The sequence below is a fragment of the uncultured Limosilactobacillus sp. genome (genome assembly GCF_934202235.1).
In the GTDB taxonomy this organism is placed as follows: Bacteria; Bacillota; Bacilli; order Lactobacillales; family Lactobacillaceae; genus Limosilactobacillus.
This window is the reverse complement of the sequence record NZ_CAKPXS010000003.1, coordinates 1-57,671: the sequence shown is the minus strand read 5'-3', so window position 1 is coordinate 57,671 and position 57,671 is coordinate 1. Positions and strand designations below refer to the sequence as shown.

The 57,671-nt window shown below is 48.6% G+C and carries 50 protein-coding genes (1 of these 50 running past the window's edge); 20 read left to right on the top strand and 30 right to left on the bottom strand.

What is annotated here, in order from left to right; genetic code table 11:
- On the bottom strand, positions 1 to 148 hold the start of the coding sequence (locus Q0E49_RS01275) for an LVIS_2131 family protein (RefSeq protein ID WP_295745779.1). 473 nt of this gene lie to the left of the window's left edge; 148 of the gene's 621 nt are visible here — the first part of the coding sequence; its start codon is at positions 146 to 148; the stop codon falls past the left edge of the window.
- A gap of 162 nt (positions 149 to 310) precedes the next feature.
- On the opposite strand from Q0E49_RS01275, the gene Q0E49_RS01270 reads away from it, so the two are divergent.
- The 4 genes from Q0E49_RS01270 (at position 311) to Q0E49_RS01255 (ending at position 3,888) form a co-directional block, all read left to right on the top strand.
- Positions 311 to 838 carry a DUF308 domain-containing protein gene (locus Q0E49_RS01270; RefSeq protein WP_295745776.1) on the top strand — a complete coding sequence of 176 codons (528 nt, stop codon included), beginning with the start codon at positions 311 to 313 and terminating at the stop codon, positions 836 to 838.
- Between the two features lie 77 nt (positions 839 to 915).
- A complete protein-coding gene (locus Q0E49_RS01265) occupies positions 916 to 1,113 on the top strand; it encodes an LBP_cg2779 family protein (protein WP_295745784.1) in 198 nt (65 codons plus the stop codon).
- A gap of 329 nt (positions 1,114 to 1,442) precedes the next feature.
- A complete protein-coding gene (locus Q0E49_RS01260; protein ID WP_295745774.1) occupies positions 1,443 to 3,425 on the top strand; it encodes a LysM peptidoglycan-binding domain-containing protein in 1,983 nt (660 codons plus the stop codon).
- Between the two features lie 157 nt (positions 3,426 to 3,582).
- Complete coding sequence (locus Q0E49_RS01255) at positions 3,583 to 3,888, top strand: metalloregulator ArsR/SmtB family transcription factor (RefSeq protein ID WP_295745772.1); 306 nt, start codon at positions 3,583 to 3,585, stop codon at positions 3,886 to 3,888.
- 66 nt (positions 3,889 to 3,954) lie between these two features.
- Here Q0E49_RS01255 and Q0E49_RS01250 read toward each other — a convergent pair whose 3' ends face one another.
- The 3 genes from Q0E49_RS01250 to Q0E49_RS01240 all read right to left on the bottom strand — a co-directional run bounded on the left by Q0E49_RS01250 (position 3,955) and on the right by Q0E49_RS01240 (position 7,893).
- Positions 3,955 to 4,416 (bottom strand): arginine repressor, encoded by a 462-nt coding sequence (locus Q0E49_RS01250; protein ID WP_295745769.1) that lies wholly within the window; start codon positions 4,414 to 4,416, stop codon positions 3,955 to 3,957.
- 115 nt (positions 4,417 to 4,531) lie between these two features.
- Entirely contained in the window at positions 4,532 to 6,517 is a 1,986-nt protein-coding gene (locus Q0E49_RS01245) for an ABC transporter ATP-binding protein/permease (protein ID WP_295745766.1), read from the bottom strand.
- Positions 6,518 to 6,603: 86 nt separating this feature from the next.
- Positions 6,604 to 7,893 carry a Y-family DNA polymerase gene (locus Q0E49_RS01240; RefSeq protein WP_295745764.1) on the bottom strand — a complete coding sequence of 430 codons (1,290 nt, stop codon included), beginning with the start codon at positions 7,891 to 7,893 and terminating at the stop codon, positions 6,604 to 6,606.
- A gap of 267 nt (positions 7,894 to 8,160) precedes the next feature.
- Here Q0E49_RS01240 and Q0E49_RS01235 point away from each other — a divergent pair, with 267 nt between their 5' ends.
- The 3 genes from Q0E49_RS01235 to thrS all read left to right on the top strand — a co-directional run bounded on the left by Q0E49_RS01235 (position 8,161) and on the right by thrS (position 12,725).
- Entirely contained in the window at positions 8,161 to 9,729 is a 1,569-nt protein-coding gene (locus Q0E49_RS01235) for an Nramp family divalent metal transporter (RefSeq protein WP_295745761.1), read from the top strand.
- A 272-nt stretch (positions 9,730 to 10,001) separates the two neighbouring features.
- Positions 10,002 to 10,577, top strand: a complete 576-nt coding sequence (locus Q0E49_RS01230) for a hypothetical protein (RefSeq protein WP_295745758.1) — start codon at positions 10,002 to 10,004, stop codon at positions 10,575 to 10,577.
- Positions 10,578 to 10,919: 342 nt separating this feature from the next.
- On the top strand, positions 10,920 to 12,725 hold the full coding sequence (gene thrS, locus Q0E49_RS01225) for a threonine--tRNA ligase (RefSeq protein ID WP_295745755.1): 1,806 nt from the start codon (positions 10,920 to 10,922) through the stop codon (positions 12,723 to 12,725).
- Between the two features lie 146 nt (positions 12,726 to 12,871).
- Here the strand turns inward: thrS and Q0E49_RS01220 are convergent, their stop codons facing one another.
- Genes Q0E49_RS01220 through Q0E49_RS01200 form a run of 5 tightly spaced genes read right to left on the bottom strand, consistent with a single transcriptional unit; the run spans position 12,872 to position 17,268 of the window.
- Complete coding sequence (locus tag Q0E49_RS01220) at positions 12,872 to 12,994, bottom strand: hypothetical protein (protein WP_295745753.1); 123 nt, start codon at positions 12,992 to 12,994, stop codon at positions 12,872 to 12,874.
- A gap of 50 nt (positions 12,995 to 13,044) precedes the next feature.
- Complete coding sequence (locus tag Q0E49_RS01215) at positions 13,045 to 13,746, bottom strand: LysR family transcriptional regulator (RefSeq protein WP_295745750.1); 702 nt, start codon at positions 13,744 to 13,746, stop codon at positions 13,045 to 13,047.
- A gap of 55 nt (positions 13,747 to 13,801) precedes the next feature.
- On the bottom strand, positions 13,802 to 15,190 hold the full coding sequence (locus Q0E49_RS01210; RefSeq protein ID WP_366509525.1) for an SLC13 family permease: 1,389 nt from the start codon (positions 15,188 to 15,190) through the stop codon (positions 13,802 to 13,804).
- An 18-nt stretch (positions 15,191 to 15,208) separates the two neighbouring features.
- A complete protein-coding gene (locus Q0E49_RS01205; RefSeq protein ID WP_295745746.1) occupies positions 15,209 to 15,772 on the bottom strand; it encodes a UbiX family flavin prenyltransferase in 564 nt (187 codons plus the stop codon).
- 20 nt (positions 15,773 to 15,792) lie between these two features.
- On the bottom strand, positions 15,793 to 17,268 hold the full coding sequence (locus tag Q0E49_RS01200) for a UbiD family decarboxylase (RefSeq protein WP_295745744.1): 1,476 nt from the start codon (positions 17,266 to 17,268) through the stop codon (positions 15,793 to 15,795).
- Positions 17,269 to 17,491: 223 nt separating this feature from the next.
- On the opposite strand from Q0E49_RS01200, the gene Q0E49_RS01195 reads away from it, so the two are divergent.
- The 3 genes from Q0E49_RS01195 (at position 17,492) to Q0E49_RS01185 (ending at position 19,982) form a co-directional block, all read left to right on the top strand.
- Positions 17,492 to 17,959 (top strand): hypothetical protein, encoded by a 468-nt coding sequence (locus Q0E49_RS01195; protein ID WP_295745742.1) that lies wholly within the window; start codon positions 17,492 to 17,494, stop codon positions 17,957 to 17,959.
- A gap of 196 nt (positions 17,960 to 18,155) precedes the next feature.
- Complete coding sequence (locus Q0E49_RS01190) at positions 18,156 to 18,581, top strand: MarR family transcriptional regulator (protein ID WP_295745740.1); 426 nt, start codon at positions 18,156 to 18,158, stop codon at positions 18,579 to 18,581.
- Positions 18,582 to 19,982 (top strand): MFS transporter, encoded by a 1,401-nt coding sequence (locus Q0E49_RS01185; protein ID WP_295745739.1) that lies wholly within the window; start codon positions 18,582 to 18,584, stop codon positions 19,980 to 19,982.
- A 101-nt stretch (positions 19,983 to 20,083) separates the two neighbouring features.
- On the opposite strand, the gene Q0E49_RS01180 is transcribed toward Q0E49_RS01185, so the two are convergent.
- Genes Q0E49_RS01180 through Q0E49_RS01170 form a run of 3 tightly spaced genes read right to left on the bottom strand, consistent with a single transcriptional unit; the run spans position 20,084 to position 22,937 of the window.
- Positions 20,084 to 20,392, bottom strand: a complete 309-nt coding sequence (locus Q0E49_RS01180; RefSeq protein ID WP_295745737.1) for an MGMT family protein — start codon at positions 20,390 to 20,392, stop codon at positions 20,084 to 20,086.
- Positions 20,379 to 21,638, bottom strand: a complete 1,260-nt coding sequence (locus Q0E49_RS01175; protein ID WP_295745736.1) for an MFS transporter — start codon at positions 21,636 to 21,638, stop codon at positions 20,379 to 20,381. The genes Q0E49_RS01180 and Q0E49_RS01175 overlap by 14 nt, the downstream gene beginning before the upstream one ends.
- A gap of 12 nt (positions 21,639 to 21,650) precedes the next feature.
- Positions 21,651 to 22,937: an ectonucleotide pyrophosphatase/phosphodiesterase gene (locus Q0E49_RS01170; RefSeq protein ID WP_295745734.1), complete on the bottom strand. Its 1,287-nt coding sequence runs from the start codon at positions 22,935 to 22,937 to the stop codon at positions 21,651 to 21,653.
- A gap of 196 nt (positions 22,938 to 23,133) precedes the next feature.
- Here Q0E49_RS01170 and Q0E49_RS01165 point away from each other — a divergent pair, with 196 nt between their 5' ends.
- Positions 23,134 to 24,564: a C69 family dipeptidase gene (locus tag Q0E49_RS01165; RefSeq protein ID WP_295745731.1), complete on the top strand. Its 1,431-nt coding sequence runs from the start codon at positions 23,134 to 23,136 to the stop codon at positions 24,562 to 24,564.
- 79 nt (positions 24,565 to 24,643) lie between these two features.
- Here the strand turns inward: Q0E49_RS01165 and Q0E49_RS01160 are convergent, their stop codons facing one another.
- The 14 genes from Q0E49_RS01160 to rpmH form a co-directional block, all read right to left on the bottom strand.
- Positions 24,644 to 27,805 carry an MMPL family transporter gene (locus Q0E49_RS01160; RefSeq protein WP_295745782.1) on the bottom strand — a complete coding sequence of 1,054 codons (3,162 nt, stop codon included), beginning with the start codon at positions 27,803 to 27,805 and terminating at the stop codon, positions 24,644 to 24,646.
- Positions 27,805 to 28,395, bottom strand: coding sequence for a TetR/AcrR family transcriptional regulator (locus Q0E49_RS01155; protein ID WP_295745728.1), 591 nt, complete (start codon positions 28,393 to 28,395; stop codon positions 27,805 to 27,807). The genes Q0E49_RS01160 and Q0E49_RS01155 overlap by 1 nt, the downstream gene beginning before the upstream one ends.
- Positions 28,396 to 28,545: 150 nt before the next feature.
- Positions 28,546 to 30,054, bottom strand: coding sequence for a UDP-N-acetylmuramyl-tripeptide synthetase (gene murE / locus Q0E49_RS01150; protein ID WP_295745724.1), 1,509 nt, complete (start codon positions 30,052 to 30,054; stop codon positions 28,546 to 28,548).
- 76 nt (positions 30,055 to 30,130) lie between these two features.
- Positions 30,131 to 32,062, bottom strand: coding sequence for an asparagine synthase (glutamine-hydrolyzing) (gene asnB / locus Q0E49_RS01145; protein ID WP_295745721.1), 1,932 nt, complete (start codon positions 32,060 to 32,062; stop codon positions 30,131 to 30,133).
- A gap of 19 nt (positions 32,063 to 32,081) precedes the next feature.
- Positions 32,082 to 33,305, bottom strand: a complete 1,224-nt coding sequence (locus Q0E49_RS01140) for a carboxylate--amine ligase (protein ID WP_295745718.1) — start codon at positions 33,303 to 33,305, stop codon at positions 32,082 to 32,084.
- 115 nt (positions 33,306 to 33,420) lie between these two features.
- The gene (locus Q0E49_RS01135; protein WP_295745715.1) at positions 33,421 to 34,746 is read right to left on the bottom strand and encodes a C1 family peptidase; all 1,326 of its coding nucleotides are present in this window, start codon (positions 34,744 to 34,746) and stop codon (positions 33,421 to 33,423) included.
- A 71-nt stretch (positions 34,747 to 34,817) separates the two neighbouring features.
- A complete protein-coding gene (gene lepB / locus Q0E49_RS01130) occupies positions 34,818 to 35,420 on the bottom strand; it encodes a signal peptidase I (RefSeq protein ID WP_295745714.1) in 603 nt (200 codons plus the stop codon).
- Between the two features lie 80 nt (positions 35,421 to 35,500).
- Positions 35,501 to 36,484, bottom strand: coding sequence for a tRNA dihydrouridine synthase DusB (dusB, locus tag Q0E49_RS01125; protein ID WP_295745712.1), 984 nt, complete (start codon positions 36,482 to 36,484; stop codon positions 35,501 to 35,503).
- Between the two features lie 14 nt (positions 36,485 to 36,498).
- On the bottom strand, positions 36,499 to 38,424 hold the full coding sequence (gene mnmG / locus Q0E49_RS01120) for a tRNA uridine-5-carboxymethylaminomethyl(34) synthesis enzyme MnmG (RefSeq protein ID WP_295745709.1): 1,926 nt from the start codon (positions 38,422 to 38,424) through the stop codon (positions 36,499 to 36,501).
- A 15-nt stretch (positions 38,425 to 38,439) separates the two neighbouring features.
- A complete protein-coding gene (gene mnmE, locus Q0E49_RS01115; protein WP_295745706.1) occupies positions 38,440 to 39,828 on the bottom strand; it encodes a tRNA uridine-5-carboxymethylaminomethyl(34) synthesis GTPase MnmE in 1,389 nt (462 codons plus the stop codon).
- Between the two features lie 164 nt (positions 39,829 to 39,992).
- Entirely contained in the window at positions 39,993 to 40,784 is a 792-nt protein-coding gene (gene jag, locus Q0E49_RS01110; RefSeq protein ID WP_295745703.1) for an RNA-binding cell elongation regulator Jag/EloR, read from the bottom strand.
- Between the two features lie 57 nt (positions 40,785 to 40,841).
- Positions 40,842 to 41,705: a membrane protein insertase YidC gene (yidC, locus tag Q0E49_RS01105; RefSeq protein ID WP_295745700.1), complete on the bottom strand. Its 864-nt coding sequence runs from the start codon at positions 41,703 to 41,705 to the stop codon at positions 40,842 to 40,844.
- Entirely contained in the window at positions 41,698 to 42,042 is a 345-nt protein-coding gene (rnpA, locus tag Q0E49_RS01100; protein ID WP_295745696.1) for a ribonuclease P protein component, read from the bottom strand. Before rnpA ends, yidC begins: the two co-directional genes overlap by 8 nt.
- A 132-nt stretch (positions 42,043 to 42,174) precedes the next feature.
- Positions 42,175 to 42,315 (bottom strand): 50S ribosomal protein L34, encoded by a 141-nt coding sequence (gene rpmH, locus Q0E49_RS01095; RefSeq protein ID WP_102280070.1) that lies wholly within the window; start codon positions 42,313 to 42,315, stop codon positions 42,175 to 42,177.
- Between the two features lie 507 nt (positions 42,316 to 42,822).
- Here rpmH and dnaA point away from each other — a divergent pair.
- The 9 genes from dnaA to rpsR all read left to right on the top strand — a co-directional run bounded on the left by dnaA (position 42,823) and on the right by rpsR (position 53,068).
- Positions 42,823 to 44,136, top strand: a complete 1,314-nt coding sequence (gene dnaA / locus Q0E49_RS01090) for a chromosomal replication initiator protein DnaA (RefSeq protein WP_295745692.1) — start codon at positions 42,823 to 42,825, stop codon at positions 44,134 to 44,136.
- 178 nt (positions 44,137 to 44,314) lie between these two features.
- On the top strand, positions 44,315 to 45,451 hold the full coding sequence (gene dnaN, locus Q0E49_RS01085; protein WP_295745689.1) for a DNA polymerase III subunit beta: 1,137 nt from the start codon (positions 44,315 to 44,317) through the stop codon (positions 45,449 to 45,451).
- A 231-nt stretch (positions 45,452 to 45,682) separates the two neighbouring features.
- Entirely contained in the window at positions 45,683 to 45,901 is a 219-nt protein-coding gene (yaaA, locus tag Q0E49_RS01080; RefSeq protein ID WP_295745687.1) for a S4 domain-containing protein YaaA, read from the top strand.
- 16 nt (positions 45,902 to 45,917) lie between these two features.
- Entirely contained in the window at positions 45,918 to 47,042 is a 1,125-nt protein-coding gene (gene recF / locus Q0E49_RS01075) for a DNA replication/repair protein RecF (RefSeq protein ID WP_295745684.1), read from the top strand.
- Positions 47,039 to 48,991, top strand: coding sequence for a DNA topoisomerase (ATP-hydrolyzing) subunit B (gyrB, locus tag Q0E49_RS01070; protein WP_295745681.1), 1,953 nt, complete (start codon positions 47,039 to 47,041; stop codon positions 48,989 to 48,991). Before recF ends, gyrB begins: the two co-directional genes overlap by 4 nt.
- A 28-nt stretch (positions 48,992 to 49,019) precedes the next feature.
- On the top strand, positions 49,020 to 51,527 hold the full coding sequence (gene gyrA / locus Q0E49_RS01065; protein ID WP_295745679.1) for a DNA gyrase subunit A: 2,508 nt from the start codon (positions 49,020 to 49,022) through the stop codon (positions 51,525 to 51,527).
- A 221-nt stretch (positions 51,528 to 51,748) separates the two neighbouring features.
- A complete protein-coding gene (rpsF, locus tag Q0E49_RS01060) occupies positions 51,749 to 52,045 on the top strand; it encodes a 30S ribosomal protein S6 (RefSeq protein WP_295745676.1) in 297 nt (98 codons plus the stop codon).
- A gap of 35 nt (positions 52,046 to 52,080) precedes the next feature.
- Positions 52,081 to 52,800 (top strand): single-stranded DNA-binding protein, encoded by a 720-nt coding sequence (gene ssb, locus Q0E49_RS01055; protein ID WP_295745673.1) that lies wholly within the window; start codon positions 52,081 to 52,083, stop codon positions 52,798 to 52,800.
- Positions 52,801 to 52,831: 31 nt separating this feature from the next.
- Positions 52,832 to 53,068 (top strand): 30S ribosomal protein S18, encoded by a 237-nt coding sequence (gene rpsR / locus Q0E49_RS01050; RefSeq protein ID WP_102280091.1) that lies wholly within the window; start codon positions 52,832 to 52,834, stop codon positions 53,066 to 53,068.
- 101 nt (positions 53,069 to 53,169) lie between these two features.
- Here rpsR and Q0E49_RS01045 read toward each other — a convergent pair whose 3' ends face one another.
- The 4 genes from Q0E49_RS01045 to Q0E49_RS01030 form a co-directional block, all read right to left on the bottom strand.
- Positions 53,170 to 55,107, bottom strand: a complete 1,938-nt coding sequence (locus Q0E49_RS01045; protein ID WP_295745670.1) for an FtsX-like permease family protein — start codon at positions 55,105 to 55,107, stop codon at positions 53,170 to 53,172.
- 2 nt (positions 55,108 to 55,109) lie between these two features.
- Positions 55,110 to 55,865 carry an ABC transporter ATP-binding protein gene (locus Q0E49_RS01040; protein WP_295745667.1) on the bottom strand — a complete coding sequence of 252 codons (756 nt, stop codon included), beginning with the start codon at positions 55,863 to 55,865 and terminating at the stop codon, positions 55,110 to 55,112.
- Positions 55,866 to 55,989: 124 nt separating this feature from the next.
- A complete protein-coding gene (locus Q0E49_RS01035) occupies positions 55,990 to 56,955 on the bottom strand; it encodes an ATP-binding protein (RefSeq protein WP_295745664.1) in 966 nt (321 codons plus the stop codon).
- Positions 56,945 to 57,592 carry a response regulator transcription factor gene (locus Q0E49_RS01030; protein ID WP_366509524.1) on the bottom strand — a complete coding sequence of 216 codons (648 nt, stop codon included), beginning with the start codon at positions 57,590 to 57,592 and terminating at the stop codon, positions 56,945 to 56,947. Before Q0E49_RS01030 ends, Q0E49_RS01035 begins: the two co-directional genes overlap by 11 nt.
- Positions 57,593 to 57,671 lie beyond the last annotated feature (79 nt).

Here is a 57,671-nt window from a genome sequence, read left to right as displayed (position 1 = left end):
CGACGTACCGCCAGAAAAGTTTGCTGCTGAACCGCTGGTGAGTCTTGGCAATCAGCATCAGTTGATGGTTGCGAATGTATTTCACCGTAAAAATGCACATCGCGATTGCTCCGATCCAGAACAACCAGCCTAACCAGTTCCAATTCATTTTCTGCACTCCTATCTCCTCTTGCTTGGTCTTCATTATGACATAACCAGCCAGAAAATGCCCCTCTTCTTCCTAATTAAAGGAGAAGACTTTCGTTCTTCCTTGAAAAACAGCTTAATGATAGCATATATTTAAGGAAAATAACCAAAGGAAGTGCTGATAATGTTTCAAAGTTCAAGTCGGCGGGGATTCGACTGGTGGAGCCTGATTCTAGGTATTTTACTGCTCATTTTATCATTCATGGTTCTGAGAAATCCTGGTCAGGCACTCAACCTCGTCACCCTGCTCGTTGCTTTTGGTACTATCATCCGGGGTATTTATGAGCTATGGTTCAGGCAGGGTGTCCGAACACTGCTCGGCATCAAGTCTGGCTGGCTAATTGTCATGGGGATCATCAACATCCTGGTCGGCTTCATCTTCATCTTTAACCGTAACCTGGGAGTTACTGTCATCGCCATCATGTTTGCCATTTGGTTCTTGTTTGACTCGATCGGTGACATCCGTGTCGCCGGCGTCTTCAAACAGTTTCACCGCGGTTACTACTGGTTTTTGATTGTCATTTATGTTTTGCAGATCATCCTGGCAATCTTCATGTTACTGGTTCCAGCAATTTCAGCGCTCTCCATTGTCTGGCTGATTGCCTTTTACCTGATGCTGACTGGAATTGCTAAGATTGTGCAAGCCTTTTAATAGACATTCAGCCGCCACCTGACTACAATACAGGTAAATTTAAGCGGGCGATTTTAATGAAAGGGGACGTCTTGATAATGGATCACCAACAAGATTTAGCTGCGCAACTCTTAGAATTCGAACGGCAAAAAGAGCTGACGGATAACGCAGTTGCGTTGGGTAGTCAGCTATCCGTTGAGCGTGTTCACGACATCAAATCACGTTCCAGCCAGGCTACTGCAGAAGAAGCGGCAATGCTCGAGCAGTTCATGCAATCGCAAGGTAGCAATAATTAGTAACCTTCATTTCGGTTAACCACCGGTCAGCAGTCCACGGATGCTGACCGGTTTTCTTTTGCTTTTTTGTAATCAAGATATAAAGCCTTTTCTCGCGTTGATAAAATTACTTGTCTTCATCATTACCTTTTCTTAAACTATTAGCGTTAATGTTTTTGTTGCTGGAGATCAGAGGATGCTTTCTGTTGATAAAATTCTTTGACCTCCGAAATAAATAATGCTAGGTTTTAGCTAGTTAAGTTTTTAAGATTTCTTAAGAAATGTTACTGATTTTTTATAACTTGGCTTAACCAATGATTACGGCAATCATCACTCAAGGGGGACTGACCATGAAGGAACCAGAATACGATTCAAAGCTTCACTACAAGATGTACAAGAGTGGCCGCAAGTGGGTCGTTGCTGGTGTAACTGCGCTGGCATTGTTAACTGCCGGCGGGCACGTTGCACACGCTGATAGCAATAACCAAAATGATAGCAACCACGATGCTGACGCCAGCAAGACCGCTAATGGTACTAACCAGGACGAAACTACACTCAAGTCCAGCACCACGAAGGACGACCAGCAAGTAGCTGCTAACCAGCCACAAGAAGAAAAGCAGGCTGCAACTGACCAGCAGAACAAGGAACAAGCTACAACTAACCAACAACAGCAGGAAGCAACTCCGACTGATAAGCAGGACGACCAACAGCAACCAGCTGCTGATCAACAGGCTAACAAGGTCACCACTGTTTCATTCCGTCAAGTGGCTAACCAGCAACCAGTTAATACTGCACAACTTGCTGAAAATAAGACCACTGCTCAACCACGTCAGGCAGAACGGGCTTACGTTCAGGTTGCCGCTGCTCCAGAACAAGTTAACTTGAACTCGTTACACTTCAGTAACAACCAACGTTGCCAGAACTTCATCCAAAGTGTTGCCCCTGGTGCTATCCAGGGTTGGAACAAGTATGGCGTTTTGCCGTCAATCACTGTTGCCCAAGCTATCCTAGAAAGCGGCTGGGGATCATCTACACTGTCCACTCGTGCCCACAACCTCTTTGGGATTAAGGGTAGTTACAATGGCCACTACGTTAATATGCCAACCCGCGAAGTTTACAACGGCCAGTCCGTTTATATTAATGACAACTTCCGGGCCTACGCTAACAACTCAGAATCCGTTGAAGACCACGGGAACTTCCTCTACGTTAACAGCCGTTACCGCAACTTGCTCGGGGACACCAACTACATCAGTGTTGCCAACAAGCTCCACCAAGACGGTTACGCTACGGATCCGTCCTACGCACGGTTACTGATTCAGTTAGTTCAGGAAAATGGTCTGACTCAACTGGATTCGGTCGCCTTCTCCGGACACCAGGTCATTATTAATAAGAACAACAACGGGACGAGTGACAACACTTATAACCAGAGTGGTTCTCAGTACTACACCGTTCAATCAGGCGACACCCTTTCTGGGATCGCTAGTTCATACAACACCACGGTTAACACCCTGGCCAACCTCAACGGCCTGAGCAACCCGAACATGATTTACGTTGGTCAACGCCTACTGTTACACGCCGGTTCAACTAATACCAGCAGCAATAACCAGTCGTCTGCTTCACACAGCACCGCAACGGCTGGTGAAACATACACCGTTCAGTCTGGTGACACCCTTTCCGGCATTGCCGCGCAGTTCGGGACCAACTACCAATACCTGGCGAGTCTTAATCACTTAAGCAACCCCAACCAGATCTACGTGGGTCAAACTCTCCAGATCCGCGGTGGTTCGCAACCATCAGCTCCCGTTAACCACAGCAACAGCGGTAACGGAACTTACACCATCCAAGCTGGTGACACCCTTTCTGGGATCGCTGCGAAGTTTGGGACGAGCTACCAAGCAATTGCTAGCCTCAATCACATTAGTAACCCGAACATGATTGTTGTCGGTCAAACTTTGCGGATCAGCGGTAACGCTAGCGCAAATGTTTCTCAGTCATCAACCAATTACAGCAGCAATGGTACTTACACCGTTCAAGCTGGCGACACCCTTTCCGGGATCGCTGCTAAGTACGGAACGAGCTACCAAGCAATCGCTAGCCAAAACGGCATCAGCAACCCGAACGCCATTTACGTTGGCCAAACACTGCGAATTGGCGGAACAAGCATTTCTTACGCTGGCAGTTCTTCCAGCAACCGCGGTGGTTACACGGTGAAGTCAGGCGATACCCTCTCAGGGATCGCTGCCCAGTACGGTTTAAACTGGCAAGCAATCGCTAATAAGAACGGGCTAACCGCACCCTACGTTATCTATGTCGGTCAACGCTTAAGCCTTTAATTAACACCAAAGTCAATTCCCCAATTGAAAAAGGACGGGCGTTTCTCCCGTCCTTTTTGAGTACTTAGCACTATTTGGAAGATGCTTCAAGACTTGTTTTTCAATAACAAAAAGCATAAGCTAAGAGCAATCAAAATTAAAGAAAGTAGGGGTCGTCGTGAGAAATTTTCAGTCAGTCGATACAGAAGAGCTCAAGGCGATTAGCCAGGTTTTCAAAATGCTTGGCCACCCGAAACGGCTCCGTTTATTATTCATGCTCTTGCAACATTCAATGAGCGTCTCCGAGATCAGTAAGGAGCTCAACTGGGAACAGTCAGCTGTCTCCCACCAACTCCAACAGCTGCGGCGTTATAATTTAGTCGGCCACACCCGCAAGGGAAAGGTCGTCATGTATCATTTAAAAAATCCTCAGGCGATGACGTTGATTGCAGATATCATTAGTCATGCCGAACAACTGGTATAGGAAAAGGGCGACTGGACACGCGATCCAGCCGCCCTTTTGATCTGTTTAGAAGACTTTCTTATCAGTTTAAAAGTCACGACGGTGGTCATTAACCAGCCGTTCAATGGCTTCAGCTGCTGCTGGGGAGTGGCAGATAATAATTAACGTATCGTTACCCGCAACCGTCCCCGCAACCTGCGGAAGTTTAGCATCGTCAAAAAGCCCCGCTAAGACAGTCGCATAGCTAGAATCAGGTGTTGTTTTCAAAACATTGATAAATTGAACGGTCGAAACTTCTTCCACGTTATCATGAATGGCAGCGAATAATTCCTCATTCTGGCCCTGCCCTTCATTGCGCAACTGGGTATAACGGGTTTGACCATTATTAGTCGCCTTCACAATGTTGAGCGCGTGGATATCCCGCGAAATGGTCGCCTGGGTGGCACTGACCCCTTGTTCGCTTAAGAGGGTAAGCAACTGGTCCTGGGTAGAAACCGGTTGTTCTTGGATAAGATGAAGAATTAACTTGCGGCGTGCTTTGCGGTCCATGGCGCATACTCCTTATAATCAGTGGATATTAATACATTAATACTATACCCCATTCATCAGCTTTTTGCCAGTTTAGCTCTGCAAGGGCGACTATCCCTAATGGTCGCCCTTTTTCCTATTCTCCCGCTAGTGCTTCAATTGGGTTCAGGCGGGCAGCCCGTCTTGCCGGTAGCAGGGCAGCCACAAAGGAAATAATGATGGCAATCGCAAAGCCCATCACAACAGTTTCCCAACTCAATTGAACCATATTGTATTTCACGATCCGGTAAAGTGCCCGGTTCAAGAAGAGTGCCGCAATAAAGGCAATCACCTCAGCCAGGATTGCTGAACAAAGGCCAATAATAATTGACTCTGAGGTAAATAAGCGCCGAATATCTTTTCGCCGTTCACCAAGTGCCCGTAAAATACCAATTTCCTTGGTCCGTTCGGCTACTGACATATACATCGTCACAATAATCATCAGTGCGGAGACCAGAAGTGAAATTCCCGCGATTGCCGACAAAACTGTTGAGGCAACCTTGACGTAGTTATTAACGGTCTTAAGAATTGAGCCAACCGTGATTCCGCCAAGGATGTACTTCCCGTCGGCACCCTTCAAGTTATTGATCTTATCAGCAACACCATTAACTTGGTCCAGCTTAGCCACACTAACCGCTACTGTATTCGGACTAGTTTCGGCCCCGGCGGCCCGGAAAGCATCCCGGTAAGTGCGGTAGGAGCTGGCAGAAATCCCCATCCCGCTACTTCCGTTGGTGAAGCCAACAACCTTCAAGTTCAGTGTGATCTGGACGGGAGTGCCGTCTGGTTTCAGCCAGTTGAATTCCATCCGCACTTTCTTGCCAAGCAACGTCCGGTATTTGGTGACGCTTGTTAAGCTTTCCGCCGTCTTCCGGTCCAAGACAAGTTCACCCTTACCTGGCTTATGGCCCTGCTTGATAACATGGTCACTCTCGGACTTACCCCAAGTATCGACGTGGGTCGCACTTACCGACTTGTCGCCCTTCTTAAAGCGCGCCATGGTAATAATATAGCCCGGTTCAACATCCGTCACGTTTTTCAGTTTGCGCAAACGGTTGACCTCTTGCTGGTTAATCAGCATCGTCTGTGGGTCACTGACGTAGTTTTGCGTCGTATCCTGCATTTGCTGCATCGTCATCTTTTTGCCAGTCGTGTTTCGTTGCACGGTAATTACCCGCGGATTCACAAGGCTATTGATCTGGTCATTAATAAAGCCATTCACGCCCCGCCCGAGCGCTGTAAACAACAACACTGCGAAGATCCCAATGGCCGTCCCCAGAATAATCAACGAATTACGCCAAAAATTATAGCGGAAGTGTTTGAAAGCCGTCCGGTAACTGGCGGCTGCCGGTAGTACCCGTGATTGAAGATGAACATTGTCAGTCGGCAACGGGTATGGCGGCCGAAGTTGGTTATCACCGGCGACTTGTCCATTGTCCAAGTGGACAATGCGGGTCCCGTACTTAGCCACTGCCTGCGAGTGGGTAACGGCAATCACCAGCTTACCATCCTTGGCAATTTCGTCTAATAACTCAAGGACTTCCTGGGTATTTTCGGCATCTAGTGCCCCGGTCGGCTCATCGGCAATAATAATCTTCGGGTCCGCCGCCAGTGCGCGAGCGATGGCCACCCGCTGTTTCTGGCCGCCGGACAACTGCCGAGGGTATTTGGTGACCTGGTCACCTAAGCCAACCTTTTCTAGCAGTCTTAGTGCCCGTGCCTTTCGTTCACCGGCACTCAACGTCGTCATGTCCAATGACATCTGGACGTTATCTAAAACCGTCAGGTGGGGAATCAAGTTATAGGCCTGGTAAATATAGCCAACTGTTTCCCGCCGGTATTGGTCCATCATCCGCTCCTGACGATGGTCTAAGGCCTTGCCATCAACAACAACTTGACCGTCAAATTGTCGGTCAAGGCCTCCAATAATGTTCATTAACGTGGTCTTGCCCCCACCAGATTCACCAAGAATGGAGACAAATTCTCCCGGATTAAAAGAAAGGTTAATTCCTTTTAAAACCGGAAATTCATTATTTCCCAGGAAATACGATTTCCTAATGTTTGTTAACGTTAAGTAAGCCAACGTAGCACCTCATTTCCAACCAGCACACAGTAATCCCTAGTGATCATACCATTGATCGGCAGAATTTGACTACTTTTTACCTTCACTTATTCAAAACTATTACCACCGTTGTGGCCGCCAACGAGTCCAGATCGCTCAAGCATCGTCCCGCCCCGCTTTAAACTGTTACCATAAAAAACGGCAGTCGGTCCAAACCTATCACGTAGCTGGTCAACTAACTGGTCGAATTGATACTGCTTAACCTGTTTTTGCGGCGGCGAGAACAGTGAAAGCTGCTGGCCACTTGCCCGGCTTAACCTGCCCAGGCTCACTGCGATATTGCGGACCGTCTCCCCTTGCCACCCCTGTTTAAACATTAATAAGAGTTCTTCAACTATTTCTCGACTGTCGGCCGTCGTCGCAATCCGGTGATGGCGAGCAAAACCACTCCGCCCCGCGGTATACCCCGAAAAACCGACTGAAAGCCCCACCTCACCGGCTGCTTCACCATGGTGACGCATTCGTGACGTCACCTGCTGGCCAATTTCTTTAATTACTACCGCAATCTCTTCTTCGCAATGGTAGTCGCGGGGAAGCACCTGGGAATTGCTCCAGCTTCGCTCACGTGCTGGCAAGTACGCACCCAGTTTGCTCCGATCAATTCCCCACGCCAGGGCGTAAAGTTGCTTGCCAATCACTCCCATCTGGCTGCCAATCCAATAAGGGTTAGATCTGGCGAGGTCGCCCAGCGAGTGAATTCCATAGTGAGACAGGTGCGCCGCTGTCCGCTGACCAATACTCCAGATTTTCGTCAGATCAGTAATCGGCCAAACCATCGATGCAAAATTCTGATATGACAGGTGCCCCCGCAGATTTGGACTGTGTTTAGCAAAGAGGTCTAAGGCTAGTTTTGCCTGGACAGGATTCTGACCAATGCCTACCGTAACGTAAAGCCCCAGTCGCTGGTAGACCGCCCGTTGAATCCGCCGCGCTACCTCGTCAGGCGTCTTCCCGAAAAGTCGCCAGGAATGGGTCATATCAATAATTGTTTCGTCAATTGAATAAGGGCAGCACTGTGCCCCAGCCGCAAACCCCCGAAAAATCTGGTTAATAGCCAAGTTCTTCTTGATATAAAGGTTCATTCGTGGCGGCACCACCATTAATCGTGGATCATCAGGCACCTCGTATGCCCGGTCCACGTTACTGATCTTAAATTGCTTCTTAGCCATCGGGGAGGCTGCTAGTACCAACCCCCGTCCCGTATTCTTCGTCTCTGACATCACAATCAACGCCGCCTGTAACGGGTTTAGTCCCCGGGCAACACACTCCACGCTCGCGTAAAACGACTTATTATCAATCATGAAGAACAGGCCGTGCGGCTCTCTTGAATAATCCATCATCCCCACCTCGCTATTTATTATAGCGAACAGATGTTCGATTAACAAATTATTATCGCGGGTTTATCAACGCGAAACCGGTTTCTTTCCCGTGGCAAAAACTATGAACTTATTTGTCCCCGCTAGATGCCGTCACAATGGGGATTATTACCCGAAATTTACCTTGCAAGACTTTATTTTTTATGGTAGCCTAAAAAAGGTTTTGACGGGGTTTAACTCTCGTCTGATAAACTGAGACAACTTCATATCAGAAAGGTGGATTTACACGTGGCAACTGAAAACAATCAGCCCAAACAGCATCATCGTTTGATCGAGTACGCTAACGGTAAGTCTCTGCAGGAAATCAACGGGACGGTTAAGGTCCCACAGGGGAAGGGCTTCTGGCGAACCTTATTCGCTTACTCTGGACCCGGCGCACTTGTTGCCGTCGGCTACATGGACCCAGGTAACTGGTCAACTTCAATTACCGGTGGTCAGAGTTTCCAGTACACACTGATGACAACGATCCTGATTTCAAGTTTGATCGCGATGCTCTTACAATACATGGCAGCTAAACTTGGAATCGTTACTCAAATGGACCTGGCACAAGCTACTCGTGCCCGGACAGGCAAAGCCTTAGGGATCGTTTTATGGATCATGACTGAATTTGCCATCATGGCGACGGATATTGCGGAAGTTATCGGGGCGGCGATCGCACTGAACCTTCTCTTCCACATTCCGTTAGTACCTGCCGTCTTCATTACTGTCCTTGACGTCCTGGTACTGTTACTGCTGACTAAGATTGGGTTCCGGAAGATCGAAGCAATTGTTGCTTGCCTGATCCTGGTTATTCTCTTTGTCTTCTTGTACGAAGTTATCCTCTCACGTCCTAACTGGGGCGCTGCCTTTGCCGGCTTAGTACCATCGCCAAAGGCTATTGCCAAGCAACCAGTTGTTGGTGGCATTTCACCATTAACCGGGACGCTGGGGATTATTGGTGCGACGGTTATGCCGCACAACCTTTACCTGCACTCAGCAATTTCCCAAACGCGGGAAATCGACCATGATGATCCAGAAAGTGTTCGTCAAACGGTTCGTTTCACTACGTGGGACTCCAACATTCAACTGTCATTAGCTTTTGTTGTTAACTCACTGTTACTAATCGTTGGTGTTGCCGTCTTCAAGATGGGAGCCGTTAAGGATTCCAGTTTCTTTGGTCTTTACGATGCTTTGAACAACACTTCCATGCTTAGCAACCATATCCTCATTGCCGTTGCTAAGTCTGGTTTGCTGGCAACACTCTTTGCCGTTGCCCTGCTGGCTTCTGGTCAAAATTCCACGATTACTGGGACTTTGACTGGTCAAGTTATCATGGAAGGTTTCATTCACATGCGGATGCCACTGTGGGCCCGCCGGCTGGTAACGCGTTTGATTTCAATTATTCCTGTTCTGCTTTGTGTTTCTTTCACTGCCCGTGATAGTGTAATGGAACAACACGCAGCATTGAACATGTTGATGGAAAACTCACAGGTCTTCCTAGCAATTGACTTGCCATTCTCAATGTTGCCGCTGATTATGATGACTGACAGCAAGCTGGAAATGGGTGAGTTCAAGAACAACAAGGCAGTTAAGATCCTTGGCTGGATTTCAGTCCTTGTCTTAACCGGCCTGAACCTCTACAACATGCCACAAACTTTCGAGGGCTTCGGCGTTTGGAACAAGACTCTCGCTGACACCCTGGCTTACATTACGATCGTCTTCATTGTTGTCCTGCTCGCTTGGACAATTATTGAATACCGTCAAGGTGAAAAGCGCTTCTTAGCCGAACGTGAAAAAGCAGCTAAGGAAGCAAAATAAGACACGACCAATATTAATCAGTTTGATGGGAGCGTGACAGAAGTCATTTATGACTTCGTAGTCACGCCCCGGCGAGCAATAATAGGCCCCTAGCGTTCGGCTTTGCCAGAACGTTAGGGGCCATTGTTGTACCGCCTGTTAACTTTTAGTATAGATAAGGGAGGCTTATGTCACAGCCCCATTTTAGTTCAGTACTCATGGTGGCGTGTGCCATGGTATAATACATTCATTAGTTAACGACGTCGAATACGCCGTTTAATGAGGTGAAATCGATGAATAATGATCAACAACCGGACCGTAATACCCGGGTAGGGCGGTACGATGCCGCCCGGAAGCGAGGCCATGGAGGCCATGGTCGTCAGCAACGACGAGAAGACATGGCCGCTACCAAAACAGGGCTGCGTTCAAGCCGTTCCCCCAAACACAACGGTGGCAAACGCCTCTTTCTTACCATTCTCGGCATCCTGGTCGTCATTTTAGTGGCCACAATCATTGTCTTTGCCGTTAAGCAGCAAAACCCGGTGAACACGGACAATAACAATACCACCGTGTCGTCCAGTTCGCACAAACATAAAAAGAAGAAGTCTCACAAGCGTCACCATAGCGAAAGTTCCCTTAGCGAAACGGTCGATGAACCGACAACCACTACTACGACTACGACGACACAAACTACCCCGTCAAGTAGCAGTGATTCACACCCGCAGCAGAACAATAACAATAACCAACAACAATCAACCAACAACAGCAATAGCAATACTGGCCAACAACAGAAGCCAGCTGGTGGCAATGGCAGCAACAATGGCAATCAACCGCCAGCAAATAATCAATCCACCCAGCAACACCAGTAGCCCCATTGGGAAAATTAAATTAAATAATTCTCATTTGGTGCTTGACACGGCTAGTGTCGATGCTATACTGAGAAGCAATTAGAGGACATGCCCTCGCGTGGTTGTTACCCAGGGAGTCGGTGCCGTGGCTGGAAGCACCGTTAACCACCACGTCAGGAGTACCACCTCGCTTTTGTCGCCCGAAATAAGGGTGGCCGGGCCGTGACCCGTTACCACACCAAGAGAGGGTATTTAGATACTCTGAATGTGGGTGGAACCACGCTGATTTAGTTATCAACGTCCCTAGTGCTACATATGATGTAGTACTGGGGACTTTTTATTTTTCACAAGGAGAGGATTTCGATGGCACAAGTACAATTATTATCACCAGATGGTTCGGTCAAAAAGGTTGACCGCGATTCCAAAGAAGCACTGGCTGCCCTGCGGCAGACTGCTTCAGTGCTGCTGAAAGCGGCACTGAAGCAGGAATTTGACGGTATTCGTTTAGGTGAAGCGGTTGTTGACGAGGATGGCTTCCACGTTGACTCCGACAAGGACGACCAACAGGTTTCCGTTGACCAGCTGCCAGAACTCGCTGCAGCAATCAAAAAGATGGTTAAGGCCGACGTCAAGGTTGAACGGGTTGAAAGCAGCCTGGACGACGCCCTGGCTAAGGCTGGCGACGACCAGTACTCTCACGAATTGCTGAAGGAAGCCGCTGATGGCGACAAGGTTGTTTTGTACGAAGTTAACGGCGTTGTTGCTCCGGCCCAGGCTGACATCTTGCTCTACGCAGATATTATCAAGAACTACGACCTGCTGTCAGTTGCCGGTGCATACTGGAAAGGGATGTCATCCAACCCGATGCTGCAACGGATCTACGGGACTGCTTTCTTCAAGAAGGCTGACCTGGAAGAAGATCTGAAGAAACGTCAGGAAGCACGTGAACGCGACCACCGGGTTATTGGTAACCAACTCGACCTCTTCTTCGTTGACCCGAAGGTTGGTGCCGGGCTGCCATACTGGATGCCGAAGGGGGCCACGATTCGTCGGACGATCGAACGCTACATTATCGACCGGGAAGTCGCTGACGACTACAAGCACGTTTACACCCCTGTCCTAATGAACCTGGATGCCTACAAGACCTCTGGTCACTGGGAACACTACCGTGACGACATGTTCCCACCAATGGACATGGGCGACGGTGAAATGCTGGAACTGCGGCCAATGAACTGCCCAAGCCACATCCAGATTTACAAGCACCACATCCGTTCCTACCGTGATCTGCCGCTGCGGATCGCTGAACTAGGGATGATGCACCGTTACGAAAAGTCAGGGGCCCTCTCTGGTCTGCAACGGGTTCGTGAAATGACGCTGAACGACGGCCACACATTCGTTGCCCTCGACCAAATTCGGAGCGAATTTGCCAAGATTTTGAAGCTGATTATGTCAGTTTACGAAGACTTCGATATCACCGACTACAGCTTCCGTCTGTCGCTGCGTGACCCAAAGAACACCAAGAAGTACTACGCTAACGACGAGATGTGGGAACGTTCGCAGAAGCTGCTGAAGGCTGCTATGGACGACCTGAACCTGGATTACTACGAAGCCGAAGGTGAAGCTGCCTTCTACGGTCCAAAGCTGGATATCCAAACCAAGACGGCCCTGGGCAACGAAGAAACGATGTCCACTATTCAGCTGGACTTCATGCTGCCTGATCGCTTCGGCCTGACTTACGTTGGTAAGGACGGTAAGGAACACATGCCAGTGATGATTCACCGTGGTGTTGTCGGGACGATGGAACGGTTCGTGGCTTACCTGACCGAAATCTACAAGGGTGCGTTCCCAACTTGGTTGGCACCTGAACAAGTCCACATTATCCCGGTTTCTGACGACAAGCACGGCGAATACGCCGAAGAAATCGCCAAGAAGATGAAAGCGGCAAACATCCGTGTCGTTGTTGACCACCGGAACGAAAAGATGGGCTACAAGATTCGTGAAAGCCAAACCCAAAAGGTTCCGTACACCCTGGTTGTCGGTGCTGATGAAATGAAGAACGGCGGCGTTTCCGTCCGGAAGTACGGTGAAAAGGAACAAAACGAAATGTCATTTGATGACTTCATGAAGGAAATCCTCGACGACATTGCTTCATACTCCCGGGAAAATTAATTTAATCCTGAACTAACTAACCATCCCCGATACCACGTGGTATTGGGGATGGTTTTTTATTTAAGAAACTCTCTAACAAAAATCCGTATTATCAATAACGGGTGGAGTCCCGTTTGATAATACGGAGAGGTTTTCTTTTTAATTCATCAATTATGAAGATAGTCAGCTAGTCGTTTCAGCTGATACGATCCCCGCTTCCGTGGGTAAATAAACTGAAGTTTGCTGATAAATGGTGGTGTTAATGGCTTCCCTACCAGTTGTGCTGTCATAAATGGCGCCACTGACTGTTTAAATAGTACTGAAACGGCCTGATGCGCTTTTAACATTTCGCGCAATGTTTCAATATGGGTACTTTGGAAAATGATATCGGACTGCAATCCTTCATCATCTTCACAATCGGCTCATAGACCCCTGATCCGACTGGAAGAGAAACAAGTGGGACGTCTTTAAGATCCTGAATGGTAACTTGTCGTTGTTTTGCCAGTGGATGGTGGCAGTCCATCACCACAACCAGTTGATCTTCCACCAGGTTAACCCTGCTATACTCTAATTCATTTAATTCCCCGCTTTGTGTATCGCGAAGAATTGCGGCATCAATTTCGCCTCGTTGAAGTTGTTCCAACACCTGGTCCCCTTCGTTTTCGATCAAACGAATCTGCGCCTTCGGAAAATGTTGATTGTAAATACCGACCTGTGTCGTGATTCCGTACTGCCCGGTGATTGGGACGGCACCAACCACCAAACTCGGCTTAACCGTCTTACGCAAGCTGGCAAGTTCATTCATCATTTGCCGATATTGACCAAGTATTTTATTAGCATGCCGATAGACAGCCTTACCTTCCGACGTAATTTTTAGCCGTCGTCGATTGGAAGTATCCACCAGTTTAACATTAAGCTCATCTTCTAAGTGATGGATTCTTTTTGATAATTCAGGCTGTGAAAGGTGAATCCGCTGAGCCGTTTTCGTAAAACTCCGCAGCTGATAAAGATAAACAAACGCTCTTAAGTCCTCAATCGTCATTCCTTCCACTACCTTTCTCACCAACATAATCAGTTCAACAGTCTTATTTTATCAGTTATGCCAGTCCCACTATGTGGAACCAGAACATCATGACAAGCGCGATGACGAAGATTGCTGGCGTTAAAGCAACCCCTAGCTTGCTGACTTGTTTGGCAGTATATCCACCGCCATCCATCCCAACGAGGATTGCCAGGTTATGGAATGGCAAAATATAATGCAGGTTAGTAACGGAGAAGACCAGCAAGGAAATTGCTAATGGACTAATCCCCAGGTGAGCAGTAGCTGTTACAAAGGCAGGAATGGTAATCCCCATTACCGCAATGACAGATCCCATAAACATGTGGATAATCATTGCAAAAACAGTAATAAACAACGCTAGTAGGTAAATGTTATGAGGCAGGTTGGTTGGAATGACAGTCTGCGCTAACCACTTATTCATCCCCGTCACTGCCCCAACATTCCCAATTGCCATCGCGGCAGTTAAGAAAATCAGCACATTAATCGGTACGTCCTTCCACGACTGAGCCGTTAAAATACCACCGATTACTGGCATGCTCATGCAGATGGCTACTGACAAAGTTAACCAGCCAACATCTACGTTCGTGATACTGGAAGTGAGCCATAAAATGATCGCAACTACGATCCAGAAAATGGTCCGCTTTTCTTTTCCGGTCATCTTCCCCAGCTTGCTTTGTTCCTTTTTCAATTCAGCAACGTTAATCTTTAACGGCTTGTTCGGACGGAAAGCAAACATGATGATCAACATCGTAATAATCCCAGAAATAATCATTGGGACACTCATGATTTCAAAGTAACGAATAAAGCTAACGTTAACTCCCGAGTCAGCAACTGCCAACGGGTTAAGCGATGTATCACCAGTCAGAAAAACACCTGACAATGGACATGATGCGGCAAAAATTGCCAACCCTAGTTTGGACAAATCATCCTTATCCATGTTAGCAGCCCGCCCGACGGCAACGACAACAGCCAAGATCATGAAAGCCCGTGGCCATGGATGTGGAATTAATAGGGCCATAATCAACGTTAACACGAAAATTGAGATAATCAGGCCATTCCACGTCCTCACAAATCTGATAATGAAAGCATAGGCAATTCGTTGACCGACCCCGGACTCATTGACGGCGCCGGCAATTAAATATGCCCCCATGACTAGCCACATCGTTGACCCAGTCCAAGGCTTGGAAAAGACCTGTGCTGGGGTTGCCGTATGAGTAATTATCAACATCATCAGGAAAAATCCCCCGACGTATGCCGGCTGAGCAATCTGCGTTGCCCACCAAACAACTGTCATTAGACTGAGTGCCAGATCCATATGACCAGCATAGCTTAACCCTGAAATAGGGATTAGGTAAATGGCAAGAAAAACGATTAAACCGCCAAAGAAGCCAATTACCTTTTTATTGAGGTAAGAGTTATTCTTTATTAAGTCATTACTCAATTTTTATTCTCCTTCCCAGCGGTGACCAAAGCTTGTTTGAATGCCAAATGCGTCCATAATCTTCATTGACTGGTGGTCAACAAGATCTTTAGTCGTCCGCGGATGGTTATAAAAGGCCGGAATTGGCGGAATAATTTGAGCACCAACCCGCGCTAACTTAGCCAAATTTTCTAAGTGAATCATACTCAGTGGCGATTCACGAGGTACGATAATTAACCGCCGCATTTCCTTAATCGTCACGTCAGCCGCACGAGCAATTAATGTATCGTCAAAGGCATTAGCAATGCTAGCAACTGTCTTCATGCTGGCAGGTATCACAACCATCCCATCTGTCAAGAATGATCCGCTAGCAATGGCCACTCCGAGGTCATGATTGTCATAGGTATAATCAGCCAACGACTTCAATTCTGCCAGAGTAGTATTTGTTTCCAATGCTAAATTTTTCTCTGCCCACTGACTAGCAACCAAATGTATTTCCACCTCCGGCAACTCGTGCAGCTTCTGCAAAAGATTTAAGGCGTAAGTAGTTCCGGATGCTCCAGAAACACCTACTACGATTCTCTTCATTTTGCACCCATCCTTTTCGCTTATTTCAGGTATTTCTCCCAGTCGGAAACTTCCATAAACTGGGCACGTTCAAACTGATCTTTCATGTCAAACGGTACCGTCCCGTCAATTACCAGCTTGGAACTCATTCCTCGCGTCCGGATAGACTTCGGATCATATTGTGGCCGCTCTGAAGGGTCAAGCGGGTGATTACGCATTCCAGGGAGAACCATAATATCTTGATCGGCCTGAAAACGGGTATTGATAGTCCAAACCACGTCGTTCATGTCAAAGATATCCACGTCCTCATCAACTAGGAAGACCGTCTTCAATTCTTTAAAGGCGGAAAATGCCAGAAGTGCAGCTTGCCGTTGAATACCTTCATCTGCTGGGTTATCCTTATGAATTTGCATAATCGTCATCAACTTGCCACCACCAGCAGGCGGGTTGTAGACATTAACAACCTTACCAGGGATGGCCTTATTGGTCAGCGATAAAATGCTGGCTTCGGTCGGCAGTCCAGCCATCGACACATGTTCTTCAGATGGACCAATGACACTTTGCATAATTGGGTTATTCTTACGGTGGGTTACTGCCGTCACCTTAATTACTTGCAGTGACGGGTTAGCATCCCCATCGTATCCAGGGAATTCCGGCATGGCCTTGCCCGTATCCGTATTGATGTCTTCCCGAATTCGTTCGTGTGGCATAATGTAGCCTTCGATGGTGTACTCAGAACGTGCAATTGCCATTTCATCAACCGTTACACCCTTAACAATCTGAACGGGTTGCTGACGAATAGCCCCAGCAACACCCAACTCATTGTAACCAAGTGGTGTTGTCGGTGGCTCAAACGTACAACCGATGGTAATTGCCGGATCCAACCCAATATTAATCGTGATTGGCATTGGTTTGTTAGCCTTTTCATATTGTTCAGCAAAGTAACCAATATGACGACCGCCTGGCATAATGTAAATTCCCAGCTTATCCTTATCTTCGATGCACATCCGGTGGATTGTGACATCGCTTTGTTTTCCATCAATACTGGACCCAAAGACAACACCACAAGTGATGTAAGGACCGGCATCCTGAGGTGTGTTTGTCGGGGCGGCAACCAGCTTACGCAGGTCAAAGTCTGGATCAGTAGCCTTCTTGACTACCTCATGAGCAGGTGCCTGGTCTTCGCCAACTTCAGTTGCACCAACTGGATTGGAAACCGCCTTGTTTAAAAATTGACCAAGGTAACGATAATCAGTGTGGAACATCTTACCAACACGTTTCCGGCTGGCCATTAACCCGATTAATACCCGGGTATCCGGGAAGCCCTTGACGTTATTAAACATCATGGTTGGTCCCAATTGAGTCGGCCGTTGGACCGTCCCACGCGCGCCGATGTACCGGAAAACACCACATAATTCAGCGTCAGGGTCCACTTCTTCGTTTGTTTCGTGGTACTCGTGTGGATCATCCTTGATCTCACTAAGCACTTTTCGCAAATCCCATGGTTGATCAGTCATCAATAACATCTCCTTTTGTTAATTAAATTCATTGTAAGCGCTAAAATTAAGCATATTTATTCGGATTGTCAGGACTATTTATGCCAAAAAAGAATAAATAACGGTGAACACTAGTGCCGGATATCGTTAACGCAATTAAAAATTATGCTAAATAAAATAGCCAGTTGACACGGAAGTGGCCAACCGGCTATTTTGAATATATATAAAGGAGTTAGTGATAATCATGGAAAAAATTTTTCATGTCATCCAGGCTGGCTACCAGATTCAAGCAAAAGTGATGATGGAAAACAAGGACCTCATTACTGTCATTACCGGCGGCAACATCCCCCATATTGGGGTAATCTTAAGTTATGACTGTAAGGAACGGAAACAACAGGAAATTAAAATTTATAGTCATAATAACCATGTTCATAAGGATTTTTACCTGGCAGAACGTTTTGCTAAAGGTGTGATCGATACTTTACCCGGCAACCTTTGTGTCATCGTTGGCGTCCATGTCGATGGGATTACTAAGGAGCAGATTGCGGCAGCCTTCACAATGATGGACGACCTTGCCAAGCAGATTAAACAATGGTTAAAGACTTCGCCGCAACATTTTCACGAACCAGCTTATACTACCGGGATTACCGATCAGGAGATGAACCTGCAATCACCAGCTGACGAGTGGGTCTCACCATCAACTCATCTATAAAACATCCCCTTAATTGATGGTGATGAATCAAACCCTATCATTAAAAATAAAATATTTTTTATCAGACAAGATGCCGTGACTCAGTCGGTATCTTGTTTTTGTCTGGCTTAACAATGTTTTTTCTTTAATTTTGTTTGACAGCTAACAATCTACTGGCTATAATTTTGTCCGAATATGTTCTAAGGAGGAATGATTAATGGCCCACTCGTCTATTAGTATTGGCCGGTTGATTCGAAAAGCCGATATTAGCATTATTCGGCAAATGAACGACTTTGCCCGCCAAAACAACCTGACTGGTAACCAAATGAGTATCATCGATTACCTCAGCCGCCAAGAAAGATTGGCGGCCAGCCAACAAGCCATCGAGCACGAATTTAATATCCGCCGGTCCACCACGACCATTATTTTGCAGCGAATGGAGAAGCACGATCTAATTAAGCGAATCGTTGATCCTCATGACCATCGACGTCGTCAAGTACAACTAACTACTACTGCCCGCCAACTAATCCCAGTAGTACATGAGTACATTAAAGGCCAAGAACAACGGCTAACGAATCACTTTGCTCCTGAAGAGTTAGCCACGGTTGTCCGTGTCATGAAGTATATTGAGGAGGCTGATTAATTGACGTCCAACAACACTACCAAAATCCCGCAAAAAGTTATTGCCGCCGTAGTGGCGACCGGCTTGCTATCATTTTGTGGGGTAATGGTCGAAACCGCCATGAACGTCTCGTTTCCCAAATTAATGATGGAATTCAACGTGACAACTAATGTCGTTCAGTGGATGACCTCAATTTACCTATTAGTGGTTGCCATCATTGTCCCCCTATCTGCATTACTGAAAAAGTCTTTTCGAACCAAGAACCTCTTTTTAACTGCGGTCACTTTCTTCATTGCCGGGGTCATTATTGATGCTTTGGCGCCAACTTTTCTCATTCTTCTCCTTGGCCGATTAATTCAGGGAGTTGGGACAGGAATCTCACTACCCTTGATGTTCAACATCATTATGGAACAAGTTCCCCGTCAGCGAATCGGTGTAATGATGGGCTTTGGTAACCTCATCACCGGGATTGCCCCAGCAATCGGCCCGACTTTTGGAGGAATCCTGGTTGCCAATATCGGTTGGCGGTGGATCTTCTACGCCCTGCTACAATTCCTGCTTCTCTCATTATTACTCGGCCTGTGGGGAATCCAGCAAAAAACAACAATCACCCGTCAACACTTCGACGCCATCAGTTGCTTACTAATTGCGGTGATGTTCATCGGTCTTGTCTACGGCTTTAGTAACCTCTCCACTTCACCATTGTTCAGCTGGCCGGTGGGAGGAGCAATTTGGGCAGGCTTACTTTCAATGGGATTATTGTTTTGGCGATCCCTCAGCATCCCCACGCCAATCCCTGACGTGCGTTTGTTTAGCAACCATCGCTTTGCTGGTCATGTCCTGATCTTTTTCCTCACCCAGATGTGTTCGCTCGGGTTTGATTTCTTGATTCCTAACTACATCCAGCTGGTCAACCACCAAACGGCTTTACTCGCTGGGCTGGTGATGATGCCTGCTGGATTTGGCGGAGCTATTTTTGCCCTCATCGGTGGCCGGCTCCTCGACGCGTACGGTCCCAGAAAACCCGTCCTTAGCGGTGCCATTTTGATGACCATTGTGATCTTAACTTTTACAATCTGCTCACCAGCTATGCCTAACTGGTCCATTATGACTGTTTACGTCTTCTACATGATTGGAATGGGAACACTAATGGGAACCGTCATGACAAGTGCTCTAGCCAGCCTTGCACAGGATAAGCAGCCGCAAGGAAATGCCATTCTCAATACTCTCCAGCAATTTGCTGGTTCGATGGGAACATCACTAGCGGCCATGATCGTTGCCAAAAGTCAGGTCGGCGTTGGGAAGACAGCAGCTGCCACTGCTTGGGGAACCCAGCATGCCTTCGTCTTACTACTAATATTTGTTATTGTGATCGTAATAGCAGTTATCCGCTACATTCCACAACAACTCCATCAGTTGTAAGCTATTTATTAGCAGCAATACCATTACCCCCAGCGATAAAGTTTGTCACTGGCTTCGTAATAAGAAAGCCTCAGTTTCCGTCCAGAAACTGAGGCTTATTTTTAGATCCCATACCACTGACATTTCCTAATATCAACGTGATCAATGTCTTTGAAAGGTACTCCCTCTGCCGCCAACATTGGTCCCTGATCTACCCACCCGGGAACCAGGCGGCCGTTTGCAGTGACAACACGGTGACAGGGATGGTGGCCTTGTCCGCCAAACTTACCGAGGACTTTCCCGACCAGTCGCGCATTTTTTGGCCGGCCAATGAGGCGGGCGATCTGCCCGTACGTTGCCACCCGCCCCTTGGGAATAATATCAACCATCTGTAAAACAGCCGTGGTAAACTGCTCATCAATCTTCGTCATTACCGTCAACTCCTTGCCGGGTTACAACCAGAAAGATCACCAGGCCAATGATAAAAAGGATACTCAACGAACCTGCACCAAGGGTCGATTTGCCGGTCAACTGGGAAACAACCCCAACTAAGACGGGACCAATAATCGCCGAAAACTTCCCCAGGATATTGTAAAAACCGAAGAACTCATTACTAGCTTTTTTGGGAATCAGTCGGCCAAAATAGGACCGCGAGAGTGCCTGAACCCCGCCCTGGCTGGTCCCGATCAGTACTGCTAGGAACCAGAAGTCAAAGAGTGTTTTTAACCTGAGAGCATATAGGCAGATAATGACGTAAACGATAATTCCCACAATCAACGCCCGCTGGGTACCAACTTTGCCAGCTAGCCAGCCGTAAAAGAGTGAACATGGCACGGCAATTAGCTGCACTGCCAGCAGTACCAGCATCAACATCCCCGTTTTGATTCCCAGGTCTTTCCCGATGGAAGTGGCCATGGTAAAGATAGTGTCGACCCCATCGATATAGAAGAAGTAGGCAACCAAGAACCAGCAGGCGCGGCGGTAACGGCTCAGGTGGGTAACGGTTTGCTTTAACCGTCGTAAACTGTCTGTCAACGGGTGATCAACGGCCACCATGCTGTATTTCTGGTGGCCGTGACGGAGGAGGGACCAGCCAAAAATTATCCACCACCCGGCAGCCAGGACAAAGCTAAACTTGGCGATGGCTAAACTCGATAGCCACCCACCAAAACCGTTAGTCAGTTCTGGAATGAGGAAGATGATAAAGGCGATCACCCCACCGAGGTAACCCATCGCATAACCTGCCGATGATACCCGGTCCATTTCCTCGTTGGTCGCAATGTCGGTTAAAAAGCTGTCGTAAAAGAGGTTCCCGCCAGAATAACCAATGCTGGCAAGGATGTACACCAATAAGAGGAGTAGCCACTGTTGACTAGGAACCAGGGCTAAACAGAACGTCAGGATGATTCCCGCAATAGAAAATATGTTTAGCCAGCGGCGCTTCATGTGCGGGTAGTCAGCTAATGTCCCCAGCAGCGGCGCTAGTAACGACACAATGAGGGTGCCCAGGCTGTTAGCATAGCCCCAGTAAGCAGTCGAACTAGCCGCACTGACCCCCGCAGACTCCGCTACCGCCTTAAAATAGACCGGCAAGACCGCTGTCGTCACCAGGATCCCGTAACCTGAATTAGCCCAGTCGTAGAAAATCCATGACCACTGTTGTTTACTAAACTTCACACCGTCATCTCCTTATTTGAGTACATCAAGCGCCTGTCCCGCCGTTGGTTGCGGATAAGTCAGCCCCAATAACTTAGCAAAGGTTGGCCCTTCGTCAACTAACCGGGCTTGGCTAATAGTTGCCGCTTCTTTGATATCCGGACCCGTAAACATGATGGTGGTGTCGTAGTTATCCTGGTTGGGGCCGTAACCATGTACCCCCCGGTAGCGGTCATGGGTCCCCAATGACTGCGGGTTAACCCGTTCGACCACCGCGGGCCGGTTCACTTCGTCAGTAAAGTAGTAGCCGGGAACCGCCTCGACCAGGAAGGTACACTGCGGGTCAGCGCCCCGGTCAGTCGCCTCTTGTGCCGTGTAGACACGTTGCACACCGTCAACGGCCTCGATCATCTTCTTTAATTCTTTCAGGTTAATGTCTCCACGAGTATAAACGTAGCTTTCCCCGTCACAGGTCTTCGCAGTGACCTGCCAGTCTGCTTGATAAACACTTTTACCCTTCAGTGGAGTTAACCAGCCGTGCTTAGCAAAGAGGACGTTCAGGTGAATCATTGAATGAACATTAATTTGGTAGTGGTCGCCGAGGATCGCAAAGTTAGTTTGTTCAAAATTGCCAGCATCCTTCACCGCCCACATGATCTGGGCAACCCGCTGATCCAGTCTTTGCCAGGCTCCCTGGGCTTCCGTTGACCGGACTCCATAGCGGTGGCGGTGACTGTCCATGTCAACCAGGTGAATGAGCGTCAGGTCGGGTTGCTTATTCTTGAGGGTATCAACAGCACAGGCGGTTACAAATTCATCTAACCAGGGCTGCTTGATCCCATGACGGAGGTGGCCATATTTATGGTTCATTTCCAACAAAAAGAGCGGCGAACTGGCCTTCAGCGACACTAAGACCTGGTTGGTCCAAATCCGGTTAGGGAAAATTTCGGCGATATTATACGTAATCTTACTGTCAGCAGTGACGGGCCACAAAAACGCCGCCGTCGTCATCCCCGCCTGCCGGGCCACGTCATACAACGGGGTCGCCTTTACATCCTTGCGGTACCAGTACCAGTCCGGTGAAATGCGTTGCGGCTGTAATTTGGTGTTGTTGATAATCCCGTGGACCGCCGGGTACTGGCCAGTGATGATCGACGTATGTGACGGGTAAGTCAGTGTCGGGAAGATACCTGAGACGTGCTGCACCCAGGTTCCGCTATTACGAATTGCTTTGAGGTGTGGTGCCTGGTCAATCCACTCGTCCAGGTCGCGAAACCCCATTGAGTCGAGTGAAATGACGACAAGTTTATGTGCTTTCATTTTTCTTCAGCTTTCTTCTTCCAGATTGTTTCTATTGTACGCGTCTTTACTAACGATAAGTCAACTATTTTCTGGTGAACGTTTCACGTGAAACAGTGGATGCAAAATCATTATTTTGTCGCAAAGAATCTGTTCCGTCTTCCGATTGCGGTAAAATAAGAAGAGATGATTAATTTCAAGTAAAGGAGTTTTTGCAATGAAACAAACCAAACGATCTGCCTGTACTTCGATCATGGTCGGCAAGAAGGCCTCGCTTGATGGATCAGCTTTCATCAGCCGGAACGAAGACCGGGTCAAGGCCATTGAAACCAAGCGCTTCCTAGTCAAGCCAGCAGTTACTGGTCGCGATGAAACCTACGTCTCACCATACAACCAGCTAACCGTTAAACTGCCAGCCGAGGGAATGCGTTACACTTCCACCCCGAGTGGCGACCAGACGGCCGGGCCGAACGAAGAAGATGGTTTTAACGAAGCTAACGTTGGTGAAAGTGCGACCGAAAGTGTTTATGCTAACTCCCGCGTTCTCGCCTACGACCCCTTCGTTAAAAACGGCCTAGCAGAGGACTCGATGACCACCCTGGTCCTGCCATTTATTCACTCGGCGCGTGAAGGAGTTGAATACCTTGGCCGCCTGGTTGAAAAATATGGTTCGGCCGAAGGGAACGGTGTTCAATTCATCGACCGTGACGATGTCTGGTACATGGAAATCGCAACTGGTCACCAGTGGGTGGCGGTCCGTATCCCCGATGACTGTTATGCCGTCGCCGCTAACCAGATTGCCATCGAGCAAATCGACTTTGCCGACCCGGATAACTATCTGTGGGCCCCTCACATCCGTGAATTCGTTGAAGAACACCAACTTAATCCGGATGACGACCAGTGGAACTTCCGCCACATCTTTGGGACTAACACCAAGAAAGACCACCACTACAACACTCCCCGGGTTTGGTTTGCTCAACGTTATTTGAACCCTGTCGCCGCAGCTAACCAGGGCCCAGAAGATCCTGACATGCCGTTTATCCGTAAGCCCGAACGGAAGATCAGCGTTGAAGATATTCAGTACTTACTGGCCTCCCACTACAACGAAACGGTTTATGACCCGCTTGGTAGCGGCACAGCAGAGCAACGTAAAGTTTACCGGGCGATTTCCCTGTCCCGGACTGCTCAATCCCATATCCTCCAAATGCGGACTAATGTCGATGAAAAACACGCTGCTGTCCAGTGGGTCGAATTCGGGGTTCCCAGCTTCTGTCCGTGGGTTCCGTTTTTCACCAACGCTGATGACACCGACGCTTCCTACCGGGAACTGCCTGACCACATGGACTGGAAGAACGCCTTCTGGCTGTATGAGGCCCTGGCAACCATCGTGGAATCGCACTACCACGAATTTATTGAACCAGCTGAAGACTATAAGAAGGAACTTAATTCCTGGGCTCGCCGCCACCTGGCTGAAGTTGACCAGCGCGCCGCCAACCTGAGTGGTGAACAGTTAACCACTTACCTGACCGCCCAGAACCACCTGATCGCTCGTCATTACCAGCTAGCAACCCGGAAGTTAATCATGAAGTTATTGACAGACGGAGCAGCACTCTCCCAGCTGACGTTTAAGATGGATCCTAACCTGTAATCATTAAGAACAACAAAATAGCTCCTGGGGCCGCACAGACGGTTTCAGGAGCTATTTCTATCTTTTCTTACTTCTTATTTTACTTTGCTTTCTTTGCGGCAATCGCAGCCCGCAGCTTTTCATGACGAGCATGGGTATTACCGTAAGTAAACTTAACGGCTGGTGACATTACCACTGGCATGATAATTACCAGAATAATCAACCCAACAATCACGGTCGTCGCCACTTCAATCAGCGTTGGGATCCCAGAAGGAATCAGTGCGGCAAAGGTTCCGGACAAGATGATGGCGGCCGAGATAACAACGTTCCCGATGTTAGCGCAGGCCCGCAAAATGTTCTTGTTTGGATCATCTTCCGCATCCTGGTAGTCCAGGTAACGCCGCATCAGGAAGATACTGTAGTCAACCCCCAGGGCGATCAGCATGATGAAACCGAAGAATGGTGTGTTCCAGGTCAGCATGTCGCGACCCATTACCAAGTTGATCATCCAGTGGTTAATCGACAGTGATGCCAGGTAAGCCAGGATCAGCGTCCCCATGATGTAAAGCGGCTGGAGCAGTGACCGGGTGATGAACATCAGTGCCAGGGAAATGCCGACAATCATGATGACTGCTGTCCGGACAAAGTCGCCACTGGCCGTCTTTCGGGTGTTGTAAATCCGCTCAGACTGGCCACCCATGGCAACCTTGGCGTCTTCGAGGCTGGTCCCCTTTAACGACTTTCGGGAGATGTTTGCCAGTGAGTTAGCCAGTGCTGCGGCCTGGTAACCAGACGGGTCGGTCTTGAAGACAATCTCAATCCGCGCCGTCTTCTTGTCGTGTGACAAGTAGGTCTTCATCGCTGGACGGAAAGTCTTACTGTGGAGGACCGCATTTGGAATGTAGAAGTGGTTAGCAGCCGCGGCATTCTGCAGGCCGCCCAGGTAAGTGGAGCCGGCTTGCAGCCCCGTCCCTAACTGCTGGAGCCCATTCGTCATCGCTGGACTAGCAGCAGCCAGACGGTTAATCCCGGTATTGAGCTGAACCATCCCCTGGGTTCCCATACCAACAGCGCTTTGAACCTGGCTGAGTCCGCCAGTCAGCTGCTGGATAGCCTGGGTCGCACCAGGCAAGGCAACGTTAGAAGCAGCCGCCAACTGGGCAACTGAAGCCTTGAGCGTCTGTAACTGACCCATCAGGCCGCCCAATGACTGGGCAGACCCGGCAACGCTATTGAGCGAGTTACCAAGTGACCGGTCAGCGGCACCGGCAGCCTGCAGGTTGCCAGCAACTGATTGCAGCTTTCCAGCAAGTGCGGCCTGCTGAGAACCAGCAGAGCTTTGAACACCGTGCAGAATCTGGTTCAAGGCGCCGCCCATCACTTGCTTTTGCTGGTCGTTCAAGTGGGCAGCGTCCATCGCTGCCGCGTATTGCTGCTGGATAGCACTGGTATCCGTGCTACCACTCCCCTGGATACTCTTCAGGGTGTTCCCGGCTTCATTCAGGTTATGCCCAATGATTTGGGCCTGCGTTCCGACATTCGTCAGTTCATTAGTCAGACCAGCGGTGTTGATCGAAGCACCCTGGGCGTTGAGCGCACGGTTCAGCTGTTGAATCCCGCTGTTCAGTTGTGGCAATCCCCGTTGGAGCGCTGCCAACTGGGCAGCGTTGGATCCAGACATCGACGCGTTGAGTTGTTGGCTCAACTGTGTTAGTCCGTTGACCAGCTGTTGGCTACCGGCGGATAACTGGTTAATTCCGTTACCCATCTGCTGGCTACCATTGGCCAGCTGACCGACACCTTTTTGCGCGGTTCCTAACTGCTTGTTCAGCGTTCCTACTTGGTTATTAACGTAGAGCTTCTTAATTTTACTACCATCAGGACGAGTAACTGATGCTGCCAACTTAACGTTCTTATTGGCAGCAATCTGCCCCGTCAACTGGTCAATCAGCATCAAATCTTTCTGGTTATCCAAACGATGGTCCGCATGGATGTAAAGGGTTGACGGTTCAGCCGTCCCCTTAGAGAAGTGGTCCTGAACAACCAGGTACCCCTTCTTTGACGGGACACTGTCGGAAATTTCCGAAGCATCGTTATAATCCAACGGGTGCTGGAAGGTCAACGCCAGTGGAACCATAATAATGGCCACCAGGCACAACGCGATAAACGGGTGAAGCAGCGAATGTTTCGATAGCGCTTGCCACAGTGGACTGTGCGTTTCGCCTTCAAACTTCTTGACTGGCCAAAACATCCGCTTCCCCAACACGATCATGAAGAAGGGGTTGAGGGTCAGCAAGACGATTAGCAGAACCGCAACACCAACGGCAACGCCGACAGCAGAGCGGTAAATACTAAAGTGAGCCAGGCCAAGGGCAGCAAACCCAATCAACAGTGATGAACCGGACATCAGAATCGTCCGCCCAGCTTTCCGCCGGGCATCCAACGTCGCCTCAATATTATCCATACCCGACCCAAGGTTTTCCTTATACTGGTCGTACAAGAGAATGTTGTAGTCGGTCCCGATTCCGAAGAGGACAATCACCATAAAGACCTGGGTAAAGTTGGAGAACGGGAAGTTAAACTTTTCAACCAGGTTGGTAACCAGACTAAAGGCGGTGATGAAGGAAACGCCGACCGTCAGTAAGGAAATCAGCGGGACAATTGGTGAACGGAAGACCAGGACTAAGACAATGAAGATGAAGATGACTGAAATAAGTTCCGTCTTCTTAATCCCTTCCTGGATTGCACCAGAGAAATCGTCCTGCAGGGTCTTGGCACCAGTGACGTAGGTATCAATTCCGCTGGTCTTAATGGCGTTTGCCAATTGCTGATTCGACTTTGAGACGGTGAGGTGGTCGTTGCTAATATTTAACTGGACCAGGACCGTCGACTTGTCCTTAGAAATCAGCTGCTTGCGGGTAGCGGCATTATCATAAGCCGCCGTCATACTCTTAATCCCGTAGCGTGACTTGTGATCGCGCAGCTTCTTAATCGTCTTCTTGACCCGCCGCGTGTCTGCCTTGGTCATCGCGGAATCGCCATTATTGAAGACCAACGCCGTTTCGTAAGTATTCTTGGTCCCCTTTCCCCAATGATTCCGCATCGTGTCAGCAACTTCACACTGCACATTTGACGGCAAAGTGATGTCCGAATGTGCCCGCGTGAGGGCATTAATATTCGGTAACAGGACGATCGCCGCAATGACGATCACAACCCAGGCCAGCAGGGAGCCCAGGTGTCTGTCTCTTATCCATTTCAAAATTATTCCACTCCCTTTTCCTCTGCTGTACTTGGCGAGATCAGCCGCATAAGCATCAAATCGTAAGCGTGCTGCCGTGACTGGCAATCCTTGCTAATCTTGTTTCGGTGATCCGGTAAGAGGTCAATGAAAATAAAGCCAAAGGCTGCCCCAATTAACATCTGCGGGTCAGTTGTTTGTTGGAGTTCCTCATCACCATTGACAATTTTCTTAACAATCTCGACAATCTTTTCCAGTTCGGCTTGAACATTATGCTCGTGTGGGTTCACCTGCATCATGTAGAAAATACTGGTCATAAATGGCTGTTTAATAATTTCAGTACGAACGATATCGCCCATTTTAATAATTGCTTGCTTGCCAGATAAACCAACAATTGAGTCAACGATTTGGTGATACAGCTCATGTAGTACATGGGCTCCCACTAACGACACCAGTTCTTCACGGTTGCGAATGTAGTGGTATAACGACTGCGATCGAATATCCAACCGCTTAGCTAAGGTACTGATAGTTAACTTTTGCAGGCCATCGTGCCGCGCAATCTCCGTTGCAGCCGTCACTACCTTTTCAATACTGAGTGTCCGTGATGCTGCCACGATCTCACCTCCTTAATATAAGCAGTTTATATCTTACTACTATCTCGTTCAATCTACAATCTGTAGAATATGTTTCTTTTTTGTCATTTCCCGGGAAATTAAAAAGCCGGGAGCTATTTCTCCCGACTTAATATCTTATTCTTTTCCTGATTAATCCAGGCCCATGATCTTCCGGGTTAGTTGGTAGTCACCAATGTACGGAATGTCATGACCCTTATCGTGCATGAACGTTTCCCGTCCCTTGGCGGCTTCGAAGATAACGTCGCCCGGCTTAGCCATTTCATAAGCCTGCTTAATAGCACTAATCCGGTCAACATTAATGTGAACCTCGACGTCCGGGTTAGTGATGTTTTCCTTAATATCGTTGTCGATCTTGTGCGGGTCTTCAAAGAAGTTATCTTCACTCGTCAGGATAGCAACATCAGCGTACTTCGACAGAACCTTCCCGATATCAGCACGCCGTGATTCGGCCTTGCCGCCGGCAGAACCAGTAACCACAATCAGCCGTCCTTCAGGGTGTGAAGCCTTCATGTAGTTAAAGGCCTTGGTGAAGCTTAAGTAGTCGTGGGCATAGTCCACACATGCTTCAATCCCGTTGGCATCCGTCAACATTTCCATCCGCCCTGGGACAGTTGTTTCAGCAATCCCCCGCTTCATCTTTTCCACGTCGTTACTGATCTGGGCAACAATTGAAATTGCTGCCGTCGCGTTGCTATCGTTAAAGTCACCAGGAATCTTTGTCTTAAAATCACCACTAACCTGTGGCAGGCCATCATCATGGGTCGCCACGCTGAACTCGCCACCCTTGCCAGACGTAAAGCGGTAATCAGCATCCGTCTGGTCACTACCAAAGGTCACTAACGGCCGCTGGTAGTGACGGGCCTTCTTAGCAATAACGTCGTAGTAGTCAGTGTTGCGGTTGATGAAGAACCGCTCACTATTGACCACTAACTGGCTCTTGCAGTAAAGGTAGTCATCAAAGGTTGGGTGTTCAACCGGGCTGATGTGGTCTGGTGAAATATCCAAAAAGGCCCCGTACTGGTACGTAATTCCCGCCACCCGTGACATCTTGTAAGCCTGACTGGAGACTTCCATTACCAGGTATTGGAGGTGGTTGTCAGCGGCGTCACGCAGCATCGGGAACAAGTCCAGTGCTTCAGGCGTCGTCAGGTGGGAATCAAAGAAGGTTTTCCCGTCAGTACAACTATCGATGGAAGTCAGCCGGCCGACCTTTCCTGGGAAGAGCTCGTTGAGCATGTGCCAGATAAAATACGTCGTGGTCGTCTTCCCCTTGGTCCCGGTAATCCCAATCATCGTGAGTTTCTTATCCGGTTCACCATAGAAGGAGCGGGCAATAACAGCCATTGCCTTGTGCATATCGGTAACAATAATCTGCGGGACGTCCTGGTGGTTATCCGCCAAGTCATCGGTCATCACCTGCTCGGTGATCAACGCAATCGCTCCTGCATCAATGGCCGCATCGGCATACTGGGCCTTAAAATGGTTCCCCTTGCACATAAAAAGTGTGCCGCTTTCAACATGCCGTGAATCATAGGAAAGGTGGTTGACCACCACCTGCTCTTGTTGGTCAGTCAGCTCGTAGTCCCAGTGACCATCGCTAACCGTTTCCTTGTAGAGGCCATGCTTTTGCAACTTCATTACAACTTTTTCCAACGTCATCATAGATAACGACCCCTTTTCTTTTCAAGCAGCTCACTTTTCACAAACTAGACGACTAATCGTTAACTTCGGCAGCCTTTTCGACCTCGTTAGCGCGGTCGTTCTTCCCCTCCTGGGGATCAAAATTGTCAATGAAATACAACTTATACCAAACTAAGAAAGTGTACATCGTCCAAATTTTCCGCCGACCATCAACTTTACCCTTGTAGTTGTCATCGATTAACTGGAGTGCCTTGTCCTGGTCGAAGAATTCCTTAACAAAGTCCTCCGCAAACAATTGGCGAACTTCCTGGTAGAACTTCTTCTCCCGTAACCAGGCCCGTACCGGCGTTGGGAAGCCCATCTTTGGACGAGTTGCCCATTCTTCTGGCAGGTGCCGGTTGGCAGCCATCCGGAAGGCCCACTTGGTACCATGACGGTTGAAGAGGTACTTGGTTGGTGTGTGACCAGCAACTCGCATCACTTCCTTATCAAGCAGTGGAACCCGCAATTCCAGCGAGTTAGCCATGCTCATCTTATCGGCCTTCAGGCAAATGTCGTCAGGCATAAATAAGTGGAGGTCCAGGTACTGTTTCTTGGCGACTTCATCGATATCCTTGTCGGCAATCTTATCAAGGATTGGGTCAACAATGTCATCGAGCGTTGGACCACAATTGTACTTGTCCTGGAGAATATCAGCCGCTTCATCTGGCGAAAAGATGTAAGCCTGACCGATAAAGCCAGATTCCTTCACTGGAGCCAGGGCCCGGAACATGTGCAGCTGGCCATGGAAGTGCTTCCCGTCTAACCACTTGGCAATTTTGTAACGCTTTGCCTGTGGTAACTCCCGCAGCTTATCAGTGAACCAGCGGATCAGCATCGAATTCGAGTTAAACCCGTAATCGATGTAGCCGGCAAACAGTTCGTCGGCCCCTTCGCCAGATAACATCGCCTTATAGCCATGCTCCTTGGCCAATCGAGTTAAGAAGTACAGCGGAATAACCGACGGGTTGGAATCAGGTTCATCCAAGAAGTATTGAATCAACGGGAAGGTATGGAAAGCTTCCTCATTGGTCAGCTTCGCATCGGTATTCTTCAACTTCAGTTTGGCAGCCAATTCCCGTGCCTGCTTGGTTTCATCGTAAGTACTATCGAAACCAATGGAGAAAGTATTATCCGGCCGCATCATTGCTGTAACGTAGCTGGAGTCAACCCCGGCCGACAAGAAGGAGCCGACCTTGATCCCCTTATCAGCAAAGGAATGGGCTTTAACAGAATTAGAAACAACGTCCTCAATATTATCAACAGCTTGGTCAAAGCTTTCATCATCCGGGTCAAACTCGGCATCCCAGTATTCCTGAATGTCGAGCTGGCCATCACGGTAGTGGAAACAATGACCAACTGGCAGCTTGTAGACGCCCTTAAAGAAGGTCTCATCAGTGGCCGAGTACTGGAAAGTCATGTACGGCTTCAGTGCTTCCTTGTTGAGTTCCTTATCAAAGTGCGGGTGGTCCAAAAAGGCCTTAATTTCCGACCCGACAAAGAAGGTCCCGTTCATCTGCGCGTAATACAACGGCTTGATCCCAAAGTGGTCCCGCGCACCAAACATTTCCTTTTTCTTCATGTCCCAAATCACGAAGGCAAACATCCCCCGGAGACGCTTGAGGATCTTGTCACCCCATTGTTCGTAACCGTGGAGGATGACTTCCGTATCGGTATGGGTCGAAAATTGGTGGCCGTCTTTGATCAGCTCTTCACGGAGTTCTTGGAAGTTGTAAATTTCACCATTGAACTCAATCGCCATTGACCGGTTTTCGTTAAAAATCGGCTGGCTGCCAGACTTAACGTCGATAAAACTCAGCCGGCGGAAGCCCAGCGCCACGTTTTCATCGACGTACTGTCCTTCGGAATCGGGACCGCGGTGAATAATCCGGTCCTTCATCTTTTTAATCAGGCTCTCTTTGATTTGCGGCTTTTCATTGTCCACAAACGCAACAATTCCACACATACTGTTTCTCCCATCTCTTTTAGCGTTGAACGAAGTATTTCTGGTAGTTTTTGTTGATAATCCAAAAAGCGTAGTGCATTAACAGCCGTTGTTTGAGAGTATCGCGCTTATCAAAGGCGGTTGTCCCCCACTGGCCGGCTTCCAGCAACTTTTTGGCCCGTTCCTTATACTTGTTCTCCTTGGCGTACTTGTAGAAGACTTTCTTCGGACCGTTCATCCACAACATCTGACCATTGGCATAGTCAGTATCGTCCTTTGGCTGGTGGTAGATAACGTCGTCGGCAACGTACTTCGCCAAGTTATAACCATTCAGCGTACAGTAATACGAACTCCGTCCCTGCCGCAGGTTGATCTCAAAGACTTTGTACTGGCCATCACGGTGGTCATACTTCAGGTCAAAGTCAGCAAAACCGACGTAGTTGATTTCTTCGAGGAACTTGATAATCGTATCGTAAATCTGCTGGTCAAATTCCGGTAGAATCACCATATAGTTCCCGACGGCAACTGGCGACGGGTCCTCCAACAACGGGTGCCCCAGACAAATCATCCGCACGTGGTGGTTGGAATCAACGTAGGCGTTTACCACCCGCATATTGGAATCATCCCCGGGAATAAAGTCCTGGGCAATAAAGTCGCTCTTATAGCCGGCCTGGTAGATTTCCTTCAGCAACTTATCAAACTGTTGACGACGGTCAAGAACAAAGGCCTTTTTTCGCCCCGGGAAGTCAATTCCCAGCCATTCAATGCTGTTGGACGGCTTGAGAGCAATCGGAAAGTCAAACGGTAATTTAATCTTATCAACACCCGCTTCGACATCCTGCTTAGTGATAATCTTCGTCTTCGGATACGGGAGACCATACTTATCAGCCATTTGGTAGAAAGTTTCCTTGGTACCAAGGGCATGGAATAATTTGTGGTCAACGTATGGGCAGGCAAAGTGTTCTTTTAACTCATCCAGGTGTTCTGAAATGAGTTCTGTGTAGCCATCACCACAAGAAAGCAGGAGGTACTTCTTTTGCGGATCCAGCTTAGTGACTAACTGCCGCATCGTCTGGATAAAAACAGGATCCTTATCAAAGCCAGGGACGATTCGCACGTCAGCAAAACGCGTGTAACGGGTCGGCGCCATCGGAACAATTCCGTAAGCAATGCTCTTCACGCCGTAAGCATCGTAAAAGGAACGTGCCATCCCGTAGCAGTTAAAATCGGTTCCCAGCAGGATCGGTTGAAAATCAGCTGTCATTTGCAATTCTCTTCCTTTGAGTATTTCGGTTGGTCTAATTCTGAAACTTCATCATAGCCTATCTAACACCTAAATTCAATGTCCGGTCATGATCGTATCGATTCCTTAACAAAGACTACCGCAGCGAGTCCCAAGCGTTGAGAACAACCGGCTGGCTGGTCAGGATCTCCCTGGTCTCGTCGTCTAAGTACTTTTTATTAATCACTGCTTCGTAGGTGTACTGCTCAAACCAGTCCTGCGTCATCACAAAGTAACCCTTGTCGCCGTTCTTATCGCCCCACGAATTTTCAATCTTCCACCGGTTCGGCTGACCGTCGACCAGGTTAACCCCAGTAAGCGTCATCGCGTGAGAAACTTCACCCTGCCGCGATTCCAATCGGTCAGCCTTACTCATTGATAAGTCAACGCCGAGTAGGTCACTATCCAAAAATAGTTGGGCATCCATCAGCCCCCGCTTGCGATCCATTTGTTGAAGAACATCATTACCAACCCAGACCGTTTCGTTATCCTTTAACTGCTTGATCGCTAATTCCTGCAGCTTACGAAAGGAAACATTGACAAACTGCAACGGTATCCCGCCAACGACGCTGTCTTGAGCAGGCATTGCGTACAGTTTCCCCATTTGGTGGTCGGGTGCATTGGTAATCACGACGTAGTCATGGAGGTCCAGCTCAAAGTAACGGTGGTAAAAGTCAAGCGGGGTAAGGTCGGCATCACGGTGGTACTGGTGGTCATCGTCGCGGTATTCCAAATCAAATTTAACTGGCGGCTTGCCAAAGGCCATCACACAGATCCGGTAAACATCACTCATCATCTCCTGCCGTTTTGCTGCCACGTCATCCATTGAAGCGTGCTTGTCATTAATCAGTCGCCGTAAAACAAGGAAGTCCTTGTGCATCAGCCGGCGAAAAACATCAGCCACGTCATCCGTGTTCTTCGTGTTGAAGGTATCAGGCATCACGTACTCTGGAACAACCCCATACTTCTCAATAATCCCGGCAGCATTGCCCCACTGACCACCGTCAGTCAATGCAAAGTCAACCAGGAAATCAACCGTCCGGTCATGTACCGGCTGGTCAGCAGTCTCCACTACCTGCTGTAAAAAGAGGTTCGCCCGTTCCATCCGGTCCCAGAAAAACAGGTAGTTTTGGGATAACTCGAAGTCCTTCAGCTTGTATTTCAACGCAAACCGGTGCCGGAGAGTGTTAAGGGTCGCAAACGACCAGCAACGACCACTCCGTCGTTGGTTAGTGACCTTGCCAGTCTTGACTTCAACGTTGAACACCCGGTGGTCCCGCTGGCTCACGGCCGGGTTCTCACTTGTCGCTTTGATCCCATTTTTCATTATGGCCCGGGAAATAACTGTCGCACTCTGCTGCTTGGCAAAGTTTTCTTGGTACTGGTTAATCATCTGGGTACTGAGTTGTTCCTTATTTTCCATTCCAAATTCCTCCTTGTTTTTTCTGCATCACATTAAAGAAAAGAGGTTGGTCATCCCCAACCTCTTTCATTTTATTGATAAAAGTGTTTCCACTGGTTGTCGACGTTATTCTTTGCCGGCTGCTTGTGGTTCCAAAAGCCAACCTTCACGACCCCGTCGACCTTCTTTCGCGGCACAAAGCCCCAGTAGCGGCTGTCATTGGAAACACTGCGGTGGTCACCGAGAACAAAGTATTCGCCTGCCGGCACCTTCGTCGCTCCCTTATTCTTCAGCCAGTTATTTTGCTTAGAGATGCTAGCTAACGTCCAGTTACCAGTCCCGACGCCGCGCTGCTCCGCGTTGATATACTGCTGGTTAACCAGCTTACCGTTAACGTACAGCTTGCCATTCTTTGATTCCACTGTATCTCCCGGCAGGCCGATGACCCGCTTCACATAGTCCGTCTTGGTAACTACTTGGGGGTCAACCCCCTGGGCATCAAAGACCACGACGCTCCCCCGGTGGATCTTGGCTGTTTTTATACAAGCAACCCGTTCATTGTTCTGCAGGTTGGGCTGCATTGATGGCCCATCAACCCGCACCAGCTGGAAGACAAACTGCTTGATTAACAATGCAAGCAGGAGGCCGATTGCGACCGGCACCAGCCAGCTCATAATACTTCGCAATGTTTTCATCACAACATCTCTCCAATTAGTGAGTTTGCAATTATCATACCACTATCAGAGCGGTACAAGCACGGAATTCGCTAACCGGCTTATTGACGATCAATCAGTTTGGCAATCAGGTCGTCCATCAGCTTATCCATTTCACCTTCTGCAGTCGCATCCATCAACGCCACCTTTGTCCGCGCCGAATGTGAAATTCCCTTCAAGTAGTACGGTGCCAACCCCCGGAACTCGCGAACGCCGACGTATTCACCCTTCAACTCAATCAACGCGTGAAGGTGGTCTTTAGCCAGAGTAATTTTTTGTTCCGGCGTCGCCTCTGGTAGTAATTCGCCAGTTTCCAGGTAATGAACGGTCCGCTTGAGCATCCACGGGTTCCCAAGGACTGCCCGGCCAATCATGACGGCATCTGCTCCCACTTCATCAAGCATCCGCTTGGCATCCTGCGGGGTTTTTACATCCCCGTTCCCCATAAAGGGAATCGTTAACGCGTCAGCAACCTTTTTCAGGACATCCCAGTCGGCATGGCCGGAATACATTTGTTTGCGTGTCCGCCCGTGCATTGCCAGCGCCGCCGCGCCACCACGTTCAGCAGCCCGCGCGTTTTCAACGGCGTAAACATGGTCGCTATCCCAGCCAATTCGCATTTTCACCGTTACCGGTTTTTCCACTGCAGACGTGACTGCCGAAACCATCTCATAAACTTTCTCCGGATCCAGCAACCATTTCGCACCGGCATCAGTGTTAACCACTTTATTGACGGGGCAACCCATATTAATGTCAATTACATCAGCTTCCGTATGTTGGTCGACGTATTCTGCTGCCTGCACCAGGGTATCCTTGTCGCCCCCGAAGATTTGAATTCCCATCGGGTGCTCGGTCGGGTCAACCTTCATCATCTTCATTGTTCGCTTATTGTGGTACATGATCCCATGATCAGAAATCATTTCACATACTACGTAGCCCGCACCGAAATGCTTGCAGATCACCCGAAAAGCAGAGTTGGTAACCCCCGCCATTGGTGCCACAACCACCTGGTTAGGAATCGTCACGTTGCCAATTTGCCATTCCATCGTTATTTCCCCCATTACTTCGTCTTTTTGGCGTGTGCTGCGTACCCACTTTGCAGGTAAACGCTAAGAATTGCGAGGTCGGCCGGGTTAACCCCGCTGATCCGTGAAGCCTGCGCCATCGTCTCCGGACGAATCTTTTCCAGCTTTTGCCGGCCTTCGGTTGCTAGCCCATCAATATCATCATAGTCGATGTCGGCTGGAATCTTTTTCGCTTCCATCTTCTTCAGCTTAGCAATCCGTTCTTCTTCTTTCTTGATGTAGCCAGCATACTTGAGTTGAATCTCCACCTGCTCAATTTCTTCCCGGGTGAGCGGCTGACCAGCGGCGGGAATAAAGTTTAGCAGTATCTGGTAGTCCACGTATGGACGCTTGAGGAAGGTAGCCGCTACCACTGCGTCCTTCAGCTGGTTGTCCCCGTGTTCCTCAATAAAACGGTCAACTGCTTTGCTCGGTTTAATCCGGACGTGCTGCAAACGGTTAATCTCAGCCTCGATTCGGGCCCGCTTTTCTTGTAATTTAGCATAGCGTTCATCGCTAATTAAGCCCAGTTCATGACCCTTAGCAGTCAGCCGCAGGTCGGCGTTGTCATGACGCAAAATCAGCCGGTATTCCGCCCGGCTAGTCAACAACCGGTATGGCTCCTTGGTTCCCTTCGTTACCAGGTCATCAATCATTACGCCGATGTAAGCATCCGAGCGTTGCAGGACGAAGGGCGACTTGCCCAGTGCTCGCCGCCCGGCATTAATCCCGGCAATCAGTCCCTGGCCAGCCGCTTCCTCGTACCCGGAAGTTCCGTTAGTTTGGCCAGCGGTGTAGAGGTTCGCCACCAATTTTGTCTCAAGGGTGTTCTTCAGCTGGTATGGCGCCACCACATCGTACTCGATCGCGTAGCCCGGCCGCATCAATTCAGCGTGCTCCAAGCCCTTAACCGAATGAACCATTTGCTGCTGGATTTCTTCAGGCATCGAGGTCGAAAGACCATCAACATACCATTCATCGGTTGTTCGTCCTTCTGGTTCCAAGAAGATTTGGTGGTGGTCTTTATCGGCAAAGCGAACGATCTTGTCTTCAATTGATGGACAATATCGTGGGCCGACGCCCTTAATCACTCCGGAAAACATCGGTGCCCGCTTGAGGTTCTGGCGGATAATTCCGTGGGTTGTCGGGTTCGTGTAGGTCAGCCAGCACGAGATTTGGTCGCTCACTGCCAGGTAGTCACTATCCGGGGTCGTAAAACTAAAGTGATGTGGCGTTTCATCCCCCGGCTGCTCTTCAGTTTCGTTGTAGTTAATCGTATTGCCGTTAATCCGTGGCGGCGTCCCGGTTTTGAACCGTTCGAGGTCAAAGCCGAGCTTTTCGAGGCATTCCGATAGTTTCACGGCCGCCTTCGAGTTATTTGGCCCGGACTCGTAAGTTAGTTCACCAATAATGATCTTGCCACGAGCGGCGGTTCCGACCGTTAACACGACAGTCTTAGCGTGGTAGCAGGCCCCGGTATTAGTCACCACGCCCTGGCAAACGCCATTTTCAACCAACAGGCTATCAACCGTTGCTTGCCGGAGTGTCAGGTGTGGCGTTTCTTCAATCGTCTGCTTCATCGTCATGTGGTAGGCATGCTTATCCGCCTGCGCCCGCAGTGCACGAACCGCTGGCCCCTTGCCGGTATTGAGCATTCGCATCTGCACGTAGGTCTGATCGATGTTCTTACCCATCTGGCCACCAAGGGCATCAATTTCTCGCACAACAGTCCCCTTTGCCGGTCCGCCCACTGATGGGTTGCACGGCATAAAGGCAACCATTTCTAGACTGATTGTCACTAACAGTGTCTCATTACCCATCCGGGCGGCCGCCAGTGCAGCTTCACAGCCGGCATGACCAGCACCGACAACTACCACGTCATACTTCCCAGCATCATACTTAATTCCTGGTGTTTGTTTCATCATTTTCTCTCCGTTCTATTTTCCGAGGCAGAACTGACTAAAGAGTTGGTCTAACAGCTCATCCTGATAACTATCACCGGTAATCTCACCAAGCAGGTCCCAGCACCGTTTTAGGTCAATCTGGACCAGGTCCACTGGCATCCCGTTAGCAATTCCAGTTAAAACGTCGTCAAGGGCCCCCTTGGCCTGTTTCAACAGGGCTGTCTGCCGGGCATTGGTTACCATTACCGTCTGCTGACTATTACTAAGTCCTTCCTTAAAGAAACGGTGCTTGATCGTTTCTGCCAGCGTTGTAATTCCCTGGTTGTTGGTAACCGAAAGAGGGATTACCCGGTCATTACCGAGTAGTGAGCTCAATTGCTCAGCCGTTGTCTTCGCTGGCAAGTCAACCTTGTTGAGGAGGACAATTCGTGGGTGGTTGGCCGTTAATTCAATCAGCTGGCGGTCTTCTGCAGTGAGCGTGGTTGAGCCATCGATGAGCAACAAAACGAGGTCGGCGCTCTTTAAGGCCTGCCGACTTCTTTCAACACCGATTTTTTCGACGGTATCATTCGTCTGACGAATCCCTGCAGTGTCAATCAGTTTTAGCGGCACTCCCGCGACGTTCACGTATTCTTCAATCACATCCCGGGTTGTCCCGGCAACGTTTGTCACAATCGCCTTGTCTTCGTGGAGCAAGGCGTTCAGCAAGCTCGACTTGCCGACGTTCGGTCGACCAATAATGGCCGTTGCTAAGCCCTCCCGCAGGATTTTCCCCTGGGTCGCAGTAGCTAGTAAGTCCACCAATTTTTTACGCAGCGACGTGGCGTGCTCCTTCATCAATTTGGTAGTCATGACTTCGGCATCATCATACTCCGGGTAATCAATATTAACTTCCACCTTGGCAAGGACGTTCAAAATTTCCTGGCGTAATTGTTTAATCAACCGTGACAAACTGCCGCCGAGTTGGTTGAGGGCCACCCGCCGGGAATCATTAGTCTTGGCACTGATCAAGTCCATCACTGCTTCAGACTGGGAAAGGTCTATCCGGCCATTGAGGAAGGCCCGTTTAGTAAATTCTCCTGGTTCGGCAAGCCGTGCGCCGTTACTCAAAACCAGCTCCAAGATCTGGTTGGTCACTAGTAATCCACCATGACAATTGATCTCAACCACGTCTTCGCAGGTGTAGGTTTTCGGCGCCCGCATCACTGACACCATCACTTCATCAATTTGTTCGCCACTTTCGGGATCGACCACGTGCCCATAATTAATGGTGTTCGTCGCGACCTTTTGTAAGTTCTTTCCCCGGTATAGCTTCTGGGCCACTGCAATCGCCGCGGGGCCGCTAATCCGAATGATAGAAATACCACCTTCACCAACCGGGGTCGATATTGCCGCAATTGTTTCCTCATTTGACATGGTCATGCCTAAGCCTCCTCTTTTCGACCAAGAAAAAAAGCGCATCGTCCATCCCTAGCAGATAACTGCCAAAATGGTCAAAGCACTTTCACTACTCTAACTAGCTCATTTTATTAATTTCAGCCATTATTGTACGAACCATCGTGCTGATTGTCAACTGCTAACGCCACCTATTCGGCCGGTGCTACGACAACACTGCGAAATGGTTCACGACCATGTGAGTAGGTCTTTACCTGTTTATTGTTTTCCAGCAACTGGTGTAGCTGCTTGCGTTCACGCGCCGGCATCGGATCCAGGAAAACGGCCTGGCCAGTAGCAATCACTTCCGTGACACAGTCAGCTGCTAGCCGTTCAATCGTCTGTGAGCGCCGTTGCCGGTAGTTATTAATGTCTAACGTCAAGTGCGGATCATGAACACCGTGATAATCCAGAAAGGCTGACGACAGTTCTTCCAGGGCGTTGATTCGCTTGCCATGGTAACCAATAACCTTGGCGGGAGTATCACTCTTCAATTCAATCGTCAGTTGGTGAGCGCGAATCGTTGTAGGCGTTGCCGTGACTGTTACCCCCAAGGCGGACAAACTATCTACCAGGTAAGTACAGCACTTGCCGGCGGCTTCCTTCATTTTCGCGAGGTTCTTCCGGTGGTTAGCGGCTGCCTGTCGACGCGCTGCTTCAGCCGGGTCAACTGGGGCCTTTTGCACCTGCTTAGTTTTAGTTGGCTGTTGCTTTACAACATTTTTAGCCGGTTGTTGCGTGTCGCGGGGCTGCTGGTCAGCCTTCTTCCGTTTTGCCGGCTTATTCACTGTTACTTCAATAATTGCTTCCCGGCGGCCAATACCCAAAAAGCCATGGCGTGGTTCCTGTCTAATGGTCACCTTCATCATTTCCCGGGAAATATGAAGTTCCTGTTCCGCTGCCGCAATGGCTGCTGCAGTTGTTTTGCCCTTAAATATTTGCAAATAATCATCCCCCTATCAAAAAAGACCCGTTAGTCAACGAGTCCTCTTCAAGCAATATTAATGACGGTGGTTGCGAAGGGCTTTCCGCTTTGCACGGCGAATTTTCCGCTTCCGTTCCTGTTCAGCCGCTGCCTTTTCTTTCCGTTCACGATTAATCTTAAACGGATTCTGGATCAGCAAGGTTTGAACAACCTGGAAAGCGTTAGTTACTACCCAGTAAAGGGTAATCGCAGCTGAGAACTTGAGGGCCATGAAGAAGATCATGATCGGCATTCCCCAAGTCATCGCCGTGGTCATCCCGTTCTTTTCCGGCATCGAGGCCATTGCTAACCAGGAACTAGCAAGGGTGAACAGAGCAGCAAGAATCGGCAAAACATAGTACGGATCCGGGTGCCCCAGTTGCAGCCAGAGGAATGTCCCACTCCGCAGTTCATTTGTCCGCCAAATAGCCTGATACAATGCCCACATAACTGGTAACTGAACCAGTAATGGTAGCATCGTCGCCCATGGGTTAACCCCCGCTTCCTTGTACAACTTCCGCTGTTCTTCCTGCATCTTCATTAATGATGCACGGTCGCGAGAAGAATACTTCTGCTGCAACGCCTTTAACTGTGGCTGAAGTTCCTGCGTCTTCACCGTCTGCTTAGTCTGATACCACATCAGTGGCAACAGAATAATCCGAATGATGATGGTAAAGATGATAATCCCCATTCCGTAGCCGCCGAAGTTCTTCGACAACCAAATGATGAAACGAGAACAGTTATAGACGATATCATGATCCCAAAAACCAGTACTGTGGCTGGTAATAGGGGCATTCGAACAGGCTGTCAGTAAAAATGTTAAGCCAACAATGCTCAGTAGGCTTAACCACCGTTTTAGTCGTTTCCGAGATTTTTTCAAAGCAGTTCCTCTCTTAGTCATTCTTGATTAGTTTGGCCAGCTTAAGCGCGTGAACCAAGTTCTTTTTTGTTTCAGCCATCGACAGGCCATCGGCTGATGGCCGGGCGATTACCAAGAAATCAACATCCGACCGCAACTCTGGTTTTACTTCCAAGAGTGTCTGCCGAATCCGACGCTTAACCCAGTTCCGGTGAACGGCATTCCCAATCTTCTTACCAACCGAGATGCCGACCCGAAAATGGTGCTGCCCAGGTTTTGCCATCTGGTAAATAATAAACTTATGGTTTGCCACCGAATTATGAGTTTCAAACACCCGTTGAAAATCTTGTTCCTTTTTAACGCGATATGATTTCCGCATTTGACCCTGCCTCACCAACTTGTCTTGAGAACGTCAAAGGGGCTCGGCAAACGCTGGCTACAACTGAATTGCAGCAAAGTTGCTTGCCAAGCCCCTTTGGTTATTTAAACACCGCTAATTGCGGTTGCTTTATTAAACAGATAAAACTTTGCGGCCCTTTTGACGGCGGCGTGCCAGCACCTTGCGGCCGTTGCTGGTACTCATCCGCTTACGGAACCCGTGTACACGAGCGCGGTGACGCTTCTTTGGTTGGTATGTGCGCTTTGTTGCCATGACAGTGGCACCTCCTTATTATTTACGGTCTATGATAACCTGGCGCCCGACAAACCAGACGCACTGATATAAACATACTGCGTTATTCTATCACAAAAGCAAAATGGTTTAAACCCATAATTTCAAGCAAAATTTTTTTAGTTATCCACAGTTTTCCCCAAATAATCCACAGCGTTGTTTTTTTCGTCAGTAAGTTAGCAAATTATCCACACGGTTTTTCAACGATTGCGGGGCTTTCCACAAGCTGTTAATTATTTTATCCACAGTTGTGGAAAAACCGGGAGGCACCGGTTACAAACAGCGAGCTGACGGCAATAGTTATCCACAGACGACTGTGCAAAACTTCTGTAGTTCTCCCAGTTATCCACAAACACACAACCCTGTGGACGATTTACACACAGCGTTGTGTAATCTGGGGGTTAATTTTTTCACAGCCTGTGGAAAACTCCTAATGGCAATGATAAAATATCGGTTGTCTGTGTAATAAGTAATGAGGAGGAAATCATTTTGACTGAGCTCGATTCTCTTTGGGAAGCGATCCAGAATTATCTTCGCAAAAATTATAAGGCAATGACTTATGCGAACTTAATTGCTCCGGCAAAAGCTGTTTCTTTAGAAAACAACGTTTTGACGATTACCCTGCCAAATAAATACCTCGAGAACTTTTGGCAAACGGAAGTTGATCCCAAGGTAAAAAGCGTCCTTTTTCAACAAACTGCAACGCACTTGGAAACCAAGTATGCATTGCCGGATCAACTACGCGAAGAAACGGTCGCACCGACTAAACCTACCTATAAAGAACAAACACCGCTCAACCCTGAATACACCTTTGATAGTTTTATTCAGGGCCAAAGCAACGTGATGGCTTACGCATCGGCTTATGCTGCCTCTGAAGATCCCGGTGGCATTTACAACCCACTACTGATTTACGGTGGCGTTGGGCTGGGCAAGACGCACCTAATGCAGGCCATCGCTAATAACATGCTGGTGCACAACCCCAACGCTAAAATTAAGTACGTTACTAGTGAAAATTTTATTAACGATTACGTTAACTCCATTAAAAACAACAGCCAGGAAGAATTCCGTCAAGAATACCGCAACCTTGACGCGCTCCTTGTCGATGACGTCCAGTTCTTCTCCAAAAAGGAGGGGACGCAGTTAGAGTTCTTTAACACCTTTAACTCCCTGCACGATAACAACAAGCAGATTGTCCTCACCGCCGATCGCAACCCTAACGAAATTCCGGACATGACGGACCGGCTGGTATCAAGGTTTATGTGGGGGATTCCAGTCGAAATTACTTCACCAAACCTAGAAACACGGATTGCGATCCTCCGGAGCAAGGCCGAAGAAGAGCAAATTGATGCCCCCAGCAAGGTCTTAAACGTTATCGCCTCACATATCAACACCAATGTGCGGGAACTCGAAGGCGCGTTGATGAAGGTCAAGGTTTTGTCCCAAATTAAGCATGAGCCAATCTCCTTAGAATTAGCGCAGGAAGCCCTGCAGGGGATGAACACCACGGCTGCCAACACCCTTGATATCGACCTGATTCAAAAACGAGTGGCTAGTTACTACAAGATTGACCAAAGCGACATCACCGGTCGTAAACGGACCAAGAACATCGTCGTCCCGCGGCAAATTGCGATGTACCTGTCACGTGAACTAACAGACAACTCCCTACCACAAATTGGGAAAGAATTTGGTGGGAAGGACCATACCACGGTGCTGCACGCTATTGATAAAATTGAAAAAAAGCTGACTACTGACCCAACATTGAAAGATGATATCCAACATCTTAAAATGGACTTACAACAGTAGGTGTGGAAAACTCAGGAGGAAATCCACCACTTTTCCACAAGTTATCAACATATGGAAAACCGCAGTGGGCTTTGCTTCTCCCTGACTTATCCACAATTTCCACAGCGCCTAATACTACTACTATTTTTTATAATTATTATTACTGTATACACCCGCGCACCACAAGGAGTCATTTTCTATGAAATTTACAATTAATCGTCCAGCATTTATTAGTCAACTTAACAATGTGTTACGTGCTATTTCGTCAAAAACGACATTGCCGATTTTGACAGGGTTAAAAATGGTGGTCTCAAACGAAGGTATTTTGTTAACTGGCAGTAATTCTGACATTACAATCGAATCTTCAATCACTAACAGTGATGAGCAGTACGAATTAACTGTTGATGAACCAGGAGCAATTGTTCTCCCGGCACGCTTCTTTATCGATATTATTAAAAAGCTGCCAGATAAAAATGTCACGATCCAAGTTGCGAATGGGTTTGAAGCACAGATCACGTCTGGACAGGCAGAATTTAAGATTAATGGACAAGACGCCAATGCCTATCCAAAACTTCCGGAAATCGATGCTAACGATGCCGTTGCACTGGCTCCCGAGATGTTGAAAGAAGTGATTAACCAAACGGTGATTGCCGTTTCCAACCAGGAAAGTCGGCCAGTGTTAACAGGGATCCACGTAACGTTAGCTGATGGTTTATTGACGGCGGTGGCCACGGATAGTCACCGACTAGCACAACGGAAAGTGACTGTCGACACGTCTGATCAACAGTTCAATGTTGTGATTCCTGGTAAGTCACTGCAAGAGCTGTCTCGGATGATCGGTGACGATAAGGACGACGTCAAATTGCAGATTGCTGATAACTTAGCATTATTCACTTTTGGCAATATTCGTTTCCTGTCACGGCTTATCGAAGAAAGCTACCCGGAAACCGACCGCTTAATTCCAACGACTAGCGATACGGTAATTGAAGTTAATGCGGCTGATTTTCTTTCATCGATCGAACGGGCTTCACTGCTGAGTCACGAAAGTCGTAACAATGTGGTTAAGTTGACGATGCAACCGGATAATAACCAGGCTAAGATCAGTGGTAATTCACCGGATGTTGGTTACGTTGAAGAACAGGTCAGCCACAGTAGTCTGACCGGGGCTGACTTGGAAATTTCCTTTAACCCTGACTACATGAAGGATGCGCTCCGTTCGTTTGGTCAAGCCAAGATTACGATGTCCTTTACTTCACCATTGCGGCCATTCACGTTAGTGCCAGATGGTGATGGGGAGAACTTTGTTCAATTGATTACGCCAGTACGGACGATTTAGTCGTTGATGATGATTAGAATTAAGAACCGTGATTTATTCGTCACGGTTCTTTTTTTGTGGTCAAAAAGTGCTAAACCGTTTTGGCTGGCCAATAAACCGTTTTGGCTTGATTTTGAAAAAAATGGGTTAATTGCCTAATTTTTCACGAGAAAGCCTTTGGTGGCGATTCTGTTTGTTTTTAAGGCAGTTAAAAGTTATAATAATAGGGTATTAAAATAAGCAGGTGATGAGATGGAAAAGGAAAAAGAGGTCAGGATTCACGGTGATTACATCACCCTGGGTCAGTTACTGAAGGAAGAGGGACTGATCCAAACTGGCGGGGCAGCAAAATACTTTCTTCGGGAAAATGAAGTGCTGGTTAATGGCCAGGTCGATACCCGGCGGGGAAAGAAGCTCCGTTCCGGCGATGAAGTAATTGTTCCGAACCACGGAAAGCTATTAATTAACTAGGTGGCGTGTTTGCAACATGATTCTCGAAGAACTTAAATTACATCATTTTCGCAATTATGATGACTTAACGGTCAAGTTTCATCCGGGAATCAACGTGCTGATCGGGGAAAATGCCCAGGGGAAAACCAATCTCCTGGAGGCAATCTACGTGCTAGCGTTAACCAAGAGTCACCGGACTGCTAATGACCGGGAACTAATCACGTGGAACCAACATGATGCAACCGTCGCCGGGCGAATTCGAAAACGGCTCGGGAGTTTGCCACTAGCGGTGCAATTCAGTTCACATGGTAAACGGGTACGGATGAACCACCTTGTACAACCACGGATGTCGTCTTATATCGGCGCGCTTAATGTTGTGTTATTCGCACCTGAAGACCTGCAGCTGGTAAAGGGTGCCCCGATTATTCGCCGCCAATTTATGGATACTGAGTTTTCACAAATGAGCAACCAGTACCTTTTTGCGCTGGGCAAATATAATCAGGTTCTCAAGCAACGTAATCAGTACCTCAAGCAGCTCAAATATCATCAGGAGACTGACAGGGTTTTGCTCGATGTCCTTTCAGAAGGGTTGGCAAAAAGCGGGGGTCAAGTGGTCGCGTTACGCTACCAATTGCTTCACCAGTTAGAAAAATGGGCGCAGGACCTCCATGAACATATTTCAACGCAGAAGGAAGAGCTGAAATTCCGTTACGTGAGTCAGGTGAAGACGGCCGATGATAAGACAGTTGCTGACTATCAGCAGGAGCTGTTAACCAGCTACCAGCAGCGGGCAACCCACGAAATTGAACTGGGAACCACCCTGACGGGACCGCACCGTGATGATGTTGCTTTTTTAGTTAACGGACAAAACGTGCAGAGTTTTGGCTCGCAGGGTCAGCAGCGGACAACGGCGCTGGCGGTGAAACTAGCAGAGATCGAATTGATGAAGCAGCAGACGAACGAGTACCCGTTACTGCTGCTTGATGACGTGTTGTCGGAACTGGATAACGACCGGCAGACGCACTTATTGACAGCTATCCAAGATAAGGTCCAGACGTTTTTGACCACCACCAGTCTGAGCGGAGTTGCCCGGCAGTTAATTAATCAACCGGCAATCTACCACATCCAACACGGTCAAATTAGCGAGGAGGAAACGCAGTGAGCGATCAAGAAAAAGCAGAAAAAATTAAAGAAGAAAAGGCAAGCGAATATGATGCCAGCCAGATCCAGGTCCTCAAGGGTCTGGAAGCCGTTCGGAAACGTCCGGGGATGTACATCGGTAGCACCACTGCCCAGGGGCTGCACCACCTCGTTTGGGAAATCGTTGACAACGGGATTGATGAAGCCTTAGCTGGTTTTTGTGACGAGATTAACGTGGTTGTTGAAAAGGACAACAGTATCACCGTGACCGACAATGGCCGGGGAATCCCGGTTGACACCCAAAAAGAAACGGGTAAACCGGCACTAGAAACTGTCTTTACCGTCCTCCACGCCGGCGGGAAGTTCGGTCACAGTTCCTACAAGGTTTCTGGTGGTCTTCACGGGGTGGGGGCCTCAGTTGTTAACGCCCTCTCCGAGGAACTGGACGTTTACGTTACTCGCCAGGGTAAGGAATACTACATGGACTTTACCCGTGGCCACGTTAAGACCCCAATGAAGGTTGTCGACGAAAACAAGCCGGAGGAAGAACACGGGACCAGGGTCCACTTTAAGCCGGATCCGGAGATGTTCCGGGAAACAACGACTTACAATATTAAAACGCTGACTGAACGGATCCGGGAACTGGCCTTCTTGAACAAGGGCCTGAAGATTACGATCGAAGACAAGCGGCCGGAAGAACCAACGAAAGAGGAATTTCACTACGAGGGTGGGATTCGTCACTACGTTGACTATCTGGACAAGGATCGTGAAGTCCTCTTTGACCCACCAATTTACGTTGAAGGGAAGTACAAGGGGATTACCGTTGAAGTATCGTTGCAGTACACCAATGACTACCACAACGAATTGCTGACGTTTACGAACAACATCCACACCTACGAAGGTGGGAGCCACGAAACAGGCTTTAAGTCGGCCCTTACCCGGGTAATTAACGACTACGGTCACCAGAGTAAGCAATTGCGGGAAAACGAATCGCTTTCCGGTGATGACGTCCGTGAAGGGATGACGGCGGTTGTTTCAATCAAGCACCCCAACCCGCAATTTGAAGGACAAACCAAGACGAAATTGAGTAACTCGGATGCCCGAACAGCGACGGACCACATTTTCGCCGAAACCTTTAACCGGTTCCTGATGGAGAACCCGGAGACGGCCCATAAGATTATCGAAAAGGGTTTACTGGCTTCCAAGGCGCGGGATGCCGCTAAGCGAGCCCGTGAAGTGACCCGGAAGAAGAGTGGGTTGGAAATTTCTAACCTTCCCGGGAAGCTGGCTGATAATACTAGTAACGACCCGAATATTTCGGAACTCTTTATCGTCGAAGGGGATTCCGCCGGTGGTTCAGCTAAGCAGGGGCGGTCACGACTGACCCAGGCAATCCTGCCAATCCGGGGGAAGATCCTCAACGTTGAAAAGGCCGGGTTAAACCGGGTCTTAGCCAACGACGAAATTCGGTCGCTGTTTACTGCGCTGGGGACGGGCTTTGGTGACGATTTTGACATTACCAAGGCCAACTACCACAAGCTGATTATTATGACCGATGCCGATGTCGACGGGGCCCATATTCGGATCCTGCTGTTGACGCTGTTCTACCGTTACATGCGGCCAATGCTTGAGCATGGTTACGTCTACATTGCGCAGCCACCGCTGTACCAGGTTCGTCAGGGTAAGTTCATCAAGTACATTCAGTCCGATGAAGAGCTGGATAAGGTTGTCAATTCACTGCAGCCGTCACCAAAACCGGTTATCCAACGTTACAAGGGGCTTGGTGAAATGGATGCCGAACAGCTATGGGAGACGACGATGAACCCCGATAACCGGCGCCTGCTCCGGGTTAAATTAGATGATGCGGCGGCGGCCGACAAGATTTTCCCAATGCTGATGGGTAACAAGGTCGCACCCCGGCGTGAATTTATTGAAAAGAATGCCAAGTTCGTTGAAAACTTGGACTTGTAAACGTGCGAGCTAAAGGAGGAACAAGATAGTGGCTGAACAAGACACACCAAGTCGGATTAGCAGTACTAACCTGACGAGCCAAATGAAGAACTCGTTCCTGGACTACGCGATGAGTGTTATCACCGCCCGGGCACTGCCGGACGTGCGGGACGGACTCAAACCGGTTCAACGGCGGATCCTTTACGGAATGAACGAGTTGGGGGTTACCCCGGATAAGCCGTACAAGAAGTCAGCCCGGATTGTCGGGGACGTCATGGGGAAGTTCCACCCGCATGGTGACTCGTCCATTTACGAAGGGCTGGTCCGGATGGCCCAGGACTTTAGCTACCGTTACATGCTGGTTGATGGTCACGGTAACTTCGGTTCGGTCGATGGCGACTCACCAGCAGCCATGCGTTATACCGAAGCGAAGATGAGTAAGATTGCCGTGGAAATGCTCCGCGACATCAATAAGAACACTGTTGATTTTCAGGATAACTATGACGGGACCGAGAAGGAACCGGTTGTCCTCCCATCACGTTTTCCTAACTTGCTGGTCAACGGGGCTTCCGGGATTGCCGTCGGGATGGCAACGAATATCCCAACCCACAACCTGGGAGAAGTTATCAGCGCCATCCACTTGCTGATGAAGAACCCGGAGGCAACAACCGAAGACTTGATGAAGGTCTTGCCAGGACCGGACTTCCCGACTGGCGGGGTTGTGATTGGTAAGTCAGGGATTCGGAAGGCTTATGAAACTGGCCGGGGCTCAATTATTGTCCGGGCAAAGGTTGAAATTGCCGAAAAGAAGAATGGCCGTCAGCAGATTATCGTGCACGAAATTCCGTTTATGGTTAACAAAGCCAAGCTGATTGAACGGATTGCTGAATTAGCCCGGGAGCACGAAATCGACGGGATTACCGGGGTTAACGACGAAACCGACCGTGAGGGGATGCGGATCGTCATTGATGTCCGGCGTGATGCCAGTGCCGAGGTTATTTTAAATAACCTTTATAAACTGACGATGATGCAGACCAGTTTTAACTTCAACATGTTGGCCATTGTTGACGGAGCACCGCGGATTTTGAGCTTAAAAGAAATCCTGCAGTACTACCTGCAGCACCAGGTTGAAGTTGTCCGGCGGCGGACCCAGTTTGAATTGAATAAGGCCCAACGTCGGTTGCACATTGTCGAAGGGCTGCGAATTGCCCTTGATCACATCGATGAAATCATTAGCATTATCCGTCAATCGCAAACGAGCGAAATTGCCAAGAAACAGTTGATGGATAACTTTGGCTTGTCAGACCGCCAGGCCCAGGCTATTTTGGATATGCGGCTGGTACGGTTAACCGGGCTGGAACGTGAAAAGATCGATGAAGAGTACAAGAAGCTGACCGCGGCCATCGCCGATTACAAGGATATTCTGGCCCATGACGAGCGGATCAACCAGATCATCTATGATGAACTGATGGAAATCCAGCGGAAGTTTGGTGACAAGCGGCGGACCGAACTGCAAGTTGGTGACATTACCAACATTGAAGACGAAGACCTGATTGAGGAAGAGGACATCATTGTTACCTTGACGCATAAGGGTTATGTTAAGCGGTTGCCGGTTGATGAGTTCAAGTCACAAAACCGTGGTGGCCGTGGTATCAAGGGGATGGGCGTCCATAAGGATGACTTTATTGAAGAATTGATTTCTAGTTCGACCCATGACCTATTGCTGTTCTTCACCAATACCGGCAAAGTTTACTCGATGAAGGGTTATGAGATTCCGGAATACGGGCGTGCTGCCCAGGGGATCCCGATTATTAACTTACTGGGCATCAACAATGATGAGAAGATCAATACCGTCATCAATGTTTCACATGAAACAAATTATGATGACAAGTACCTCTTCTTTACTACCGTTCAGGGGACCGTTAAGAAGACCGCGGTAGAAGAATTTAAGAACATCCGGAGTAACGGGCTGAAGGCAATCCACCTCCACGAAGGTGACGAGCTAATTAACGTTGATATTATTGACGCACACCAGAACATGATCATCGGGACCCATAATGGTTATGCGCTTAGTTTCAACTCCGATAATGTCCGCTCCATGGGTCGGGCTGCTGCCGGGGTTCGCGGCATCCGCCTGCGCGGGAATGATTACGTGATTGGGTCAGCGCCACTGGCTGCGGACAGCAAGGTCTTTGTTATCAGCGAGAATGGTTACGGTAAGCAAACACCAGCTGACGAGTACCCAATTAAGGGTCGTGGCGGTATGGGTGTCAAAACGACCAACGTCACTGCGAAGAACGGTCCGCTGGTTGGGTTGACGACCGTTGATGGTGACGAGGACATCATGTTGGTTACTGATAAGGGTGTCATTATTCGCTTTGGTATCGAGACCGTTTCGCAAACTGGTCGTTCTACGATGGGGGTTCGCCTGATTCGCTTAGATGATGGTGCCCAGGTTGCGACAATGGCGAAGGTTGCCAAGGATACCGAAGAAGATGGTGATGAATCCTCAGCAGAGGAGTCATCAACTGAACAGGATGAAAAAACGACTGAATAAGTTCCAATAAAATAGTTAAAAAACCCGGGGTGTTTCGTACTTTCTAGTTAGTACTGCATCCCGCTTTTTTGTTCAAACAAACCGTGAAAATATACTGAAAACCTTGTATTGCTTGCGTTTGTATGTTAATATTTTTAGCTGTGAGTATACGTAATCTACGTCTACTCTCCTTGTTCTTACCGCTAGTGGTGAGAGCCAGAGTCCATAAGGAGGTGTAAATAATGGAAACACGCAAATACGAAATTACTTACATCATTCGTCCAGACCTTGAAGAAGCTGCCAAGAGCGAATTGGTTGCTCGTTTTGACAAGGTTCTGACTGACAATGGTGCACAGCTCGTTGATTCAAAGGACTGGGATACTCGTCGTTTTGCTTACCCGATTGACAAGTACACTGAAGGTACTTACCACGTGGTTAACCTGACGACGGATACCGACGAACCTTTGAACGAATTTGATCGTTTAGCTAAGTTCAGTGACGACATCCTTCGTCACATGATCGTTAAGCGCAACGACTAATCAAAGGATGACAAAACTGAGAGGAGTGGATGCCGATGCTTAATCGTGCAGTCTTAACTGGACGTTTGACAAAAGATCCCGAGGTGCAGTACACCGCCAATGGAACTCCGGTCCTGTCTTTTACACTGGCAGTTGATCGTCAATTCCGTAATAAGCAGGGAGACCGTGATGCGGACTTTATTAACTGCGTTATCTGGCGGAAGTCAGCCGAGAACTTTGCAAACTTCACTCATAAGGGTGCCTTAGTTGGCATTGATGGCCGTATTCAAACGCGGAATTACGAAAACAACCAGGGTCAGCGCGTTTACGTGACTGAGGTGGTTGTCGATAATTTCGCCTTACTGGAACCTCGTCGCCAGGGTGGTAACGGTGGTGGCCAGTATAATGGCGGTCAAAACCAGTATGGTGGCGGTAACGGCTCTTACAATGGGGGTCGGGGTAATAACGGTTATGGTAATGGTCAGGGCCAAAATAATGGTTATGGCAATAACAATAGCTACGGTGGTTACCAGAATAACAGTTACCAGGGGAATAACAACGGTGGCGCCGTTGAAATTAACGACGACTCGTTGCCATTCAACACCAACAGCCAACCAGCACCGGCTGCTCCTCAGCAGAATAATTCATCGTCTAACCCGTCGAATGACCTTACAGCTGACCAACTACCAACAGGTGGCAGTAAGCCGGCAGGTAATGATGACGAGAAGAAGAAGTCGGAAAAACTGACTAATTCTGAAGACGATTTACCATTTTAAATAACATCATCGAGTAGAGGAGGGTAATTTCATGGCTCAACAACGTCGTGGCGGCCGTCGTCGTCGTAAGGTCGACTTCATCGCCGCAAACCACATCGAATACATTGACTACAAAGACACTGACTTACTTCGTCGGTTCATTTCAGAACGGGGCAAGATCTTGCCACGTCGGGTTACTGGCACTAGTGCTAAGAACCAACGTAAGCTGACGATCGCTATCAAGCGGGCACGGATTATGGCTTTACTGCCGTTCGTTGCTGAAGACTAATCGTCAAAAAATTAACCAGGCTATCGGTTGATGGCCTGGTTTTTTTATTATCGACAACTCCCCAGCGGCCAGTAAGATGGCTGTTGGGGAGTTGTTACTTATTAGTTATTATGAAGTGGCTGGTCCACAATCTGCCGGTAAACCCTGGTCGTTAAACCGTAAATGGTGAGGTATAAAATCAGGAGACTAACCGTGATGATGATACCAACCGTCATCATTAGTGGCATGTTATAGAAGTTTAGTTGGATCATAATTTGGCGAATTGCCGGGATAGCAAAGCCCAGATTAATGACGGCCCCGACTACAGGTAACAGGAAGACCATCAGGACCTGGCTGTGAATGCTCTTAATCGTTTCTTGTTCGCTAAGACCCACTTGTTGCATGGTGGCAAACCGTTCCTGGTCGGCGTAACCTTCAGAAAGCTGCTTAAAGTAAATCACAATGGTCGTCGTGATTCCCAGTGCCAAGCTAATGAGGATACCAATGAAGACCAGTCCACCATAGAGCCCGCTCAACAGTGAGGTGATAGTCGCTTTGCCAGTAAAGTTACCATTATTAACTTGCAATGCTGATTGAAGGGCAGATTCAAACCTGATTCGCTGTTTTGAATGGCCATTCAGCTGGTAATCAAAGCTGTTGACGAACAGTTTGGACATCCCCGTCGGTAGTTGGTTGACAACGTAGAACGTTGGCGGATAGATCCCGTGATCGGGGTTGAAGTATGACGGGTAGTGGGCCAACTTCTTGGCATGATAAGTCCGGTTAGCAATCGTGACCTTGCCGAAATGCCCCTTACCGTTACCGTAAGCGAGTGCTTGGTTACCGTTGAGATGGATATGCTGGTGGGTAATCCGGTTGTATTCTTTAGCGGAGATCAAAATAACTGAGCTACTGGTTCGATTGGTAATTTGGTTGATACTTCCCTGGCTAACGAAATGCTGTCCTTGCCAGTAACCATAATGAGGCGCAGTCATTCGGTAGGTCAGACGATGCTGAACCGTTGCGTGGTAACGGTTGGCAGTTCGCTTGATACCGGTAGTTTGTTGTGAACTTAGGTCTTGCGGACTAGTGATAACGACGTCTTGTGGGGAATATGACTTGATGGTGCTGCCAATTCCCGCATACAGGGTCACGGAGGTAAACAGGATTACCAAGATTGAGCTGCAGAGGAGGCAAATGGTTGCTAAGCTTGCCCCGTTTTGTTCCATCCGCTGACGCATCCCGGATACCGCAATAAAGTGGCGCGGCTGGTAATAATAGTTCTTCCTTCGCTGTAAGAACTGAAGGAGAACAATACTACCAATGATAAATAATAGGTAGGTCCCGATAACTAAGAAAAGGACGGCGAGAAAGAAGTGAGCAATGGCTGAAATCCGCGGTTTAATCGTGATGGTAATGTAGTAAGCCCCGACAAGGAAGGCAACACCTAAGAGGCCGGTAAAGGTATAGAGGCGGCCGTGACGCTTAAGGTTAACTACTTGCGGCCGCCAGAGCTGACTGGGGGTCAGCCGGTGAAGCTTTACCAGGTCAATGATCATCAGTAACGCGAAGAGGAGGACCATTAGAAGAGCAGTTTTGCCAATCGCGGTAGGGACCAGCCATGGTTGAGTCAGGTGGTTAATTTTCAGTAGGTAGCCGAAGCCGAGAAAGGCTAACTTTTCAAAAACAATCCCAATAGCTAGACCGGCGATGAGACTAATTCCCAGCAGGTAGGTTTTTTCAATCACCGTTAACCACTGAAGGTTGTGGCTAGTCATCCCCAGCATGGAATAAAGCCCCATTTCTTGACGGCGTTCTTGCCATAAGAACCGGTTAACATAAATTAAGAAAGCAATGGTGACTAGGAGGATGAACCGGAACCCGAGCTCGATAAGCCCGTTAGTAGCCGCACCAGTATTCAGCTTTTTAAGGCTGCTGTTAGCACCAACAGCGAGGAAAATATAATTAATTACCACTAGCATTGTAGTGGCCATCAAGTAAGGGCCATAGACACGGAGATTCCGTTTAAAACTGGAATTGATTAATTTCAGAAAGAGCATCGTTATTCACCGCCATTCGTTAGGGTCATCATGGTTTGACTAATTTGTTCCTGGTAATGTTTGAGGGAATTCTCGCCACGGAAAAGTTCGTGATAAATCCGGCCGTCCTTAATAAAGAGGGTTCTCTTAGCGTGGCTAGCAGCTGCGGCACTGTGCGTTACCATAATAATGGTTTGTTGCTGTTGGTTCACGTGGTCGAAGAGGGCCAGGATTTCGTTACTGGTGTTCGAATCTAGTGCCCCGGTTGGTTCGTCGGCCAGTAAGAGGTCGGGCTGGGTAATTAAGGCCCGGGCAATTGCAACTCGCTGCTGCTGACCGCCAGAGACCTCGCTCGGGTAACGGTCCAGGATTTGTTCAATCCCCAACGAAGCCGCCAGTGGCTTAATCCGCTCTTCCATCGTTGTTACTGGCAGCTTCGCAAGAACCAGTGGTAAGTAGATATTATCGCGATTAGAGAGGCTGTTTAGGAGGTTAAAATGCTGAAAAATAAAACCGAGGTGTTCACGACGGTATTTAGCCGCTTGATCGGCAGTCAGCTGGTTAAGGTTTTGCTGGTTTAAGAAGATCTCACCATCATTGGCTTTTTCCAGGGTGGCGATGATGTTTAAGAGGGTACTCTTCCCCGCCCCTGATTCCCCCATAATGGCGATGTATTCACCGGGAGCAACGTCGAAACTGATGTCTTTGAGGGCTTTTACCGGGTGAGTAGAATTTTGGTTGTAGGTTCTTTTTAAGTGGCTAATGTGCAGTAATGTCATAGTTAGTCATTCCTTTCCTGTGATTCGTTATTTTCATTATAAAAAGGTTCTTCGCAATTTCCTACTTACAGGAAGACGAAGAACCTTACAGTTTTGTAATGTTGGTTTGACACTATTTTGCTAACTACTGGCGAACGGCGGTAGCGGGAAACGCAAGACTGGCAGTTGTCCCAACTCCCAGCTGGGAGGTAACGGTCAGGGAAAAGTTGAGCTGGTTAGTCACTTTTTTGACGAGGAAGAGTCCCATCCCGGTCGATTTGGTCGTTCGGTGACCATTGTGACCAGAAAAACCATTATCAAAGATTCGTGGCAGATCGCTGCTAGCAATTCCAACCCCCTGGTCAATGATCTGGAGACGGTTATTCTGCCATTCAATTGTAATGGTGGAATTCGGGGTGGAGTATTTAATGGCGTTGGAGAGTAGCTGGTAGACACAAAAGCGGAGCCATTTACGGTCGGTGAGAACGGAAATTCCCGTTAAGCCGCGTAATTCAGGAACCAGTTGCTGGTGAATGAAACTGGCGGAATTATCCTTAAGAATTTGCTCAATGAGCGATGGCAGTCTAATCCACTCAAAGGAAAAGTCCGTTTCTGCCATGGAGAGGCGCTCATCACTCAGGAGCATGTTGAGGTGGTAGTTTGCTTGGGTCACCGCTGCCCTCACCTGTTGGCTATTAACTTGCGGCTGATTTTCAGCGGCAGCGAGCAAACTGGTGAGGGAGTTTTTAATTTCGTGCGAGTAGAGCTCAACTTGTTCCAGCTGTTGCTGCTGTTGTTCATGTAACTGATTACTAAGTTGTTGTTGCTGACGTTGTTGCTGGCGGTAGTGGTCCATCAGCGCGGCTTCAACTGGCGTGGTGGGGGTTGCCGACTGGTTCTGGTTAATGGCACTGACTTTTTTCCTGGTGAAATAGTAATCCAGAAGAAGCCAGATTAATAGTAACGGGAGGCTGAAGCGGATTAAATCGAACAGGACCGTTTTCGGGAAACGATAAAAAGTTAGCAAAAGTGCTAAGAGGCTAATGATAAGGAGGTAGCCGACGATTAGCGGGCAGTTCTTGGCCCAAAAGAGGGAGTGACTATGCTTCATGGTTATCCACCAGGCGGTAGCCAACGCCGCGTTCTGTCCGCAAGTCCTGGTCGAGTTGGACGGCCGTTAATTTAGCCCGCAAACGGCTGATGTTGACGTTGAGGGTGTTTTCATTGAGGAACTTGCCACCCTGCCATAACCACTCCAGGATTTTTTCTTTTGTCACGGTATGGTTGAGGTGTTTAATCAACAGTGACATTAGCGCCCCCTCAGTCGGCGAGAGGGTAGCAGTACCATGTTGGTTGACAAGCTCATTGGTGAGTGAATTAAAGTGGTTGTCACCCCACGTCAGCTGGTCATTCTCACTACTTTGGTTAGCCCGGCGGAGGAGTGCCTGAATTTTACCCAGGAGGACGGCGGTCGAAAACGGCTTCATGATGTAGTCATCAGCCCCCAGTGTGATGGCGTGCATAATGTTACTGTCGATGTCAGCTGCCGAAATGACGATGATTGGTGCCTTGCAAGTTTGACGGACTTTCCGGATCCAATAGAAACCGTCGAAGGTTGGCAGGGTAATATCAAATAAAATTATGTCTGGTTGAGACGCCACGACTTCTGTGGCAACGTTATTCCAGTCTTTGATGGTTTCAACTTGGTATTGCCACTTTGTTAGTGCAGCCGTCACGAGCTCGATAATTGAGGCTCTACACTAAATCCTGTTGATGGATTATCCAAGTGGTAATCTATTAATGGGATTTTTGCATACAAAAAGGGAG

Bases quoted from the DNA above. Each gene is read 5' to 3' on its own strand.
- Q0E49_RS01230 (WP_295745758.1), top strand. From the start codon at position 10,002: ATGAATAATGATCAACAACCGGACCGTAATACCCGGGTAGGGCGGTAC.
- Q0E49_RS01045 (WP_295745670.1), bottom strand. From the start codon at position 55,107: ATGCTCTTTCTGAAATTAATCAATTCCAGTTTTAAACGGAATCTCCGT.
- Q0E49_RS01140 (WP_295745718.1), bottom strand. From the start codon at position 33,305: ATGACAGCTGATTTTCAACCGATCCTGCTGGGAACCGATTTTAACTGC.
- Q0E49_RS01195 (WP_295745742.1), top strand. From the start codon at position 17,492: ATGGAAAAAATTTTTCATGTCATCCAGGCTGGCTACCAGATTCAAGCA.
- yidC (WP_295745700.1), bottom strand. From the start codon at position 41,705: ATGACTAAGAGAGGAACTGCTTTGAAAAAATCTCGGAAACGACTAAAA.
- Q0E49_RS01260 (WP_295745774.1), top strand. From the start codon at position 1,443: ATGAAGGAACCAGAATACGATTCAAAGCTTCACTACAAGATGTACAAG.
- lepB (WP_295745714.1), bottom strand. From the start codon at position 35,420: ATGAAAACATTGCGAAGTATTATGAGCTGGCTGGTGCCGGTCGCAATC.
- Q0E49_RS01215 (WP_295745750.1), bottom strand. From the start codon at position 13,746: ATGACGATTGAGGACTTAAGAGCGTTTGTTTATCTTTATCAGCTGCGG.
- Q0E49_RS01250 (WP_295745769.1), bottom strand. From the start codon at position 4,416: ATGGACCGCAAAGCACGCCGCAAGTTAATTCTTCATCTTATCCAAGAA.
- dusB (WP_295745712.1), bottom strand. From the start codon at position 36,484: ATGGAATGGCAAATTGGCAACGTGACGATTCCTAACCAGGTGGTTGTG.
- ssb (WP_295745673.1), top strand. From the start codon at position 52,081: ATGCTTAATCGTGCAGTCTTAACTGGACGTTTGACAAAAGATCCCGAG.
- mnmG (WP_295745709.1), bottom strand. From the start codon at position 38,424: ATGAAACAAACACCAGGAATTAAGTATGATGCTGGGAAGTATGACGTG.
- rpsF (WP_295745676.1), top strand. From the start codon at position 51,749: ATGGAAACACGCAAATACGAAATTACTTACATCATTCGTCCAGACCTT.
- rpmH (WP_102280070.1), bottom strand. From the start codon at position 42,315: ATGGCAACAAAGCGCACATACCAACCAAAGAAGCGTCACCGCGCTCGT.
- thrS (WP_295745755.1), top strand. From the start codon at position 10,920: ATGGCACAAGTACAATTATTATCACCAGATGGTTCGGTCAAAAAGGTT.
- Q0E49_RS01205 (WP_295745746.1), bottom strand. From the start codon at position 15,772: ATGAAGAGAATCGTAGTAGGTGTTTCTGGAGCATCCGGAACTACTTAC.
- Q0E49_RS01180 (WP_295745737.1), bottom strand. From the start codon at position 20,392: ATGACGAAGATTGATGAGCAGTTTACCACGGCTGTTTTACAGATGGTT.
- Q0E49_RS01200 (WP_295745744.1), bottom strand. From the start codon at position 17,268: ATGACTGATCAACCATGGGATTTGCGAAAAGTGCTTAGTGAGATCAAG.
- Q0E49_RS01035 (WP_295745664.1), bottom strand. From the start codon at position 56,955: ATGAAGCATAGTCACTCCCTCTTTTGGGCCAAGAACTGCCCGCTAATC.
- Q0E49_RS01220 (WP_295745753.1), bottom strand. From the start codon at position 12,994: ATGACAGCACAACTGGTAGGGAAGCCATTAACACCACCATTTATCAGC.
- Q0E49_RS01190 (WP_295745740.1), top strand. From the start codon at position 18,156: ATGGCCCACTCGTCTATTAGTATTGGCCGGTTGATTCGAAAAGCCGAT.
- recF (WP_295745684.1), top strand. From the start codon at position 45,918: ATGATTCTCGAAGAACTTAAATTACATCATTTTCGCAATTATGATGAC.
- Q0E49_RS01265 (WP_295745784.1), top strand. From the start codon at position 916: ATGGATCACCAACAAGATTTAGCTGCGCAACTCTTAGAATTCGAACGG.
- rnpA (WP_295745696.1), bottom strand. From the start codon at position 42,042: ATGCGGAAATCATATCGCGTTAAAAAGGAACAAGATTTTCAACGGGTG.
- Q0E49_RS01135 (WP_295745715.1), bottom strand. From the start codon at position 34,746: ATGGAAAATAAGGAACAACTCAGTACCCAGATGATTAACCAGTACCAA.
- murE (WP_295745724.1), bottom strand. From the start codon at position 30,054: ATGAAGTTGCAAAAGCATGGCCTCTACAAGGAAACGGTTAGCGATGGT.
- Q0E49_RS01270 (WP_295745776.1), top strand. From the start codon at position 311: ATGTTTCAAAGTTCAAGTCGGCGGGGATTCGACTGGTGGAGCCTGATT.
- Q0E49_RS01240 (WP_295745764.1), bottom strand. From the start codon at position 7,893: ATGGATTATTCAAGAGAGCCGCACGGCCTGTTCTTCATGATTGATAAT.
- Q0E49_RS01170 (WP_295745734.1), bottom strand. From the start codon at position 22,937: ATGAAAGCACATAAACTTGTCGTCATTTCACTCGACTCAATGGGGTTT.
- yaaA (WP_295745687.1), top strand. From the start codon at position 45,683: ATGGAAAAGGAAAAAGAGGTCAGGATTCACGGTGATTACATCACCCTG.
- mnmE (WP_295745706.1), bottom strand. From the start codon at position 39,828: ATGACCATGTCAAATGAGGAAACAATTGCGGCAATATCGACCCCGGTT.
- dnaN (WP_295745689.1), top strand. From the start codon at position 44,315: ATGAAATTTACAATTAATCGTCCAGCATTTATTAGTCAACTTAACAAT.
- Q0E49_RS01165 (WP_295745731.1), top strand. From the start codon at position 23,134: ATGAAACAAACCAAACGATCTGCCTGTACTTCGATCATGGTCGGCAAG.
- asnB (WP_295745721.1), bottom strand. From the start codon at position 32,062: ATGTGTGGAATTGTTGCGTTTGTGGACAATGAAAAGCCGCAAATCAAA.
- rpsR (WP_102280091.1), top strand. From the start codon at position 52,832: ATGGCTCAACAACGTCGTGGCGGCCGTCGTCGTCGTAAGGTCGACTTC.
- Q0E49_RS01040 (WP_295745667.1), bottom strand. From the start codon at position 55,865: ATGACATTACTGCACATTAGCCACTTAAAAAGAACCTACAACCAAAAT.